The organism is Desulforhopalus singaporensis (genome assembly GCF_900104445.1).
In the GTDB taxonomy this organism is placed as follows: domain Bacteria; phylum Desulfobacterota; class Desulfobulbia; order Desulfobulbales; family Desulfocapsaceae; genus Desulforhopalus_A; species Desulforhopalus_A singaporensis.
Genome location: NZ_FNJI01000032.1, coordinates 1 through 52,331, shown reverse-complemented (window position 1 = coordinate 52,331; position 52,331 = coordinate 1). Strand labels below are relative to the sequence as shown.

The following is a 52,331-nucleotide window of genomic DNA, read 5'->3' as shown; positions in this document are numbered from 1 at the left end:
CGGGGTAAGGACCAGGAGCAGAACCGGGTACCCGTCATAGCTGAAGCCGGTTTCCCCCATAAAAGCCACAGTACTGAGAAAACTTGCCACCAGGGTGCCGACTATCATCACCGTCGGCGCGTTGCGGCCGACCACATAGTAATCTTCCATCCCTTTTACTTTTTTACCGGCATAGTTTCCCACGATCACATAAACAATAAAGGTTGCAAAAACACCTATGGCATAGATACTCATATGTTTTGCTCCTTATCCGTTTGGGTGGTCCCCGGTTGTTCCGCAAAATCCCTGCGCAACTGCCAGATCGCAATAAGTCCTATAAAAACAAGCACTCCGCCATAGTAAATCGAAAAAAGGTTAACGGCCAAAACATACCTCCTGTTGGGAATAGGTTTATGGTTTACAGCTTTCAAACGTTTTTTTTTACCTCTTGGCCAGCTTTGTCCTCTAGAGTCACCGATCAGCCTTCAGGAAAACCGTTTCCCGGCAGGGTGGACGGTGTTCCGGGAGTGGTGTCGGTAAGGGCGCAAACATGGTTATATGAGTTTTTCTCCCTCCTTGTTTGAGATTGTCAAATTTGTCCGCTAATAATTCCAGCCACGGCCTGCTTCACTCCCTCACCGGAAACAAGATATATGCCAACCTCAGGGGTTTTATTGAAGCCGGTTTGATAGTTGTTGGTTATTGAGCTGTAATCACATGAGAAAAATCCGGTTTGTTCGGCAAGAAAAAGGTTGTGAATGTATATGTAGTGGAAGTCCGGGGGCTGAGGATGAATCACAACTGCCTTGCAGAGATATCTGTTGACCCGGTTGAGTCTGGGCAGACTCAACCGGGTCGGTCGGTTTGTGAAAATGAAAAAAAATGAAGATTCGACGGGTTAATCGACAATCGGTACGCAGGGCTGAGAAAAAGGTGGTTGATCGGATTCAGTCTTGACTCATATCCCTGTTTTTCTCTTTTCCAGGTATCCGGCAAGCTTCTTATGGTAGCCAAAATTTTTTTCGAATATAATGGCCCACCCTTCGCGTCAGGTCAAATTATCCTGTTCATATATGGTTCATAGGTAAACCCTGTGATAAAAATGGGGATATTTGATGGCGGTCGGGGCAATTGTGAATTGGTCACCTTGCAATTGAACTACACGGATTTTTCGTTTCAAATGGTACTGTCTGCTTTTTCCGGACCGACAATCGGCCGTAACGCAGCATGATGGAAAAGTTATCGAGGCAAAAAAATATGAGTGGGAACAACGTATACCAGGAATTAAAAAAACAGATCATTCTTCTTGATTACAAGCCCGGAGAGGTAATCCGTGAAAAAGAAGTGATGGCAAAATTCGACGTCAGCCGTACCCCGGTCAGGGAAGCGTTGATGCGGTTGGAGATGGACGGGCTGGTTCGAATTATTCCAAATGTCGGAAGTTTTGCAGAGGATGTCAGTTTTCAACAACTCAAGGATGTGCTCGAAACTTATGCCTATCTCGTTAAGCTGTCGGGAATTCTTGCCGCTGAACGAATCAGCAAAGAGGATATTGCAAAGATCCGCGAGCGTGTAAACGGCATGAAACAGACCAAGGAGACAAAAGTATTGATGGGCCTCGATGGAGAAATCCACCAGATAATAAATGATGCGACCAAAAACAAGGTGCTCATAAAAATTTTGAGCGGACTCTATGACCAGTCCATGCGAATCTGGGTATTTGCCGGGGCAGGGGGGAATTACTGGAGAGATCTTGAGAACCAGTTTGAAAATATCGCCAATGCGCTGGAGCGGCGCGACGGGGAGATGACCGCCCGGCTTCTTGAGGAGCACACCAACGGGTTCGTGGAGCATATAAGAAGCCAGCTTGCATTTTAAAATCTGCAGTCATAAGAAATCCTTGTGAAAAAGTTGCCATCTCCGGCAGGAGAGCCCAACGACAATGAAAACAAACTCCACAGGTTGTAAGGCGGGTAACTTGCTGGTAGATTGTTTTGCTATCACGATTGTCCATAACTTCTTTCAAAGGGTTGGTCCATGAGCAAAATGAAATGCCCCAAATGCGGTCATCAACAGGAAAGCAGCGGTAGCGAATGCGAAGCGTGCGGCATTATCTTCGAAAAATATTACAACTACCACAAGAAGCTTTCCCGGCGCAAAAAAGAGAGTGTGGAGAAAACCGGAAGTGGGTTGCCAAAGAAACTTCTGCAGTTTTTACTCGTTGCGGTGATCGTTTCGATATCCGTGTACTACTTTAATGACCATCTGCAGGAGGACCTCATCAAAGGGGTTTCTGTGGAGGGGAAAAGCGTTGATGAGCAGACGGTCGCAGGTTCCTCCGCTGATACCCAATTGAAAACAGCAGGCGATGAGTCGGACGCTCAGGTACACAGGCAACAAAACCCAACTCAGCCCAATGATGCAGCCGATGATCGAAGCGGGCTTGCAAGAGCCCGCAACGCCACCGTGACAATCGAAACTCCATGGGGAACCGGGTCGGGATTTTTCCTCAATGAAAACTACATCGTGACTAACCGTCACGTAGTAGAGTTCAGCCGAGAACGGTTGGAAGAGTTTCGCCATGAGGTTGAAACCGCCGGACGGATGATCGAACTTGAACGTCAAAGAATTGAGGAGCTGCGGCAGCAGCTGGAAGAACTGCCCGACGGTCCGGGACGGGAACAGCTGAAAATTTTCATCGCCGAGCGGGAAAGACAGCTCCAAAGCGTACTGCCGAGGCAGCAGGAGGCCCAGCAGAGACTGGAGATACTTGAACAGGGTTCGGAGCCTTCCGATATCAAGATCATTCTGGCCGACGGCAGTGAACATTACGCCAGTTATCTGCTGGTAAGCGACAATTATGACCTGGCCCTGATGTCGATGTTTTCCGGCCAGCCGGAGCCGATCAAGGTCCCGGTTGCCGGACTGAAAATGCAGCAGGGCGACCGGGTATTCACCATAGGGAGCCCGGTGGGGCTCAGGCAGACGGTCACCTCCGGTATTTTTTCCGGTTATCGCCTGTATGAGCCGGAACAGCAAGTATATCTCCAGACCGATGCCGCGATAAATCCAGGCAACAGCGGAGGACCGCTTGTGGATGAACGAGGCTATGTACGCGGTGTCAACACCATGATTTTAAAGGATACCGAGGGGATCGGGTTTGCAATCCCCATAGATGTGGTATTTGAAGAGTTCGGCGCCACTTTGTTTTAAATGAATCCCTGATAGTTTGACACCGTCGCTTAAGTGTACTATTGTCCGTGGAACTTGCAGGGGTGGCCTCTGGCCTGAGATGATACCCATTGAACCTGAACTGGTTAATACCAGCGGAGGGAGTTGCAGGAAAACAGCAGATCCGTTTCTCGTCTTTTTCCCGATAACAGCTCCACCATCTCAACTGTCGTCCGCCCTTTTGCCACCCAACAAAAAGTGATTGGAGGATAACAGTGGATAATCTTGCCCGGGAAGCTGCCCACAGCCTTACGCTACTGAAAAACAGGGGGCCTCTCATTCATAATATAACCAATTTCGTGGTGATGAATTTCACCGCAAACGTCCTTCTGGCAGCGGGAGCGTCACCGGTGATGGCACACGCTGAAGATGAAGTGGAAGAAATGGTCTCACTTGCGTCCGCGCTGGTGTTGAACCTCGGTACCTTGAGCAGCAGTTGGGTCCGGGCCATGGTGAAAGCGGCAGAGAAGGCCCGCTTCCTTGGGATTCCAATTGTGCTTGATCCGGTTGGTGCCGGAGCAACCAGGCTGCGAACGGATTCCGCGAAAATAATCGCCGAAAAGATAGGGGTGAGCGTCATCAGAGGGAACAGCAGTGAGATTCTCTCCCTGGCCACCGGCGGCTATTCTACCAAAGGGGTCGACGCGCTGCACGATGTTGACGAGGCCGGAGAGGTGGCCAGGAAGTTGGCCGAAGATCTCGGCACCACGATCGCCATAACCGGAGAGGTCGACCTGGTAACCGACGGCAAAAGAGTTGTAAGAGTTGCAAACGGCCACCCGATGATGCCTGTGGTGACAGGTACCGGCTGTGCGGCGACGGCTGTTATAGGTGCCTTTGCAGCCGTGGGCGACGATCCCCTGGCGGCAGCGGCAGGGGGGCTTGCCTGTTTTGGCCTTGCAGGTGAAAAAGCAGCAGCGGTGGCTAAAGGACCGGCAAGTTTTGCGGTTGCACTGATCGATTCGCTCTTTGGGCTCACGGAAGACGAGCTTTTGCAGGGAGCGAGAATTGTTGAAGGGTAAAGTGGTGATGGAATCATGAACGAAAAAAGAAAAATGCGACATTATACCAGGGTAGTGACGATTGCCGGATCAGACAGCGGAGGAGGAGCCGGAGTCCAGGCGGATCTTAAAACAATCTCGGCTTGCGGATGTTACGCCATGTCGGTCATCACCGCCCTGACAGCACAGAACACCGTGGGGGTGTCGGCAATTCACCCGGTGCCTGTCGACTTTGTCCGGCAGCAGATTGGTGCCGTGATGGACGATATCGGGACCGACGCGGTGAAGCTCGGGATGTTGTACTCATCTGAGTTGATCGAGGCGGTATCGGGACAATTGAGCGAATATCGGATGAAAAATATTGTCCTTGACCCGGTGATGGTCGCGACCAGCGGTGAAAAACTGGTCAGGAGCGAGGCGGTCGAGGCGCTCAAGAGATTTCTTATCCCCAAGGCCGATCTCATAACACCCAACGTCCCTGAAGCGGAAGTGCTGCTGGAGCGAAAAATTTCGACCAGAGATGATCTCGAACATGCGGCGGAACAGCTCAGCGAACTCGGGTGCGACAACGTCCTCATCAAAGGAGGGCACCTTGCGGACGGCAGCTGCAGTGATCTACTCTATCTGGGGCGGGAGAAAAAGAGTCTGTGGTTTGACGCCGACAGGATTGCGACCAACAACAGCCATGGTACCGGGTGTACCCTCTCTTCGGCAATTGCCTGCGGCCTCGCCAAGGGGGAAACCCTGGCGGAAGCGGTGCGGCTGGGGAAGGAATATGTGACCGGGGCAATTGCGGCGGGAGCGGATTACCAGATCGGCAGCGGCCATGGGCCGGTGAATCATTTTTATCGATTTTTCAACAGCTGATCATCCCACTGACATTCCGGCAAGCCAGCCGGTGGAAAAAGCGGCTTGGAGGTTGTATCCGCCGGTGTCCGCCTGGAGATCGAGCAGTTCGCCGACAACATGGAGTCCCTGTACCAGTTTCGATTCCATGGTTCTCGGGTCTATCTCTTTTAAGCTGATGCCGCCTGAGGTGACGATCGCTTCATCCCATGACCGAAACCCGGTCACGGGCAGGCGAAAATTTTTTAACCAGTGGACCAGGTTGTTTCTTGCTTTTGCCGGAAAAGATGTGGTGTCGATCTCTTGTGCAATATTGCAATCGGCAAGACAGATATCGACGAGTTGCTGTGGCAGTAGTCCGCGCAGAATTGAAGAGACAGGTTCTCCCCTGCGGGCTTTCAGGTCGCGCATCAGCCGGGCGGTCAGTTTTTTCTCGTCAAGGGCAGGCTTGAGGTCAACACAAAGAGTTACCTCGTGATTGCGATTGAGCGCTTCCACCGCTATACTGCTCAGGGTCAGGGCGGTGGGGCCCGAAATAATGTGTCCTGTGATGTAGAGTTCGCCAAATTCCTGGGTTTTCTTTTTCCTGTCAATAAAAAGGCGCAGTAAAATGTTTCTGAGTTCGACCTCGGGGACCAACTCCAGGGCAGGATGGCTTGACACCAGCGGGACCAGGGCCGGCTGGAGTGGCGTCACCTTATGGCCGATCTCTGCAAGCAAGCCATATCCGTCGCCGGCGGACCCTGTGCGTGGATACGACATGCCCCCGGTTGCGACCACTACGCTGTCGCAGGGGTATGTTGCGCCGCTGCATTCAACCCCGGTGACCCTGTTATTTTCCGTGATGATCCTGGTAACCCGGCGTTGATGGTGCACGGTTACACCAAGAGCTTTCAACCAGTTGTTGAGTACCCGTACAACATCAAGGGCGCGGCCGCTTGCGGGGAAATAGCGCCCTCCGCGCTCAAGTGTTACCGCAAGACCCTTGTCAGCGAAAAAATCGATAAGTTCCTTACTGAAAAAACGGTCAAAGCACTGCCTGAGAAAACGGCCGTTTTTGCCGAAATGGGTCAGAAAATCGGTCAATTCGGTACTGTTGGTGAGATTGCACCTTCCTTTCCCGCTGATCCCGATTTTCCGCCCGGTCTGTTTCATCTTTTCAAACAGGTGCACCTCCATGCCCCGTTCGGCGGCGATACCGGCGGCCATAAGCCCAGCAGCGCCTCCACCTATGACTATTGCGCGTTTTTTTTTCATGGATTGATACCGGCTCCGTAGGAAATCCGGCCGGAGTTGCCGTCGATGGTTACCGTCTGGCCGTTTGCCAGAAGAGTTCTTGCATCACGGACGTTGCAGATCACCGGGATGTTATGTTCCCGGCCGATGATGGCCGCATGGGTGGTGAGCCCGGGGGTTTCGGCGATAATTCCCCTGATTTTCCGGATATGGTCGAGGATGTCGTCGTCGGTGCCCGAAACTACGGCAATGGCGCCTTCAGGAATAGTCTTGAGATCCATATGGCTGCTGATGATATGAATTCTCCCTTCTGCCACTCCGCCGCCGCATCCCTGGCCGGTAAAACAGATATCGGCCATCTGCCGAACCTTGAGCATATTGGTTGTCCCGGTGGTGCCGATCGGCATGCCGGCGGAGATGACCACCAGGTCCTTATGGTGAATAAATCCCTTTTCCCGTGCTATATTGCAGGCCAGGTCAAGCTGCTGGTCCATGGTCGAAGCGGCTGCGCCATGAAGGGTTATCACTCCCCGGACCACCTGCAGCTGGCGGAGGTTTTCCATGTTCGGGCTCACGGCGATGATCGGTGCCTCCGGACGATGCCTTGCCACCATGCGGGCAGTGGAACCTGATGTGGTACAGGTTATTATCGCCCTGGCACCAAGGTCAGCTGCGGTTCTGCAGCAGGCGTAGGAAATGGCGTCGGTTATGGTTTTTCGCCTGTTTTTCAGTCCGGTGGCAAGAATTGTCTCATAATCAAGCGACGCCTCGCTTATGTTCGCGCAGCGTGCGAGAAATTCTATCGCCTGAACCGGATATTTTCCCACCGCGGTTTCAGCTGACAGCATCACCGCATCTGTGCCGTCGAAAATGGCATTGGTGACGTCACTTGCTTCCGCCCTGGTTGGCGAGGGACTGGTAACCATAGATTCGAGCATCTGGGTCGCGGTAATCACCGGTTTTCCGGAGCGGTTGCATGCTTGTATGATCTTTTTCTGCAATACCGGAACCTCTTCGGCGGGAAGCTCGACGCCAAGATCTCCTCTGGCGACCATGAGCCCTTCCGCCGCCTCAAGGATCTCGTCAAGATTGTCTACCCCCTGGCGGTTCTCTATTTTTGCTATAATCGCCTGATTGCCGCCGTTATCCTCAATAATTTCCCGAACGGCCCAGATGTCGTCGGCCTTTCTTACGAAAGAGGCGGCGATAAAGTCGACACCCTGGACCACGCCGAAAGCTATATCGCTTTTATCTTTATCGGACAGGGAAGGCAACTTGACAATGGTGTCGGGGATACTGACCCTTTTTCTTCTGGTGAGAACGCCGCCTACCATAACCCGGGAAATTACATCGTCGTCTCTAATATCGACCACTTGCAACCGGAGCTTACCGTCGTCGAGCAGGATTGTGGTGCCGACCGCAACATCGGAGGCCAGACCCGGATAGTTAACGCCTATCCGGTCTGCTCCGCAGCTGTCCTGGTCTGTAGTTATGACCAGGGTCTGCCCGGCACTGATTTCAAGCGGTTGCGCCAGGTCACCCACGCGTATTTCAGGGCCCCTGGTGTCGAGGAGAATTGCGGTATGACTGCCGGCGGCCTTGCGCGCCTGCTTGACCTGGTCGATGGCGTTCCGGTGACTTTGCCGGTCGCCGTGGGAGAGGTTTATCCTCGCAACATTCATTCCCGCTTCGATCAATGCGACAAGGCTGTCAACGGACCCTGTGCTTGGCCCGAGGGTGGCAATAATTTTTGTCTTTGTCATGTCAGGTTCGGCAATGTGGTGGTTGAAAGGGTGTTGTTGGTTGCGAAAATTCAGCAGTCGAGTCAGCTTACTAAAGAATAGCAAAAAGGAAAAGGATCACGTGCGATTTGGCAACAGGAAGAAATGATGCTGGAAATAGACGTCGATAATGGCGCACTTCTACGGCCCAACCGGTTTTTTTAGAAGATTGGCGAAAGAGTGTGGTTGTATAATGGTATAAGATGGTTACTAGTAGTAGCCCTAAGCGATAGGAATTCTCAGAGGTTTTGAAAATTTCGTAGTGAGCTGCTGGTGTCGTTAGGGGCCTGATGGTCTGTCGCCGGTGTAAGTTCTAACATCTTAATAGAGGTAAAAACATTAAAAGTCGGTAGAGGCTTGAGGGAGAAAAATGACTGAAGCAAGAAAAGGCGATAACGTAAAAGTTCACTACACCGGTAGTCTTGACGACGGTACTGTTTTCGACAGTTCCACAGGCAAGGAACCGCTCTGTTTTGCCTTAGGTACCGGGCAGGTCATCGAAGGGTTCGAGCAGGCCGTGGAGGGGATGAGCGTGGGTGAAGAGAAGACTGTCCTTATTCCGGCGGACAAAGCCTATGGGCAACGTAACGATCAGCTGGTTTTCCAGGCGCCGCTCGAACAGGTTCCTCCCGACCTCAAGCCAGAGGTGGGAATGCCTCTGGAGATGGGCGGTGCCAACGGTGAAATTCTGCGGGTCGTTGTGGCGGAACTGACCGATACCCATATCACCCTGGATGCAAATCCGCCTCTTGCGGGCCAGGATCTGACCTTTAAGATTGAACTCGTGGAGTGCACCACACCGTAACTTCTTACAATATAAAGTATAAATTAATATTTTTTGTCAGCTTGTGGCCGAAAGGGATGGGATCTCTTTCGGCCTATCCGGCTTGTGACAGGATTTTCCGGTAGTACGATTCGTATTCTGTTACCACCCCGCCAAGTAAAAACCTCTGGCGGTGTTTCTTTTTTATTTCATCAAAACGGTGTTCAAAAAGAGGGTAGTTGCGGTAAATTTCAGTAATTTTTGCAGCAAGAGCGTCATGACTGGTCACCATCTCACCCGGCAGGATTTCTGGGATGAGGCCAACCGGGGTTGAGAGCAGGCAGTTGCCGTAAAATAAACACTCGATCGCGGTCTTGGGACCGCCTTCCTTATGCGAGGCTATGACGACCAGGTGCGCCGCGGCCATCTGCCTGTCGATATCTTCCCGGTGACCGAGGAATTCAACTTTCGATTCCAGACGGAGCGATTTGACAAGGGTTTTGAGTTTGTCGTGTTCCCCCCCTGTTCCTGCTATCTTGAGGGAAAAGTCAAAATTGAGCAGACCCGCCTGGGTTATGAGTTCAGCAAAACCCTTGATCCTGTCGAGTCGGCCGACGGAGAGGATGGTGAACGTATCAGGTCTGGGGGCAGGTGCCAGCGGAAGCGGTTCAATGCCGTTGGTGATCACCTCGACCAGGCCGCAACTGTTGGTGATTGAAGCCTTCACCTTGGCAGATACCGCGCTCACCCATTGCAGTCTGTTAAAAATTTTTCCTTTGCGGTCATTATGTTTGGTACCGAGGTGAGGAATTTTGCAAAACCGGTTGATTCTTGAAATCAGAATGGAACCCTTGACTGCGTGAGTGTGAACCAGATCCGGACCGATGTCTTTTACGATGCGGTAAATTTCATAGTGGAGCAGCGGGTTGTTGATGGTAGGGTGTGAGGTGAGAGGCACGATGGTGACCTTCTCGTCGAATTTGTCCCTGTATACGCTGTCGGCAAGTATAATGGCGAACACATCATGGCGGGCGGACAGCTTGTTGGCGAGCTCCACCATCACCATCTCCGCGCCGCCGTATCCTGAGGAAGCCATGAATTGAATGATTTTCATCGGATAAAAAAGCTGGGGTTCATTATCGGGTGCTTGGTCATACCACAGCGAATATACGCCAATGTCTTTTGGCTTTTTGTAACCCGCTGTTCTTTAAAAAATAGAGACTTTGTTTTTTATGCGCTGGGGCGGTCTTCTGGAAAAAAGGAAATTTTCAGTTGCGCCGCGATGCTAAAGGGGCCGTATAACTTTTTGTTGCCGCTGCCGGGCTGGGATGTTAAAAAAGCGGCGGCAGGGTCTGAAAACGACAAAGCCCTCAACCGAAAGGTGAGGGCTTTGTCGTCTGTTATCAGTCGTCGGTTATATCTGGACGACGTTTGCAGCAGCAGGACCCTTGGGGCCGTCTACCACTTCAAAAGTTACCCGTGCACCTTCGTCAAGTGATCTAAAACCTTCGGACTTAATCGCCGTGTGATGAACAAAAACGTCGTTGCCGCCGTCCTGCTCGATAAAACCAAAACCTTTTGCGTTATTAAACCACTTTACAGTTCCTTCAGCCATCTTGTACTACTCCTTTGTGCTCGGCTTCTTCGAAGCCAGTTTGGTAAATGCCGAAACAATAACTCATCGTTCGACGGGGTATCTGAGGGTGCTCAGATGAACTCAGCAGCCGCCAGGAAAGGCCGGACCTGTCCCGGAGCCGCTTGATGTTATATCTATTGTAACTTTTAATCGTGCCTCTTGGTAGGATCTGCCGTCACGTTCTGAAATCAGTGTTGACATCTCTTCATGGCGGCGTCGGAGTACCCGACTCCCCCATTGACAGGGAAAACACCAGGGAATTGAATATTTTTCACTGTTCGACACAATAACCAAATGTGCAGAATTAGCAATAAAAGAATTGGCACCTTTTAAAAAAAAATCCTTGGAAAAGCAATCTTTCAGGAGATTTGTTGTTAATTCGCATAGTTGTGCCAGTAGCTTTTTTTGAACTTGAATTTACCTGTGGAAACAAGTTGGTGGCACACATCAACTACCTTGGCATCATAGAGCTGGCCCCTGCCGTTTGATATCTCTGCAAGAGCGTTTTCAAGACCCATCGACGGACGGTAAGGCCGGTGAGAACTCAGCGCTTCCACCACGTCAGCTACGGCGATGATCTTGGATTCGAGGAGGATCTCCCTGTCCTTCAGACCGCGGGGGTAACCCGAACCGTCAAGCCGTTCATGGTGCTGGAGGATTGTTTCGGCAATAGGCCAGGGAAACTGGATATCCTTGAGAATCTCGTGACCGATCTCCGGATGGGTTTTAATGATGCCGAACTCGTGTTCCGTCAGTCGTCCGGGTTTGCTTAAAATATCGGTCGGAACACTGGTTTTGCCAAGATCATGGATGGACCCGGCGAGCCTGATGCCGTTGATGGTATCTTTGGGCAGTCCCATGGCGGTGGCAATCGCCCGCGACAGATCGGCAACCCGACGCTGGTGCCCGGCGGTATAGGGGTCCCTTTTTTCCACCGTCATGGCCACCGCCTGGATAGTACCGCCGAGGGCTTTGCGCAAGGTCTCCAGAGTTTGTCGCAACCGGCTTTCCGACCGTACGAAATCGGTGATATCCCGAAAACTCCAGACCCGACCGACAGTTTTTCCTTCAAGGATCTGCGGCAGGGAGACGCGTTCGAAAATCCTGCCATCTTTAAACTCAACGATGTCATGATTTTCCACTTCGGGATGGGCGTAGATCTGTCCAGTTTTTTCAAGAAAGATTTCCGGGTCCCTGACCAGCTTCAGGATATGGGCCAGCACCTGGTTGTCGTCCTGGGAGGTCATCAGCTTCTGCGGAATATCGCACAGTTTCAGGAATCTGCGGTTGAAGTTGACGATCCTTCCAGCTCGGTTGACTACCACGATGCCGTCTGCGGTGGATTCAAGGGTGGCCTTGAGCACGGAAGTTGTCTCAGCGCTTTGATCTTTTATGATTTTATGCTGAATAGCTTCTCGCTCCAGGTACTTTATCCGGGCGACAAGTTCATCGTAGGTTGGTTTTTCGGTCATGACACCTGAAAGATAGAAGGTAGCGCAACAGGGACTGTAGGCAATGGGGGGTGGTGTCTGGCGAACGCTTTTGCCGGTCACCGTTACCAGGGCCTATGCCGCTCTCATCATTTAATGCTATAACATAACGACAAAAAATAATCGTTCATAGTACCACAATCTGATCGGAAGCCAAAGCGTAACATTTACTTGCTCCTCACTTTTCAGGCTCTTGGTCCGAGCGGCTGGCGGCGAGGGCGACGATGTCTTTTTCAGGTCCGACCTGATCCAGCTGTATTACAGGGCAATCCGGTGCCGACAGCATAATTCTTCATAAGAAAAATGGGGCATGATTGGAGCCAAAAGAAGGCGGGTCCCGTAGCAGGATAGCGGCTATCTGCTCGTTACGCTTGAAATCTTTTTCCAGGAACCTGCGGATATCGCCGCGGTTCCATCCCTTGGGGTGGACAAACTGTCGGTAGATCGAAAGGTCGCCATCGTAAAATTTTGAAACCTCAAGGTCCGAGGCTTCCCGGGCACACAGCGGGAGATTGAAGATAGAAAGATTGAGAAAACTTATTTCCAGGTGGTGGTCAAGTACGAAATCCATGGTCCTGAAGGCCGCCTCCCGGTCTTCCTCCGGAGTTCCGAAAAGCAGGTAGATGTAGGTTCCGATTCCGGCTTCACGCAAATTTTTCAGAGCTGTTGACGCAAGCTGCAGATCTATACCTTTGTTCATCGCTTCAAGCACCCGGCTGTCACCCGACTCGAGACCGATTTTAAGCATGGCGCAGCCGGATTTTTTCAGCTGGAAACAAAAGTTTTTGTCCGCGAGCAGGTGGTTGAATCGGACAAACCCGTACCAGGGCGTAACCCGCTGTTGCCGAGTTGCAAGCATCTGCAGGGTCGTGGGGCTGATGGCATTATCGAGAAAATGGATCAGCATCGGGCGATTATGTCGGCTGAGGATATCGAGCTCGGTGGCGGTCTGGTCCGGATGGTTGTGCATATAAGGGTTCGCCTCACTTTTTTCAGGACAGAAATTGCACTTTCTCCAGTAGCAGCCGTAGGAACTGGCAACCGGGAGGGTAACCCTCGGGGAAAGGTAGGACTGTTTGTTGAACTGTGTGAAATCCGGACCGGAGCTGCCAACGTGAGAAGTACGCCCTGTGAGCAACCGGACAAGAGGTTCTTCGCCTTTTCCGGCAATGAAATGATCGACGATTGCGTGAAACGGTTCGTCGTAGCGGGGGTGACTGAGCCAGGTGGTCGCGAGTCCGCCGCCGATCACGATCCGAATTTTGGGATGGTGTCTCTTGAGGTAGCCGATCATGGCAAATGTGGTCAGCGCCTGGCTGAGATAATTGAGGGAAAAGCCGGCGAAAGTGGAATCGGACCGAAAAAGCAGTGTTTCAAACCTGTCGCTGAAATAGGGATAGAAAAGATTTGACTCAAAGTTGGCCGCAGCCTCCAGCAGATCGCGGCTGTTCAGCGGAGAGAGGGTGTTGTCCTGGTAATTGGCTAAAGAGAGCTGGACGTCGCATCTTCTCCCGGATATTTCGAGAACCCTGTTTATATCCGAGACGGCACGCCGGTATTTGTCCCTGTTGCCATAGGTCTTCTCCCACCGCAGTGCATGAAGATTTTTATCTATATTGTTAAAAGCCCTTTTCGACCATGTGTCATTTGCCACAGTAGTCTTGTGAAGAAGGAACTCAAGAGCTTCGATATTCATATCGCAAAGTGTACACGGCAGGTTATTCACCTTGAGTGCTGCGGCAAGGTATGCAAGTGAGGCCGGAGGTTCGGACGGTATGGTTAGGGGTGGATTGATTATTAGCATAGAATAGTTGGAAAAAATTAAGGCAAATTTGACGACTTGTTATGGCATCTCGTAAAAGAGGTACTATAATGTAGCGCGGGTTTGATTATGATCAACGAAAAACGAAACGCAGTAGTCTGTCCGGCTGCTCTCCTTTATGTAAAAGGTCAGTCTGTCGGCGAAACAAAAGGATTATCGATGAAAACATTTTGCAGAACTTTGGCACCTGTCCTTCTGGTGTTGCTTGCATTCAGCCTGATTGAAGCAGGAATCACTGCCCAATACGCTGATGCCCGCTCAAAACTGGGAGGACGCACGTTTAAAACAACTAAAACGTATAAAAGCAGCCCGTCTGTATCACCACAGCCTTCCGGGGTGAAACAGAAGAGCGGCTTCGGCAGCGGCCTGATGGGAGGGTTGCTGGGTGGAGCCCTTGGCGGCATGCTCTTTGGCTCGATGTTCGGAATGGGTGGGAGCGGTATGGGGATTCTCCCCCTGCTGCTGCTTGGCGGAATAGCCTATTTTCTGTTCAGGAGGTTTTCTTCTGTTACCAGGGGGCGCCCGGGTCCGGGTTCATACCCGGGCTACGGCAACCAGGCAAAGCAGCAACCCTTCGGCTCGTTCGATTCACCTGAAGGCGGCGGTAATCAGGGTGCGTCGTTTACTCCAGACATCGGGACCAGCCTGCTGGAGGAAGGTCTTGCCCAGATACAGCGAACCGACAAAAAGTTTGATCCGAACTATTTCAAGGAAGTGGCATCGGATGTCTTTTTTCAGGTTCAGGCGGGGTGGATGAGAAGGGATGTCGATTCCTATCGGCACCTGCTGGGGGAGCAGCTGGCAAAAGAGTACGAAGACCATTTTGCCGGGATGCGTGCGAAGGGTGTGATAAACAAGCTGGAATCGATTGCCATCAGGAGCGTGGAGGTGGTTGAGGCGGGCAGCGACGGCCGTGAAGATTTCGTGACCGTACGTTTTACCGCCAACCTGCTTGACTATTACGTTGACGATAAAACCGGAGAGTTGGTTGAAGGCAGTATGACAGATCCGGTGAAGTTTGAGGAAGACTGGACCTGGGCAAGGCCTGTCTCCACCCAGGACTGGAAGCTTGAAGGGATCAAGTAGCATTGTCGGGAGTGTGCGGTGGTGACCGCACAGGTATGAATCCGTGATGCATCGACAATAAAAAATGGTGTGCCGGTAGCCCCCATATTTGACAAGACAGGGGGGACCGGCACCGTTTATTTGAAGGGAGAAAAAGGTGGATTTAAGTCAGTTTCGTCGCGAATATCTCAAGGGCGGATTGTCCCGTTCTGATCTGAAGGATGATCCGGTAGTGCAGTTCAGCGACTGGTTCAGCCAGGCGAGAGAAACGGATATCGCCGACCCCACCGCCATGATTCTGGCAACGGTCTCCAGGAACGGGATGCCAAGCCAGAGAACGGTGCTGCTGAAATACTTCGATGAAAGCGGATTTGTCTTCTTTACCAATTTCGGGAGCAGGAAGGCCCTGGAGATTAAGGAAAACCAGAAAGTGAGCCTGCTCTTTCCGTGGCTAGACCTGGAACGGCAGGTAATGGTCAACGGTATCGCGTCAAAAATATCAACTGCGGAATCTGCCAAATATTTTATGAGCCGGCCCAGGGAAAGCCAGATGGCGGCCTGGGTTTCAAGCCAAAGCAATACCCTCTCCTCAAGAGCGATGCTGCTCCAGAAGTTTAATGAGATGAAACGGAAAATCGGTGAAAAAAAAGTCCCGCTGCCTACATTCTGGGGGGGATTCCGGGTGAAACCGCTGCAGATTGAATTCTGGCAGGGGCGTAAAAGCAGGCTCCACGACCGGTTCCTCTACAGTCTTGACGAAACCGGGAAGTGGTCGGTGGCCCGTCTCGCCCCGTGAACAGGGCATTATCACCCATGAAACCAGTTACCCTTTAACCACTGCCAGGGGGCTCAGGGTAACTGTTTTTTCAACCAGATCCTGCTGATTTTCAAGTACCTCGTGGACGTCCTTGTAGGCGCCGGCCGCTTCATCCAGGTCCTTTTTATGGCGAATGGCGTGGATAACGCCTCTTTTTTTCAAAAATTCGATCTCCCTGGCTAGATTCAGCTGGCGCCGCGCCTGTTTCCTACCCAGTTTTCGGCCGGCTCCGTGGGAACAGGACATAAAGCTTTCTGGCGCGCCGAGTCCTTTGACTATGAAACTGTTGCTTCCCTGTGAACCGGGAATTATGCCGATACCGTCCTTTACGGCTTTGGTAGCACCTTTGCGGTGAACGATTACATCTTCGCCGAAGTGGTGTTCCTTTGACGCGTAATTGTGGGCTATGTCGACGGCAGGCGCAAAGGTTGCGGTCGGGTCGGTGTCGGCAATGATAGCGCAGACTCGAGACATCATCTCTTTACGGTTGGCGGCTGCGAACCGGACGCAGTACTCCATCTCCGTGAAATAGTTGCTGCCGTTTGTGGAACAAATCGGCAGGTAATCGAGCTGCCACTTGGGGTCTATTTTCAGTCCGCCGCTTTTGTGGAAATCCTTTGCCAGCTGGTTGTAGTAGCCGGCAATCCTGTAGCCGATGTTTCTGGAGCCGGAATGGATCATCAGCCAGATGTGGCCGTCGTTGCCCATCTGGATCTCTATGAAATGGTTTCCTCCACCAAGGGTTCCGAGCTGGTACCTCCCCTTTTCAAACTCCCTGGCGATCACCGGGAGGCTGCTTTCGGAGATGGCCGTCGATAGGTCCGGCATCAGCTTCGCAGGCCGCGGTTTTTTGTGATGGTTGAAGCCTAACGGGATTGTCTCGCGGATGCGGGCGACGATTTTTTTCAGCTCGCTCGGTTCGATGCTTGTAAGAGAGGTTCGTACGGCACGCACTCCGCACCCTATGTCGACTCCGACGGCGTTGGGAATTACCACGCCTATGGTGGCGGCTACCCCGCCAATGGGCATGCCGTAGCCGACATGTGCATCGGGCATGAGCGCTATGTGGTGGTGGGTAAAAGGAAAATTCGCCAGGTTTTTCACCTGTTGGAGCGTCTCCCTGTCGATATTGTCCAGCCAGAGCTTGATAGGAATTCTTTCGGTGGTTATTATTCTCATGACTTTGTCGTAAATATTTACTTTTTATTTACCTTTTAACCGGCGTTAAAAATTTATAATGCCAGAAGACTGACTCTTGCAGCTGTTTTGTCCAACAGCACTGGAGGTTGCTGCCGGCAAGAAGGTCTGCCGGCATATTCCGCCTTTGCCACCGTTAAACTTCTACCTGTATAGATAGTATGATATTTCCGTTTCAAATGACAGGCAACCCGTTCTTCAGGAAAAAATGGGTACACATAGGTGCCGGGTGTATAGTGATATGTCTTCTGCTGGCTGTTCTGGTACCTGTTGCGGCGAAAATATATCTGGCCGACTGGCTTGAAAAAAATGGCGCCGACAACGCAACGGTTGAAAGTCTGTGGTTCAATCCATTTACGGGGCGACTCACGGTTGGCGCGGTTGTCTCGCAGAGCCACGGCCGCTCTCTTTTACAACAAAACGAGCTGATGCTGGATCTGAGTCTGGTTGATCTTTTTCACCGGAATATCAGGCTGGAAAGCGGGAGTTACAGCGGACTGGTGCTCGATGTGGAGCAGTACCGCGACGGCGCATGGCGGTTTGGCACCTATACCGTTGGCGGCAGGGATAAAGGCGACCGCGGCGATGAAGGCGGAAAAACCGGGCAGGTGGCGCAAACGCCGGGGGAGCCGTGGGGATTTCTTGCCGATAACGTGGTCTTGACCGACTGCAGGCTGCACCTGAAAAGTGACCAACTCGATTTTGAGCTTATCATTGACGAAGCAAGAATACGTGGTATTTCCACAAGAGAGGGGGCTTTGCCCGGAAGTTTTTTTCTTCGCGGTACCCTTGATGGCGAGCCGCTTGAGTTTGATCTTGACGTGGTGACGATCGCGCCCTACCTGGATATTGGCGGAAAGGTCGCCATAAAACGATTCAAGCTCGCCGAGATTGCTGCATTCTTGGAAGAGAGTCTCCCGGTGTTTGATGGTGACGTCAGTGTAATTGGCAAAGCTGAAGTAACAATGAAAGAATCTGGGCTGGTTGCTCATTACGACGGAGCCATAGATCTGCAATCGGCCCGGATCGGCTCTGATGATTTTGTGACCGGTGCAACCTCGATGGGCTGGCAGGGCCAGGTAAATTTTGACGACAGCTCTACGTCCGGCATGACAATAGTAACCGACGGTACGTTGAAGACCGGGGACTACATGTTCTCCATGCCCGGCGGGCAGTTGAAGATCGAAGAAGAGCTGATTGAGCTTGGCGGAAAAACCCGGGTTGTTCTAAGAGACGGTGTCACGGTGACAAATGACGGCAGCCTGGTTATAGCAAACGGATCTTTTGCGTCGCCAGGCCTCGCGGTAACACAGGAAAATTTCCAGTGGCAGGGCAAGCTCTCATACGCTTTGTCAGATCAGAAAGAAGGCCATGACATTAAGGGCGAAGGGCGGCTCCTGATTGATGATCTCTCCCTGCACCAGAATCAGCAGACGCCACTGCTGGCAATCTCCAAAGTTGAGATAGACGGTTTGCAGGGAACAGGAGAGAACAACGTCGCAGCAAAATCGTTTGTGGCCGAAAGAATTCAGCTCACTGTCCAGGGGGATATGCCTCTTGATGTGTCCGTTCCGGTCCTTGAGCTGTCGCAGGTTTTTGCCGGCGAGTTCGGCCGTAGTGCGCATGCAGACAGTCTGCAGGTGCAGAATCCCCGCATTGTCTCTCGTCAAAATGGTGAAGAACTTGTCAACGTCGGGGGAATTTCGGTGCAATCCGTCGCCCTTGAAAACGGTACGAACGTCAGCGTGAAAGAGGCGGATTTTGTGGATCTGGCTTTTCTTGGTGGAGGGCACAATGGCGAGGAGCAACCGGGGCTCAGCTTTACTCTGGCCACGCTGGCAGGTATCGACTGGTCTGTTGCAGGTGGGTTTGGTTGTTCAAAACTTTTAGTAAATGATCTGGTCGCCAGCGTGATAAAAAGCAGTGATGGAACACTGGAGATCAACCGGCGGCTTGAAGCCATGAAGAAGACCGCGCCCGCTGCCGCGGATGAACAAGAAGAAGGTGAGGGTGAGAGAAGCGCTGCTCCGCCTTTTGTCCTAGGGGAGGTTGTTGTTGGCGGCACCAGCGTGTTGTATTTTGAGGACAAAACCCTGGCTGTACCTTTTAAAACCGATCTCGCCCTGAAAGAGTTCACGGTCACCGGAATCGATTCAGCAAGTCCTGATGAAAAAACGAAATTTTCTGTCAAAGCTCTCCTGGAGAATAGAGCCCCTGTCGACCTTACGGGTGAGCTTCAGCCGTTTACGGCTCCGCTGGCGCTGAGCTTATCGCTTGGACTTAAAAATTATCCCCTGGAAAGTATTTCACCCTATACCGTACAGTCGGTGGGAACCGCCCTTGCATCTGGACAGCTGCAGCTAGATACCAACGTTCATCTTGAGGATGGCTATCTCAAGATGAAGAACAAGGTTACTCTTAAGAAACTGGAAACCAAAAGAATTTCCGAGAAACAGGCGCAGGAGCTGGACAATCAGCTGCCAATCCCCCTGGATGCAGCGCTTTCAGTATTGCGGGACAAGGATCGGAATATTGAGCTTAACATCCCCCTGAATGGGCCGGTCAGTGATCTCAGTGTCGGGGTCGCAGATGTCGTAATCACCGCACTTGGCAAAGCCATAGTGCCGGCTGCATCCGGATATCTTATGTATGCCCTGGGGCCATACGGCGCTCTGGCATATGTAGGGATGAAGGTGGGTGAGAATGTGCTCAAGGTTGACTTTCCGCCGGTACAGTTTGATCCCGGGGCGGTTTCGATTACCGGCCAGCATGAAGACTATCTTAAAAGGATTGCAACGATTTTGCAGAATCGTCCCGAGACGGACCTGCAGCTCTGTCCTCAGGTCGCCTCCTGGGAATTTATGGATACTGACGAGGTTGCAAACGCAGAAACAGAGGAGATTGAACCGCCAGAAGAACAGCTGGAACAATTAATCGGGCTCGGCCAGCAGCGCGGTGAGGCGGTGCAGCGCCATTTCGTCGAGGACTACGGCATTGCCGCCGATCGATTGCTCATCTGCACCACTCAGGTGAATAAGAAGAAAAAGGCGGTGCCCGCCGTTCTGCTTCAACTTTAATATCTTCGGTTATCCGCCAATTTTCCCGGAAATATGCGGATAACCGATTCACAGTTTCCTGATCAGCTTGCCGACCGCCTCAAGGTTAAATGATGCGGGATCAAAATCGGGGCGTCCGCTGAGTTCCAACAGGGTCATGTGGTCTTTGGACTGCGGATCGGTAAATGCGCTTACCAGCTGGTTATATTGGTGCACATCGCCAACCTCTTCGGGGGGACAGCTGTTTTCTCCGGCCAGCAGGACCGGATGGTTCAGTTCTTTGCCTGGGGGCACCACTTCTTCGAGCGTGATCTCATGTTCCCACCCTTCTCCTGCATCGTAAAGATAGGAAAACATGAACTGCATTCCTTCCTCAAGGGTATGCAGTTTGTACTTATGTTCGTCAAACCTCTTTGATTCCCTGGGGATGGAGGATTTTATGGTAGGCTCGTAGCTTATCTTGCCCACCATGAACTGGTGTACGAATGAGTCGCTCCAGCCCATTGCGGTCTGAATTATTTCGTGGAGCCGGGCCAGGGAATAGTCTCCTGGAACCTGGACTTTTCTCCAGATAAGAGGGTCGGAAAACATCAGTGATATGTGCAGGATATAGCTTGGAACCGGCTCTTTGGGGGGCGCGGGTTTGTCTTTGGCTGTTTCCGGGAAGACACCTTTTATCACTTTTGCCATATTCTCTCCTTTGGTTAAAAAGGGTAGGTAAGCGGATTCCTGCCGTTTGTGGTCATGAAATCGTAACCAGAATACTTCTTAAATAACCAGACAAACCTCATGAAAACAACATTATTTCAAAGAATTATTATTGTCTGCAAAAAAAAATGACGTGGTATCCGCGCACTGGTGGCACACAGGTTGGAAATGAACAGCACCGGGTTGTGGGCGGTTAAATCCGCACCGTTTCGCCTTGTTTTCATGACATTATGTTCTGTGATACTGCGATTTCATCGAGGTTTTGCTCAGGTTGCGAGCAATTCGGCGGTAAACATGGAGCTGTTTAGTATGCTGGGGTTCGGGAAAGGCGAAGGATTTGCAGATATCGGAGGGGGAAGAAGATAAGACTGGTTTGTTTTTTTTCGCAGGTTGGCGGGCTGCAATACGTGAGAGGTAATGGAGCACTGAGATGATTCCGGGCTATTTTCACCCGGTCGGATCGCACTGGTTTGCCGTCAAAGTCGTGGTTTTGGCAATAAAGCTGAATGGGCAGTTTCAGCCCTATTGCCAAGGTGACTTTAGTCCGCTCAATCATTCTGGCGCATCCTGGCCCTTCGGTCGCCATTAATAATCGTCGAATAACTCCTCGCCGAAAAAATCATCACCGCCATAGCTGTCTTCAACAAGCTGGAGCTTGACTGGGAACGTACTTGAGATGGTGTATTCGGTCCCGCATTCGTAGCAGATGATTTCGTCCCCTATATCGAAATAATACTCGACAGGAATGTTGCACAGGCAAATTTGACATTTGCCGAATCTCTCTCTTTCATCACGTTGTTTTTTGGTAGTTGCCATCTTACCCTCCTTGGTGCTGTTGATGCTTGTCCGCACAATTGCCGTAAACACTGGTGCTTCTGTTGTACAGGCGAACCAGGCAGCTGATTCTGCCAATCGCGTAACAAAGAACGTGCCAGAAAAATGGTGTTGTGTAACGTGCTGAAAGTACGAGAGAAAACGATAAAAGAAGAGGTGGCAGGTGTGCAGGCTGCCGGAAATTGTTGTTCCGATTACCTATCGACTGCCGAGGATCTATGAAGCTATATTATTGGTATTGTGACATGTTTTGAAGAAATTCTGATTTACCTGAAATCTTCCGATTTTTTAAAATCCTCTTTTTTCAAGCCGTGAATTTTCATTTTATTATAGAGGGCTCTCGGGGTCAGTCCGGCGAGTTGCGCGGCTTCGCCGATCCGCCCGCAGGTATAGTCGAGCAGCTCGACCAGGTATTTTCTTTCCGCGGATTGGGAGAGAAGATTTTTGTATGATTTCAACGTAATGCCCGGCCTGAAAGCGTTGTCGGGAAGGCCGGCTACAGCAAGCGATGAGTCGGCTGCGGAAATTCCCTGGGTCTGAATGAGATCTGCGGTTATGGTACTGCTCGAGGCGAGCATCACCGCACGTTCGATAACATTCTGCAGTTCCCGGACGTTTCCGAACCAGGGCGCGGAAAGAAGTATGTTCATCGCCTGGTTGTCCAGCCCCCTGACATATTCCCGGCCGTTTCTCTTTTTCTTGTTTACAAAATGCTGGACAAGTATGGGGATATCCTCTGTTCGGTCCCGTAAAGGCGGAATCTTGACCTGAAATACCGAAAGACGATAGTAGAGATCGGAACGGAGAATGCCCGACCCCACAAGTTCCACCGGATCGGTGTTGGTGGCTGCAATCACCCTGAAATCGGTGTTGATATCTGTGTTGCTGCCAAGACGCTGCAGCGTTCTTTCCTGAAGCACTCGCAGCAGACGGTTCTGCATTGCGGCGGACATCGCCTCGACTTCATCGAGAAACAACGTCCCCCCCGTTGCGTGTTCGATTTTACCGATGCGTCGTCCGGACGCACCGGTAAAGGCGCCTTTTTCGTAGCCGAACAATTCCGATTCCAGCAGGGTGTCGGGAAGCGCGCCGCAGTTGACGGCCATGAAGGGGCCGGACCTTCGCCGCGACTCGTTGTGAAATACATTGGCCAGCAGCTCTTTTCCCGTTCCGGTTTCCCCGACCAGAAGTATGGGAGATTCGGTGGGGGCGACATCTTTTACCAGGTCGATCAATTGTTCCATCAGGGGGCTTTTGGTAACAATGGTGTCGAGGTCAGGATGTTTCTGGACAAAACCTGCAAGGTATTTTTCCCGGTTCTGTTCCTTCTTGTTGTGCATCAGCTGCATGAACAGCGGAACGGATTGGCTGTACTCGTTTTTCTTGAAAAAGGCAGCCTTGTCCGACCAGTTGACGGATTGGTTGCCGCTGCCGCCGAGCACGATTATGTGCGGAACGGCACGGGGCGCTATCAACTCCTCTACCACGAGTTCCTGGAAATCTTTATGGGAACCGTCAAGTATCCACAGGTCAAACACCCGGGAAAAGGCAATGGAATAAAAGTCGATGCCGCTGTTGATATGGAGGAATTTGCAGGAGAGCGACTTGAATTCCTGCTTCATGTCTGCAAATAGATCGGTGAGACCGAAAACAAGAATATTATACATGACAAATTTTCCGGTATGAAGTTGGTCGACAGCGTCTGGTTACCAGGGAGTTCATGACCTTTACAGCAAAGAACATGTCCGGTACCTCGGTCAATACCATTTTTTAATTTTCAGGTAACCGACCATGGCGACAACGAGCACGGCGATACCGAGGCAGATCGTGAGAAAACCGTAAGGACTCTCGGCGCCCGGGATGCCGCCGACATTGATGCCGAGCAGGCCGGTCAGAAATCCGAGCGGCAGAAACAGAGTCGCCACAAGCGACAGGGTGTACATCCGCTGGTTCAGTATCTCCGACATGGTTCTGAGAAATTCTTCATGAAGAACAATGGCCCGATCCCTGGTTGAATCGAGTGTTTCCAGGTAACGGTTGAGTTTGTTGACGCTTTCCCGGACAGGTCTCTTGTCTTCCTTTGTTATCCAGGGAGGGGCGTCGGCCAAAAGCTGAATGAGCGCTTCTTTTTGCGGGGAAAAATACCGCTTGAGCCTGATCGCATCGCGCCGCAGGTCCGAGAGCAGGTTGCGCTGCCGCAAATTGTTGGTGTCGATCGTTTCCTCCAGGTCCTCGATGTTGTCTTCAAGCTCTTCCACCACCTTGCCCGCACGCAGGGTCACCCGCTGAATCAGGGTGGTGATAAAGGCTGCAGCTGAACACGGCCCCTGGCCGCTCAGCAGGGCTGTGCTGATATCCTCAAGAGAGAGCAGTTTTCTCCTGTTGGACGTGATGATATAGTTCTCCGTCGCCCAGAGACGGACAGCGATCATGTCTTCAGGGTCCGATCCGGGGTTGAGGTTGACGCCGCGAAGAGACAGAAAAAGATTGTCATGGACATGCATGCTGCGTGGCCTGGTGTCATCGTCAAGCAGGTTCTCCTTTATGATCGGGTCAAGATGGGCGATGTCGTGCAGCCATTTTCTCGCCTCGGCGGCACTGTAATGTAAATGGATCCAGAACAGGTCGTTTTGCTGGGAAGTGATCTTTGTTAGTTCGGCGATATCTGTATAATTCCCCGACCCCTTTTTGTTGAGAATCATTATCTGTACAGGAGAATTTTGGTTTTCCATGATGTTTTTTTTGATCCACCCGGGTTGCGGTTATTTAAGATGTACGTCCATCTGGGGAAACGGAATCTCTATGCCATGGTGGCGAAACGCCTTGTCTATGGCCATGTTCAGTTCGCTTCTCACCTTGAGTTTCTGGTCGATGTCCTTGAGGTGGCACAGCAGGTCAAAGTTGAGCGAGCTGTCTCCGAACCCCTGAAACCAGGCTCTGGGGACCGGAGTCGAGCCGTCGGTGATGACCTGGGGATGGTTGTCGCCGGCTTCGAGCAGAAGTTTCTGCACGAGCTCGGTATCGCTGCCGTATGCTACCCCAACGGATATCCTCAGCCTGCCGCGCTGGTCCTCAAACATCATGTTGGTGACCTGGTTGGCGATCAGTTCCGAGTTTGGGACAATTACGTCTGAACGATCAAAGGTCTGGACGATCGTTGACCGGATGCTGATCTTTTTCACATAGCCCTCGGTAGATCCGACAACTATCCAGTCGCCCTTTTTTATCGGTCTTTCAAACATCAGTATCAGTCCGGAAATAAAATTGTTTACAATGTTCTGCAGACCGAAACCGATCCCCACCGAGAGGGCGCCGATAATGACCGTAAGGCCTGTCAGTTTAACCCCGCCCACCCCAAGCATGATTAAAAGTATCGCTGCGTAGCCGATATAGCCGAACACGGTGAGGATGGTATCGCGGGAGCTTGAGGAAAACCCTTCTTTTGTAAGCCACCTGGTGTCAAGTATCTGTTTGATATATGCTATCGACGGCCAGCAGATGATGAAGACAAGCAGTGCAAGGGTAACCCGTGCCGGAGATATCGGAAATCCGTTGAGCTCGGATCCGTGCAGGAAAAAGTCGATAAGCTGTTCGTTGTCGACATTGGTGATACCCCACTGGTGGAGTATTAAAACGGTGGATGCTGTCACGGCGTAGGCCTTGAGACCGAAACTTAAAATCTTGTGGGTTCGCATCCTTGTGCTTTTGGCTATCCTGGTAACACCAATCCCTGATGCAAGTTTTTCCATGTATTTCCGTAAAAACGCAACGACAGGGTCGACGGAGTCGTAACAGATCAGGCCGACCATGGCCAGAAAGCAGGAACAGCCGAAAGCGCCGGCGATATGGCCGACCAGGTTGGCATACCCCGCAAGTTTCAGGCAGCTGAGGATTATAAGGATTATCAGCAGCGGTAATCTCATCATCTGCCATCCTCTCATGGTCGCAGCGCGGGTGACATGGCGTACAGCCAGGTAAAGGGCGCCGAACCAGAGCAGTAGTAACCCGGAACCGAGCAGCGGATCTCTGCCGAAGACCAGATGGAAATACCCGTACTGCCGGGCGGTGGTGATGACCATAACGGTGAAAAAGGAAAAAAGATAAAAACCGATGCAGTCGATCTTCATTTCCGGACAGCCAGAATCGTTCTGCTCTACCCGGTGAAAACGAATTGTGGTAATCCGGATAAAGAACAGGATGACAACGTAGTTGAACAGCAGCAGGACCGGTTCAGCCAGGTATGGATAATCTGAAAAGACGGGAGGCAGCAGGTTTATTAAAACGGTCAGTATGCAGATGGTTCCCAGGAAAAACCTTTTCGCCAGCGATTGCCGGAAAACGGTGAGGATAAGGTTCCGGACGGTGTTGTTTGCAGGACAGTTGTCTGTTATGAAGTTGCGGATTCTGGCGGAAAAGTTGGCAAACCAGAGAAGGGCTGCGACCAGCGCGACCAGCAGTTGCCTGCCGTCTTGTTCAAGAACCAGGTTGAGGGGTGGTTTTGGCAGGGAAAATTGGTAGCTTTCACTGGTCACGATTCGCCACAACGGCTCATCTTTGAAAAACAGACTGCGGGCCTGCCTGATATAAATGTAATTATCAAGTTTTTTTAAAATTTCCTGTGCTGAAAGGATCAGCAGCCTGGTCTCGGCGAGCTCGAACTCCTTTTGCTGCTTGAGTTCTACAAGGCTTGACAGGGCGCCGTGGATTACCGGCGAACCGTCACCGTTTTTTTCCCCCAGCCCGTCCAGGACAATACGCAACCGTTCTATCTCCTTGAGCACGCCTTCCTGCTGATCCTTGTAGCGGACAAGGGAAGCTTTCAACTTTTGCCTGGTCTCGTCCGCCCAGGCCACTGAAGGATCGGTACTGAGGGTTTTGAGGATCTCGTTGAGTTGTCGTCCTCCGGCGGATTTATTGAGATCAATGCCAACCGTTGCGTCGGCGATCTCGTCCTTTGACTGTGAAGCCGAAATGGCAACGGCCGACAGGACCACCTGGAGCAGGGTCGCCACAATGAGAATCGTTTTAATGGTAACAGTAAAATAAGGTTTCATCGACAAGGGTCCGTACTGTGTGATAAAGGTGCCGGGCTTGGTTTGTAAATGCCGACTATCGCTTAAAAGACAGTTTTTTTACACCCGTTTTTCATCCTGGTCCCGTCCACTTTACCATGGGAGACCTGCGCCGGCCTGGTGAGAATTTCGGCCTGTCCATGCTGTTGCATTATATCCGGTAACAGCCGCGCTTCACAGGGAAATCCGTAGCAGGGGGGCCTGATGGAAACAAGTGCGGATTGTAACGGCACCTTTTATCCGGCGTATTCCGATATCTCTTCAAGACACTGGAGGATGAGTGTTCTGAAGTTTTCGTTTTCTGCGGCAGAAGCGGTGATCCTCGATTTTTGGAGGACCTTGAAGAAATCGTGGCAGATTTTTATCTTTGCCGTTGACCAGTTGCTGGTAAACCCCAGGTGTTCGCCACCGGACGGGGCAACCTCGTTATTTGCCGGGTAATCCCTGCGTCCGTGAGCCCAGTTGATGGTGTGGCGGTAATAGAGCAGGGCACGGTTGAGCAGTACGAAAAGCAATTCGATGGATTTGGCCGGGCCTATCTGGAGCTGCTCTCCTCCGAGAGAGACTCCGGGAAGGTTTATCCGGCTCGTCAGTTTCTCTCCGCCGATAAGGGCTCCAAGTGCTCCGGCAACTCCGCCCATGGCGGTAAAGAGACCGAGGGCATGGCCGAGTGTTGCAACCTCCAGGCCTGCTCCAAGCGCGGCTCCCCCGAGCCCGCCTGCCAGTATCAGCTGTTTTCTGGTCAATCCCATCAGCTGCCACGTCTGCTGGCTGAACAGATCGGCGTGTACTATCGAGTGGGGAGGAAGATCGTAGTTGAAGATATTGTGCTTAAAAAGGCTCCTGATCTTCTGGTGGCAATGATGCTCTTTTTCGGCAAGCTGCTTTTTGTACGCTGCAAACAGCTTTTGCTGGATCGCTTCGCCCCCTTGTCTCGTATCCGTCGACTGGCGAACCGTCAGGGTGAGAGCTTCACTGATTAATTGGTAAATTGCATCGGAACTGGTTGCGTTTCGTTCTTTCCAGTCCTTTTTAAATGCATCGACAACCCTGGACAACACCGGCTGCCAGTCCTGATCAATGGCCTTGAGTGCTTCAAGGAGCAGGATACGTTCGGCGTAGGTTGCCCGGTGGGCATTAAAGACACGGTTGGCGTTGAAGTTTTTACGGAATTCGACTTTCCAGTCATCAAGATAGGTGTTGTCATCCTCCTTGCAGTTGATAACGGCCATTCTCGGCTTTCCGGTAAGGCGAAGGATCTCCATTTCGGCGCGGTCAACATTGCGTACGGGCCGCGAACCGTCGACCACATAGATTATTCCCGCACCTCTTTCCACCGGAGAGAGGAGCTCGCAGTCATCATGGAGTTCGGGGACCGTTGCAGCGAACTGGCGGAACGACTGCAGGGGATCGCTGTTTTGTTCACCCCGTTTTCGCAGCTCCGAGAGCACCCTGGCTGGGTTCTGAAACCCGGGGGTGTCGGTGAACCTTACCACCTCCCGTCCGTCGATAACCACCGGAAAGGTCCGGCATTCAGTAGTCTCTCCCGGAGTTGGGCTGACCCGTACCGAATCGTCTTCGGCAAGGGTTGAAAGGACGGAAGACTTGCCCTCGTTGGGGTGGCCAAGTATTGCAAATTCTGGTGTCATGTCGGTTCGTTATCGTGTGAGAGCAAAGATATCTGTGTACGGGTCGCCCAGGGCTTCGACCTTCTGTTTCCACATCAGCAGATCCTGTTCTGAGACAGGGGGGAAAATCGTCTCTGCTGGTCGTCCGACCAACCCGATGCTGATAATGGTGGTGGCTGGCAGGACGTTTCGCAACTGTTGCAAATAGGATAAAAAATCTACCAGCGGCACCATCCATCCTTCCATGATCAGCAGGAGCCCTTCTCTTTTCTGCCAGGTTCTTGCTGAAATTTCCCCGATGAGGCGCTGGTCGTCTTCATAGCCGGTCTGGAAACGGTGGCAGGATAGACCGATAAAGCTATGTTGGGCGAGGGTTGCGGTGAGTTCTTCCTGGGTGAATGATCCGAAGATATCGTCCGCTACCAGGATGATCTGTGGTACCACCATGTTGTCTGCACAGGGGGTTGTCGTCCTGTTTTTCCCGGTTTCCGGAGATGCGGGGGCGACTGGTTCCTGAATGGTCTCAGGGGTCGCCTGGGTGGAGACCACAGGGGTCTTCATACGGCGCAAAAGGGCCCTGCACTGTGGTGTGTCAAACGGGAAGGTCTTTAGTCTGCGGTTTGCGATAGCGAGTCCGAAAAAAAGAAACACCAGGCGAAGCACTATGCCGTAGCAGACAATGGAGAGTATGAGAAAGGGCCACCAGGCCACCAGATCGCCGGTTGAGAGGTGGTAGATGCCTTCTTTGAGTATTATCCGGCTGCCTTCGATTTCGGCCAGACCGGGATACCCTCCCCCGGTGATAAACCATGACCAGGGAAGGGCCAGCAGCTGGACCAGTTGCAGGACAGCTTCACCGCTCAACTGAATGGTCGACTGCCATCCGAATGCGAGATCGCTGGAAACGACTTTTATAAAGGTAACCCCCAGCAACCCGACATTGAACGATAATCCCAGTAGCTGGGCCAGGGTGAAAACAGGCCAGTAGAAGATGGACCCGTATACCCGCTTACGACCCGTCAGGATGCCAAGGGCGTGTTCTGCGCTTGCCCGCCGCTCCCCACTCAGGTGGCGAAACCAGTGTTTGCGGAAAAAGGCCACGATGGTGTTGAGTATCGTATGGAAATAAAAGGAGTTCAGCGGGATAACGGTTAGACCCGGAACCACTCTTCTGACAATCAGCAACAACAGTAGAATCAAGCCCAAAGCGAGTTGCGGGGCGATAAATAAAACCATGAACAGGAACACGTTGACAGGCATCGTCCCTTTGTAGGTGAAAAATACCAGTCCGGCGACAGTGCCCGCGAGAAAACCCTTGAGACAACTTGCAATGCGTGCAATGCGCAACAGGTCGCAGAAAAGATCGCCGGGACTCTTCCTGTCCGGTCCGGTAAATTCGGTCCCGGCTCTGGCCCTGATCCAGCCTGTTATGCGTTCTGGCGAAGACAGGACGGGGTGGCCGCCATCCTGTTCCAGCGCCATGGATATGGCCCGGTCGCGCCGGCGAAGGGTGTCGATGTCGGTTGCGCTATCCTGGTGAAAAAAGTATTCCAGGTTTATAAGGTCCTTATATTGCGGTGATGATTTCATGGCGGCCATTATACCAGATATGTGAAATCAGCGAACTATCCAAGGACAATGCACGCAGTTTTTTCCGGTCGGAGCGGTTCTGTAATCGGTCCGGTCACGGTAAATGCAGAATAGTTACTGCAAAATTTTTTTTTACTGGCTATCCTTGGGCGTAAATGAAAAACAGAGCAGCCTTTCTGGTCGCAGCGTCCGGCCGCCATAGCGCTGAAAACCCTACGGCGGTTGTGTGGTGCCCGGATCGGCTGCATGGATGTATGGCATTGAACAGCAGCAAACGGAACAGCGAGAATATATGCAAAAGAATGTTTTCAGGGTCCATTTCACATGGAAAGAGAAGGAGTATGTTTTAAAAGCCCACGACCTTGACATGACCCACCCCTATTTTGTGGCGATCAAGGCTTTGGTGCTGCCGGAAGAAAGCAGTGTCCTGATCAATCCAGCAGATGATGAAATCAGGAAAAAATTTGGCAGAGTGAGGCAGCTGATGCTGCCTTTTCAGTCGGTATCTCTTATCGAGGAGTACAGGGAAGATCCCGATCTGAAAAAAAATGAGAACGACGTCGGGAAAAAATCGACCAAGGGTGAAGTTCTGACCCCGGAAAAGTTCATCCGCAAATAAGAAAGAACGGGGCCGACAGAAATAAGCTTCCTGCGGCCCCTGTCTTTTGCCTCCCTGTTTTATCCGCACTATCCATTGCTGCTCCTGAAAAAAAAATTACCCCGCTGTGCTGCAGTTGCCTGCTGTTTTCCGCTGCAGCGGGTAAAACCAGAAGAGTAAAAATCTACTGTCATGGAATCACGCAACCTGCCTTCAACAGACGAACTCAACGAAATTTTTGGCGCCGCCTGTGCCAGCCAGCAGCAAGGAGCCCTGACCTCGGCCCAAGCCGGCTTTCGCAAACTACTGAGCTGGTTTCCCGAAGCTCCTGTGCTGCACTATAACCTGGGGTTGGTCTATTACGAATCCGGTGATTTTGAAAAAAGTTCGGAATGTTTTGCAAAGGGGGCAAGTCTTGCCCCAGACGATACCGATATTATATTTAATCTTGCCTTGTGCCGCAAACAATGCGGCGATATGCAGGGGGCGATCGAAGGTTACCGGCGACTCCTGCAGCTGACGCCGGACTCTGTTGACGCGCTCTACAATCTGGGGGGATGTTATAAAGATCAAAAGGAATATGCCAAGGCGATAGGAGTTTACCTAAGGGTACTTGAGCTTGCGGCCGAACACCTCGGGGCGACGAAAAATCTTGCCTATGTCTATCATCTCACAGGTGATGGCGCCAATGCTGTGGCACATTACCAAAAAGCGCTGCAGCTTGCCCCGGGAGATACATCCATTACCCATATGCTGGCAGCCTTGACCGGACAGACTCCGGAGTCCACTCCCCATTCTTATATCGCCGAAATGTTCGATGAGTACTCCTGCTCTTTTGACCGGAGCCTGGTCGATGAACTGGAGTATCTGGTGCCGGCAAAAATCCGTGCGGTGATCGACAGGGAAAAGCTGTGGCAACAACATTTCCGTGCGGGACTGGATCTGGGCTGCGGCACCGGCCTGAGCGGCGAATCGATCAAAGATCTGCTGGAAATCCTTGACGGGGTGGATCTGTCGCCGAAAATGCTTGAGATTGCAAATGAAAAAAACATCTACACCAATCTTTATCCAGGTGCCATAGACGACTTCATGAACAATCGGGACAACCGCTACGATTTTATCCAGGCGGCCGACGTTTTTGCTTATCTGGGAGAACTTGAAGGGATTCTTCGCCTGGCAAGGTCATGCGTTGCTGACGGAGGACTATTCTGTTTTTCCACCGAGCGGTGTCAACAATCCGGCTATATTCTCGGCAGCACCGGCCGTTTTGCCCATGGTGAAAAATATGTTGAACAGGCCGCACGAAAAGCCGGATGGCGGTTGCTGGTAAAGGAGTGTATTTCGCTCAGAAAAGAAAAAGACGAGTGGGTTGAGGGGCAAATCTGGTTCTGGCAGCCGCTCATTTAAAATGGCGGAGTGGAACGATAGGTCAGCGTCTTGCCGGTGACAGGGTGGGTGAAACAGAGTGAGGTGGCGTGCAGCAGCATGCGGTCGCCTTCGCATCCCCGGCCATACAGGCTGTCTCCAACGATGGGCGCGGCCAGTCCCAACGGATGTGCCGAATGAACCCGTAACTGGTGGGTGCGGCCGGTAACGGGAAAGAACCGGACGCGGGTGGTTCGGTGGTTGGCCGCTATCTTTTGCCACACCGTTATCGCCGATTTTCCGTTGACCGGGTCGTAGATCTGCAGCGGCCTGTTCTGCGGATTGAGGCGAAAAGAGAGGCGTATCTCACCGCCTGGGTCACTGAGGACTCCTTCAACTACGGCCTCGTATATTTTTTTTACTTCCCGTCTGGCAAACTGGTTCGAAAGATTTCGGTGGGATTGTCCGGTCTTGGCATATACCATGACGCCGGAGGTGAACATGTCGAGCCTGTGGACCGCGGGCTGTTCTATCATCTGTCGAAACATTTTTTTCAGTCGCGTGGAAACACTATCTATTTTTTCGGGTCCGCGGCCGGGAACCGCCAGCAGCCCCCCCGGCTTGTCAACCACGACGATGGCGTCGTCAACGTAGAGCACGTTAAGTTTTGCTGGGATCTTTATCATATTCTTGTTTGCCGGGACGCAGGCTTCGGTCAGTTGTCTGCAAGACCACAGAGGAGAAAACCGAGGATCGGGGAGCATCTCTTCGCGCACGGGGCGGAAAAATCACCATGGCGGTAGCTTCCCGACTTGGTTGCTCTGCCGATGTAAAACTCCGCCATTCCCAGTGGCTGCAGGTTGTTTCTCGCCGCGTAATCAAGTAGTTTTGGCGCGCAGCAGTCTCCGGTACCGGTAGGAATCCCTCCGCTGCCGGTAAAAGCCTCGGGCAGGGATGCGCTCTGGCCGTTGAAATTGTGCAGCCGGTAGAGGTTGTGGATTTTAGCCGTCAGTTCTTTTGATAATAACCGTCTTCTCTGTCGCAGGATTGTTTTTTCCGGGTGTCCTTTACCATAGGCGGCGAGCTCTTCTGTGAGTCGTTTTATCTCCTTTTCTGTATCGCCGGTTACGGTTATAAACTCGTCGACATCAAAAAGCGGAGGCACCCAGCCGTCAACCAGCCACCTGCCGTTGTACTGTCCGGAAAAGGCGTAAAGCGTAAGGACCGATCCGTCAGGCCGCAGACATTCCATCACGCCGAACATTTTTCCCCTGGCCGCACCCCACAGGTAGTCTGTTGCCAGGGTGGGATCTTCTGGTGTTGTCTGCCCCCGATCGTTTCGAGCGTAGAGTGCAATAGTCCTGCTGCCGGTAAGCCATTGTATAAGCCGACGGGCGATTTCATACCCGCGTCCGCTTCCGAGACGGTGGGTTTTGTTGCAGTGTGGGCAGTAGCCGCTTGTCTCCGGCAGGGGGGCAAGGGCAGGGGCGAGAATAGTTTTCACCGGTTGTTGTAATTGTCTTCTGCAAATGTTTGTAACGTGCTACTATCGACACGACAAAATAGCCGAATCCGGACAAAAAAAACAACCTCTTTGTGCGGTTGGATAGTTGGCCGGCTCCATGGTGGATAAACATTATATTTATATAACTTCCAGGGATAATGATGGATATCAGCAGTAAAACCGGGCAGGGCGATTTCCTGCCGCTTGGACCTGACACGGTGCTCAACCTTGTCGAAAAGGCAACAGGGACACGCTACACGAATCTTTTTCGCCCCATGAACAGTTACATAAACAGGGTCTTCGAACTTGAGAACGAAGCGGGCGAAAAAATTATCGCCAAGTTTTATCGTCCCGGTCGCTGGTCCGAGCAGGCCATACTCGATGAACATCGGTTCCTGGTGCAGCTGGCAGAGAGGGAACTGCCGGTCATTGCTCCCCTGGCGCTGAAAAACGGTAGGACTCTTGGTGTTGACGGTCGTTTTTGTTTTTGTATTTTTCCGAAGTGCGGCGGACGCAGCGTCGATGAGTTCACCGATGAACAGTGGCTCGAACTTGGCCGGCTGATCGGCCGCATGCACTGTGTGGGGGAAATCGATTTCGCGCACCATAGACCGGTGATGAGTCCTGATCAGATCACCTCGCAGCAGCTTGAATTTCTCATGAAAACCAGATGCGTGCCGAAAGATTTGAAACCGGTGCTGGAGCGGGCGATACGGGCTATCATCGGTGATATAAAAGATCTTTTTAAAAACGAGAAGCTTATCCGGATCCACGGCGATTGCCATTTTGCAAACCTCATACAGCGGCCGGGGGAGTCCCTTGTTGTCATAGACTTCGATGACATGGCTGTGGGGCCCCCGGTACAGGATGTCTGGATGCTGCTCCCGGGCGGGCTTGAAGATGCTTTTGTTGAACTCGATCTTTTCTTGGAAGGATACGAAACCTTTCGGGGTTTTGACCGGAAAAGTCTCAGGTTGGTAGAACCCCTCAGGGCAATGCGTTTTATCCATTATATGGCATGGTGCGCCTATCAAGTTGAAGAAGACGGGCTGACCAGGGCCATTGATGGATTCGGTTCCCATGCGTACTGGCAAAAGGAGATAGAAGATCTTTTTGATCAGAGAGAGAGGATAGCATCCGGTACCTTTAGCGGGGGCAACATTCTCTGATACTTGACTGTTTGTACAAGGTGTAGCATACTGTTGTGGATTTTCACCAAAAACAGGAGACACCACTGCAGCGTCGTGCAGTGCGTGGGGCAGAGGAGAGAGTTCGTGGAACAGCAAAAACCAAAGATCCTTATCATGGATGATGAGGAGATGGTCGGCGAGATTACGTGCCAGATGCTTGGCTTTCTCGGTTTCGAGGGGGTGCATGTCTACGATGGCCTGGAGGCGATACGGGAGTATGCGCTGCACAGAGAACGCGGCACTCCTTTTGCCGCGGTTATCATGGATCTTTCGGTGCCTTGCGGGATGGGTGGCCGGGAAGCCGTCGGTAAAATTATTGCCATGGATGACAGCGCCCTGGTGTTTGTCTCCAGCGGGTATTCCAATGATCCCGCCATGGTGAATTATCGTGAATACGGTTTCTCCGGGGTGATCGGCAAACCGTTTAACCTTGAAACACTTAAAGATCTGCTCCAGGTCTGTGCATAAAAACGATGAATCCGGGAACAGCGATTCCGTCTATCTGGTGAGCGCCGGGTGAAATCCATCTATTTTGCCACTGTAGTAACATTTTGTTCACTCTATGCGGCGCAGCCGATTCAGCCACTGTTCCAGGAACAGTTCCAGCTCAGCAGCCTTCAGGCTCTTCTCTTCACCACATTGATGATGGCTCCGCTCAGTGTCGCCCCGCTGCTGTACGGCTTTATTCTCGAAGCGGCTTCGGCAAGGGCTATGGTCAGGTGGGCTCTTGGCCTGCTTGGTGTCCTTGAGCTGATCTTTTCCCTGGTGAATAATTATCTCGCCCTGCTCACCATCCGCGGCGCACAGGGACTTATCATCCCGGCCATTCTGACCTCGATAGTCAGTTACATCAGCTACACCAGCGAAAAAGAACAGGTGCAGCAGAATGTCGCCTACTATATAGGCGCTACCATCCTTGGGGGATTTCTCGGACGTTTCCTGAGCGGGATTTTCACAGACCTGTTTGGCTGGCGTTTCTTTTTCTTTGTGCTCGGTCTGCTGCTGCTGTGCAACAGTTACCTGCTGAAGTCGATGGTGCACGACGCCAAGATGAATTACGCTAGGCCAAAGCTGCGCGAGATTGCCCTTATCCTCAGGAAAAGATCGTTCTTTTTCCTTTATGGATGCATCTTCTGCCTGTTCTTCGTTTTTGCGGCGATGATGAATTTTCTGCCCTTCGAGTTGAAAAAACTCGTTCCTGGAGCCGGGCAGTCCGGTGTGGGATTTCTGTACATCGGGTACAGTATGGGGTTATTGGTCTCGATAAATGCCAAGCGCATCGTGTCGCGTCTTGGCAACGTTGTGAACGCGGTTACCACCGGGATTGTTATTTTCGGTACCGGCTGTCTGTTCTTTCTGGTGGAAAACTATCTGGTGATGTTTGGTTCAATGTTTGTCTTCTGTGTGGGGCTGTTCATCGCCCATTCGCTGCTTTCTGGGCTCCTCAACAGGATGGCGACGGAAAACAAGGCAATCGCGAACGGACTCTATATTTCGTTCTACTATACCGGCGGCACCCTCGGATCAATTCTGCCCGGATTACTCTTTGCGGAGTATGGATGGCGGGGGTTTGTCATGTTCTTGTTCTGCATGATTGCAGTCGCCATGCTCCTCCTGCGTCTGATGGCGGGTGAAGCCGTAAAATCCGGTTCACGTCTATTTTGAGTGATCGATGACGAGCATTTTTTTCCACCGGCCCGATTGGTATCTGAGAGCGGACGCAGTGAAAAGCGATGCTACAAAGACCAGTACCCAGCACCAGGCGGCGGTGATGGAAATGTGGTAAAACTCCACTCCTAAGTACACCGGTAGAATGAGCAGCAGGGGAGATAGGCAGCAACCGGCAATCATCATGAACCTGGTGTCGCCGGCCCCGCGGAGCGCGCCGCTGAAAATCATGTAGAGGGCGTCGAAGAAAAGGTAAGCGGCGACAATTTTCAATAACACCCTGGCATGATAGAGGACTTCACCTTCCGCTCCGGTCCCGTGGTAATTTTGCAGGAAAGGCGCGAGGATGAGATCGGGTGTGAAAAGAAAGAACAGATCGACCAGGAGAATATAAAAAAGCAGCAGTTGGGAGCTTCCCCTTACGCAGGCTGAGGCCTGGGCCGGTGAATTACTGCCGAGCGCCTGTCCAACCAGAACGCTGACTCCCTGGGATGCCCCCATCGAAGGCATGAACGCCAGTGAATTGATCGACAGTACGATATTGGTCGCTGCAAGCTCGGCTTTGCCTATTCTGCCGACAAGAAGTATAAAAAAGGTGAACGCGAGGATATCCATGGTGAACTGCACCGAGCCCGGAACGCCGAACCTCAGGAGCCTTGCGGTAAGTTTCGGCCTGAAATAAAAATTACTCAATACTCCGAACTGCTGATTGTTCTTGCGGGTAAAGAGCAGGAGCAAAAGCAGTATCACGTTTACCGCCCAGGCACCAACCGTGGCAAGCGCGGCTCCCTTGATGCCCATTTCGGCCATTCCCCACTTACCGAAGATCAACGCGTAATCCAGTGGGATGTTTATAATCACCCCGATAAAGGTGATGATCATAACCGGCCTGGTGATTCCCCTGCCGGAAAAAAAGGTCGCCAGGGTAACCATTGAGAGATGGAGCACCGAGCCATAACTTAACACAGTGAAATAGATTTTTTCCAGTTCCTGCACTTCCGGGGGGTGCCCCGCGAGGGAAAAGATTTGATCGGTTGCCAGGAGCGCGACGAGCGCAATGAAAATTCCTGAAAAGATGGAAAAATAGATCCCCTGCCAAAGAATCGAACCGATCTTGCGATGTTCACCGCTGCCTGTATATTGAGCGATAAATACTCCTACATAACCGCCAATTCCGCCGAAAAAAGCAAGAAACAGGTAGGAGGTGATGCCGGCGGGCAGTGCCGCCGAAATTGCATCGATGGAATAATTTGCCAGAAAAATCCGGTCGGTGAACTCCATGATGGTGGTGGCGGACAGGCTCAGCACCAGAGGCAGACAAACCCGCAACACCTCACGGTAGCGGTTCTTTGTTATAAGTTTTTGCAGATAGAAGAGCATCTGGGTATATTCACTTCGGAAATAACGAGTCGCCCAACTCAGGATAAAAACTCTCTTACTACACCTTTTTGTCCGTAATGTGTAGTAAAAAAAATAGATTACGGTATCCGGGTGAAAAATAGAAATGACAATGACCAAGGAGCGGATAGTGGTAGACCAGAAGGCTTGCACCCGGTGCAGGGAGTGTATCCGGGTCTGCCCCCACAATTCGTTGAGCCTGGTGGAAAACAGGATATGTTTTGATGACAGTGCATGTTTTTCCTGCGGCCACTGTCGTGCGGTATGTCCGGCAGACGCAATCGGGATAGGGGCTGTTCCTGAAGCGTTAGAGCTTGTCAGTGTGGCGGATGCAGCGGGGAGCTGGTGGCAGGGGGAAATGGCGATCCAGGAGCTGGTCGCACTCATGCGAATGAGGCGATCCTGCAGGAATTACCTGGACCGGGATGTGCCGGATGCGGTATTGACAGACCTGGTGAAGATCGGTACCACTGCGCCTTCGGGTACCAACAGTCAGGGGTGGGGATTTATCATTACATCCGGTCGCAAGGAAGTTGAGTTTCTTGGTGCGCTGGTTGGTGAGTTTTACCGTCGACTCAACAAAAAAGCGAAAAATCCGCTACTGTATCTCGCGGCGAAGATTTTTGCCGGCGACGCCTTGGGACGATATCGGCGCAACTACTGTCAGCAGGTCAGCGAGGCGCTCACGGCCTGGGAGACTCACAGGGAGGACCGGCTTTTCCACGGCGCCCCAGCCGTTCTTCTGATAACAGGGAAAAACAGTGCAAGCTGCCCCGGCGAAGATGCGCTGCTGGCTACACAGAATATATTGCTCGCCGCGCATGGCATGGGGCTTGGCAGTTGTTTGATAGGGTTTGCCGTGGAGGCGATACGCAGGGATCGCGGATTACAAAGGGCGCTTGGTATGGTGGACGACGAAAAACTGTACGCTGCCATTGCCCTGGGGTATCCGGCGGTGAAGTTTCTGCGACCTGCAAACAGACGTCGTGTTTTACCACGAAGAACCAGATTCTTCAGGAAATAGTGCAATGAGTGAGGGAGTGCACCGCCAATAGCGTCGCTCCCATATCCGGTAAAATAACAGGAAGCGTATCATGACAAAAAAGCAGAGGCTGCGGGTTGTACTTTTTTCGTTTGGCTATAAATACGGTTCGCCGACCGGTCTGCAGCTGTTGCTGGACGTCCGGTTTCTGCCAAACCCCTACTGGGTAAAAGAATTACGTCCCGGAAGCGGTCTTGATCGGAATGTCGCGGATTATGTCCTTGAAAGTGAGGCCGGAAAAGAATTACAGGAGCAGCTCCGGTCCCTGGTGGAATTACTGGCCAGACAGAATATCGCCGCGCAGAAAAAAGTGATGCGTTTGGCGGTTGGCTGCACGGGCGGTCGGCATCGTTCGGTGGCGCTTACTGTCTGGCTGGCAGATGTGCTCAGACAGATGGATGTCGATCTCGAGGTATTTCACCGGGACATTGAAAAAGACAACGATCACTTGTAATCCACTTTTGAGCGTGGTCTTCTCCCAGACGCATTTCCCCCCTGATAGGCTGCTTCGGTCAAGGTGGGAAAATTCTTCCTGCTTGCATCCTGTGACTGGGTAAAATTTACCAAGTTGCACGCCTGAGATGTTTTTGAAAAAAAAAGGTAGACCTATAAAAGAACCTAAAAACAGCATCTTCAGTGTTTTTGTTTTGAGGTGGCACACCCCTTGCTTTGTCTAAGGTGAAAGGACAACGCTGTCACAGGGGGGCCGGGACGCCGGCAACCTTTAATGAACACGGATTGTTATCGAAAAACAAAAACAATGGAGATTGAATATGAAAAAGAAAATTGTAGCTCTAGCGATAGTCGGAACTCTTTCACTTGCAACGGTAGCCACCGCTAACTGGCAGGGAGCCGGATACGGCGGATATCCGAATTGTCCGCAGGCACAGGGGATGTATCAGCAGATGGATCCGGCGACAAGGGATAAGGTTGAAAAGTTTTTTGCCGACAACCAGGCATTGCATAAAGAGATGGTTATGAAGCGTGCGGAAAAAAGGTCGCTGATGAGGAGTGCCAATCCCGACCCCAAGGCGGTTGCCGCAATAACAGGAGCCATCTATGACCTGCATACCACCCTTTATGAGCGGGCAAAGGCCGCCGGCGTCGAGCAGTATATCGGCAGGGGAATGATGTCCATGGGACAAGGTCCTTGTGGAAAATGGGGTGGCCCAGGCCCCCATCACAAGGGACAGGGAATGCGCGGTATGGGTAATATGAACGGCGGCTGTTACAACTGGTAAACCAAAAGTTACTCCTCCCCCCGGCCCCGGCTGCGGATACTTTTTCATTGTATCGGTAAAAGTATGCGCTTCCGGGGTTTTTTTTATGGCTCAACTACTTGCTGTCCTCGGAAAAGAACTAATTTTATCGTGATATCAGGAGGCTGTCATTATACGGCTGCTTTGCGGCATGACACCATTTGACAAGAGCCGGAGAGCAGGGAAGTGTGCTGGCACCTGGGAACCTGTTGTCCAGGGTGCTGCATCGCTGCTGATATTGCACTTTGGGAAAATATTGCTTGTAAGAACTCCTCTCAGTTTCTACTGTTTCTGGTATAGTGTTGGGTTTTAAAAAAGATGAAACTACGGTTACAGAGGATATCCGCTCTTGAGCAAGGAGGCATGCCATGAAGGTAATACCGGTACCCTGTCATTTTGATAATTATGCCTATGTGCTGGTATGCGAACAGACCGGCGAGGCAGCAGTGATTGACCCTGCGGAGTACTATCCGGTTCGCAAGGTCCTTGAAAACCTTGAAGTGACCCCGACTGCTGTTTTTTGCACTCATCACCATGCCGATCATATAGGAGGTCTGGAAGAGTTCTGTGTTGAAAATCAAGCGATTAAGGTGTACGGGTATGGCGGGAGAGAACCGAGAATCAAGGAGGTGAACCATACTGTGGGTGATAACAACGAGGTTGTGGTGGGCAACTGCCGGGGCCGTGTGTTTTACACCCCGGGGCACACAAGTGATTCTGTCTGCCTGCATATCGGGAACACTCTTTTTACCGGAGATACTCTTTTCGGCGCCGGTTGCGGACGGTTGTTCGAAGGCAGTCCCTCCCAGATGTATAGTTCCCTTGTCCGGTTGACGGAGAATGTTCCGGCTGATACCGAAATTTATTTCGGACATGAATACACCCTGCAAAATCTCAGATTCGCTCAGTTCGTTGAACCGGAAAATGAGCAAGTAGCACGACGCGCTGAGTTGACTAGGGCAAGAAGGGATGACAATCAGCCGACGTGTCCGGCAACACTTGCGGTCGAATTTGCCACCAATCCGTTTCTCCGGTGCCGGCTTGTCGATGCGGTCGAACAGGTGGCGAAGAACCTTTTCCTCGAAAATCGTGATCCGGTTGCGGTTTTTACTGCACTGCGCAAACTCAAGGACAGCTTCTGAAGCTGGTGGCTGGCCGTTATTCCCGTGACCGGTCCTAAAAACCGTCGTTGACCTGAGAACGATAATCGGCTAGAAGTCGAGTGGGTTTATTTGTTCATGTGACGCGAGGACAGAAGAAAGACATACAGATCAAGGAGCTTTTGCATGAAAAAACTATCTTTGTCATTGGTGGCGGCCTTTTTTTTCCTGATGCAGGCCATTGCCGGTTATTCGGCGACCATATCGGTCAGTCAGTTTGTCGAACACCCGGCTCTTGACGCGGTGTTGAAAGGATTCCAGGATTACCTCAGGGACAAGGGAGTAGAGGTGACCTATAAAGTGCATAACGCCCAAGCCAATATGGGAACCGCGACGCAGATTGCCCAGCAGATGGTGGGCGAAAAAGCTGATATTATGATGGCGATTGCGACCCCATCAGCGCAGACCTGTGCCCAGGCACTGAGCAAAGCCCCAGAGGATCTGAAGCGTCCGCTTCTGTTTACTGCGGTAACCGACCCGGTTGCGGCAGGTTTAGTCAAGGATCTTAATAAGCCCGGTGGCGGTATCACCGGCGTCTCCGATCTGCTGCCGGTGGAGGAACATATCAAGATGGTGCTCTCATACAGTGACAGGATCAAGACGCTGGGGCTGCTTTACAACGCAGGGGAGGCAAACTCAAAAGCCATTATCGGTGAGATCAACCAACTGCGCGACAAACTCGGTTTCCAGACGGTGGAGGCCACCGCTGCCAAAACTGCGGATGTCTACCAGGCCGCAAAGAGCCTCGTCGGCCGGGCGGACGCGGTTTTCATTCCCACCGACAACACCATCATCTCCGCCCTGGAATCGGTGCTCAAGGTCGGCGTTCAGAATAAGCTGCCGATTTTCGCCGCAGATGTCGACTCGGTCAAGCGCGGAGCCGTTGCCGCAATGGGATTTGATTACTACAAACATGGCTACCAGACAGGTGCCGTGGCGGAGAAAATCTTAAACGGGACCAGGCCTGAGGATATTCCTGTTCAGTTTCAGGAAGAGTTGCAGCTGCATATAAACGTACCGTTTTCAAAACAGATGGGATTGACTCCGCCGCAGGCCCTGCTGAACAAGGCTACGAAGATCTACCAATAAAGGTGTCAGACGGATATGACTTTATATGCAGCGCTTGGCGCCGTAGAGCAGGGACTTGTCTACGGCATTATGGTTATTGGGGTGTACCTCACTTTTCGCATTCTCGATTTTCCGGATTTGACCGTCGACGGCAGCCTGCCGCTCGGCGCATCGATCTCGGCTGTTGCCATTACCAGCGGGGTAAACCCCTACCTGTCGCTGCTGCTTGCTTTGGCCGGCGGTTTTGTGGCGGGCATGGTGACGGCTTTGTTGAACACCAAGTTCAAAATTCTCCACCTGCTGGCCTCTATCCTGACCATGATCGCGCTCTATTCGATCAATATCCGAATCATGTCCGGACCCAATATTGCACTTTTGGGCGTCGATACTGTCTTTGATTCGGTTATCAGGCTGGGAGTTCCGAGCCATCTGGCCGGCCTCATAGTTTTTGGCCTGTTTGCTTTGCTGGTACTGCTCTGTACCATCTGGTTCCTGTCGACCGAAATCGGTCAGGCGATCCTTGCAACCGGTGATAATCCACAAATGATCCGTTCCCTTGGAGTGAACACCCACACCATCATCATCCTCGGTGTGGGGCTTTCCAACGGACTCGTGGCCCTGAGCGGCGCCCTGGTCGCACAGAACCAGGGTGCCGCCGATGTGGGCATGGGAATAGGCACAATTGTTGCCGGGCTGGCTTCGGTTATCATAGGTGAAACTGTTTTCGGCTGTACAACCATGGCCCGGGCGTTTATTGCGGCACTGCTTGGCTCCATCGTATATCGACTGGCAATAGCGTTGGCCCTTGGGCTGGAATTTGGCGATTTTCGATTTAATCCCAGCGACTTGAACCTGATAACGGCGATTCTGGTCATCGGGGCGCTCATTGCTCCAAACCTCAAAAAGAGGCTGATCCAACGGTGATAAGCTTAACGGATATAATAAAATATTTTCACAAGGGGAGTGTGAACGAGGTCTTCGCGCTGAACTCCATCAACCTGGAGATATCCGAAGGGGACTTCGTTTCGGTAATCGGCTCAAACGGTGCTGGAAAATCAACGCTTCTCAACTGTATCGCCGGTGTATTTTTCCCAGATTCGGGCTCAATACGCATAGGTGGTACCGATGTTACCGGCTGGCCCGAATATAAACGCGCACGTCTTATTTCCCGGGTCTTTCAGGACCCGCTCCTGGGTACCTGTCCCTCGGCGACCATTGAGCAGAATATGGCTCTTGCCCGTTTAAGAGGGAAAAAAAGAGGGTTAGGAAGGGGCGTGAAAAAAAGCGATCGAGATTATTTTAGGGAGCAGCTGCAAAAACTGGGGCTGGGACTTGAGGACCGGCTGCTCGACAAGGTCGGGTTGTTGTCCGGCGGCCAGCGCCAGGCACTCACCATGCTGATGGCGACGATGATCAGGCCGGAAGTGCTGCTTCTTGATGAACATATAGCGGCGCTTGATCCGAAAACCGCCAACCAGATACTCAACCTTACCCAGGAAATAGTTTCTTCCATCAAAGTGACCACCCTGATGATCACCCACAATATGAAGCATGCCATCAGTTTCGGTAACAGGCTGATTATGCTGCACCAGGGCAGGATACTCCTTGATCTGCGGGGAAAAGAGAAGGAAGGACTTACCGTCAAGGATCTGCTGACCCAGTTCTATCAGGCGCAGGGGGAGGAGCTGGCCATGGACTCGCTGCTGCTCAGCTGATATCGGAATCCACCCGGGTCAGGGGCAGCACCAGAGGGAGGTCTTTTCTATTCTTGCGACCAGCTTTGCGGTGGTTCCTCCCGAAAGATTATATTCTTTGAGTTTATTGCGCTCTATGCCGTGCTGGCCAACGGCAACAGCGGCATACTTCTCTTGTTCGGTCAGGGTCAGGATTGCGCCGGGAATCGAGATGCTCCAGTAGCTCCGATGGGATATGCGTTCATCGTTGATGCCGTGTTCGTGCAGGATCCTGTCGGCGCGCTGGAAAAGGGATCGGACGTCGCTGATCGCACTGTTCTCAAGATGCAAAAGGGTAATTCGGTGCTGTTTCTGATGCGACAACATGTAGCCGACATGGTCCACCGCCCGGAAACTGTGTTCGGACCCGTCAATTGCCACCAGGACGTCTCTTCGGTCCACGTCCGGTTCAGGACAGACCCAGAGCGGCGTGGTAAAGCAACTGTCTTTGATCATTGCATGGGGTGTTTCTTCCGCCGGACGTTCAAAAAGCCACTGCAAGGTGTATGACGCCCGCCTGCCAAGCACGATTGCGTCGTAGAGTCCCTTTGATCCTTCTGTGAGAATGTCTTTGACTTTACCGTATTTCTCCTTTACCGCCTTTGTCTTGAGCGATGCAATAGACATCTTTGACTGTCGGATAATCTTTCTTGCTCTGGTTATCGCCCGTTTCCCGCCAGGCGTCAGCGCATTTATGCCGTTACGGTCCGGATCCTGCCACATATCCAGAAGCTCTTTTTCCATTTCCGTGTTATCGATCCGACAGATATGCAGCAGAGTCAGCTGGTGTCGTGAGAGCTTGTCGAAGAAAGAGGAAAGAAACTTGACTCCCGAGAGGTTCTGGCAGTCGTCACTAATTGTAACCAGCAGATGTTTGTCCATAGCTTTATCAACATGACTAAAAGAGAATGTAACTTCCTGATCTGTGTATACTTTAATACAGCAGATTACCGATGACAATAGGATATCCGGTGCATCAGCTATCGGATAATAGGGGAAAAACACAAACTCAATAGTGCAAGGCGTACTGCTGGTGCAACTGTTTCCGGGGGCGTTGAGCCCAAGAGCCCCCGGCCTCAACGACGGGGCTTAGCCGCCTATGAGTTTATCCCAGGCAAGTTTTTCAAAGGTCTTGTGGAGCATGTGATCGTCGTTGACAATTTCTACCGTGAGGTCTGAAAAAGTAGCTTCAGCCAGTTGGATTACCGGATCAACGGGGGTGACGTTATCATTTTTTCCAATGACCACATACGTCGGCACCAGGATTTTCCGTGCGGGGGGAGTGAAGCCGCCAAAATTTAAGGCGGGGGCGAGCAGGATCAGTTTTTTAACCTTTTGCGGACAATTCAGGGCGAAGCACACGGCCATAAGGCCACCGAAGCTTGAGCCGACGAACTGAAGTTCGCGGTATCCTTTTGACATTGATTCAAGTTGCTGCAATCGGTTGTCAAGGTTGCCGGTGAAATCGGGGCACTTGATTTTGGGGTAATTGCTCGCGAAAAATTGTCCTTTGGTACCCTTACCCGACGATTCGAGGCCATGGAGAAAAAAGGTTTTTATCATTGTCGACTCCGGTTGGTTGATGATGCGGCTGGGTCAGGAAGAGGGAAGAAAAAAACTGGTCTTCAGTATTACCCAGGCAATCGGAAAACGGCGGGCACCAAAGGTGGGACCGACCAGCTCTTTTGAATAGGAGGTAAGACTCTGCTGAAGTGGTTCCAGCTTGACCGTGGGGTAGTGAGTACTGCCGGTAAATCCGGAAAGGCCGCAGACATGAGCTTTGCCGTCAATCTCAGTGGGAGTTCCGTAAGTCCGGCAATTTATAGGCCTGACCTCATGGGCGAGACAAAGATTGCTGTCGGAGAGCAGGGGGCATCTGACCCTGGCGGTTGATGGATCACTGTTCTCTGTCATCAATCGTTCGAACTGGCAGGCGGCCTCGTTCGCCCGCTGTCGCTGCTCTGTTATGATTTCTTTATGTTCGACAAGAAATGCGGCAAGGCGGGCGGCCTCGATGAACGATATGTCAAAAAGTGCGTGACAGCAGTCGGCACAGCCTGGCCGGCACTTCACCTCGGTGGGGTACCGGTCGTGTACAGTCTGGACGGTCTGGTCGACGAAGTCATAAAGAGCGGTGAGTTTTGCAAACATAATCGACAAAAGCAGTATATTCCCATTGTGTAAACATTAACAGACAAGCAGGTTACACCAATGAAAATGAGAAAGCCAGGCAAATTCTGTCTCTTGGTGGAGTTGGAAAGGTTGACTGGAACCTGGCTGTCGCAAAGAGGAACATCCCGATTGCCGGACAGGTGTCGGCAGGGAAAAGCAGGAGGTGGCAGTTTACTGCCACCTCCTGTGGTGCTGTGTAGAAAGGGCTCCTGTGGCTGATCTCTTAGTTTATCGCTATTTTTTTGGGGAGCTGTTTCTCCGGTCTGGTGATCGTCAGCCTGAGTATGCCGTTTTTGAAATTGGCTTCGACATTGTCGGTTTCTATCTCAAACGGCAGGTTGAAGCTCCTCTTGAATGTGCCGTAGCGAGTCTCTTTTCTGTAGTAGTTGTTGTCAGTCACCTCTTCATTGCTTTTTCTTTCGGCTGTAAGGGTGATGAGCTTGCTTTTTACATCGACGGAAATATCGTCTTTTTCCACCCCGGGAAGCTCGGCGTCAATGACGATGTGATTATCCTTTTCGTAGATATCCACCTTCAACTCCTTGGAGTTACGCAGAGTATTTTTGTTCTGTGTCCAGAAAGCCGGGGTAAGGAAATCATCGAAAAAATCATCAAAAAGAGTTGATCCGTTATTTAACGGGCTGGTTATCCTGCGGTTGGGGTTATAGCGTACGATGTTCATAACGTTCTCCTGTTACTGTTTGTGGTTTCTTCTGGTAATCTCCAGTTGCTGCTGAAAGTTCTTCGTTTACCTTTGTAGCGAAAATGGTAATAATAAAAATTAAGAAGTCAATATAGGAATATTACTTTTTGTGTGTTGTATGTATAGGTAATAGTGTCTTGGGGTAAGCAGGTCAAAGGAGGTGAAACATGGAGAGACGTAAGGGCTTTGTTCAACTGGAAATTACTGAAAAATCAACAGCCGATCTGCGCGGCAGGCAATCTGTGAGAACGACCTTCAAGCTGTCGGAACGGTCGATAAGTGCCTTGAGTGTGCTGGCAAGTCAGCTGGGCATAAAGCAGAAATCCCTGTTCGATCATCTGATAGAGGACACCCGGGCACTGGCGTTGATAGCAGAGGGGTTTGAGACGTTTGATGAACGGTCTCATCGTGTACCCAAGACCTTTGTCATATCGAGAAAAACCCTGGAAAACCTTGAAAACGTGTCTATGCAGTACGATACTCCAAGGGATGCTCTGGTGGAGTATTCCATTGAGCGGATTCTCCCGTTGATCGAGAAAGAGAAGAAAAAGCATGAAAAGAGAAAGATCCTGTACAAGGAACTGCGGGAATATCTGGACCACGGGCTTGCCATGCTCAACTGGTCCGAACAGGAACTGGGGGAGGAGGACCCGGCTTTCCATGATCTGCTGTCAATGATGAAAGGGGTGACGAACTGTGTTGAAAGAGTTGGCGAACATGTGCGCAAGGGGAGAAAAATAGAAGATTTTTGAATTGAATAGTATACTGATGATACGAACCACCGCTGAATCGACAATTCTGATCTTGACAACTTTTCTGGCAAGTCATTACAATCAGAGCATATAAAAATACTCGACAAAAAATATGGACGAAACGAAAAATAGCACTGACCACCAGTGGGTCTATCTTACCGGTAAAGAGATTTATAATTTTTTTAGCCGGGTAAAGGGGAAGTGGAAGGGGATCACCGTATATGCTCTGGTGGGCAAGAGCGGAACCGGGAAGAGTTTCAGGGCGAAACTGCTTGCGGAAAAACTCGATATTCCTCATATCATCGATGACGGACTGCTGATTCATGGTGACACCATCATTGCGGGGAGATCGGCAAAACAGGAGAAGCTGTATCTTAGCGCCATAAAAACAGCACTTTTCTCTGATCAGCATCATCAGGAGGGGATTGTCCAGGCCCTCAAGGAGCAAAAAGTTAAAAAGGTGCTGTTGCTCGGAACGTCGAGAAAGATGGTTGAGCGGGTCGCCGATCGGCTTGGACTTCCGCCGATAAGTCAGTATATCCGCATCGAAGAGATTGCAAGCAAGAAAGATATTGAGGATGCGATAAAATCCCGCTTTGAAGAGGGCAAGCACGTTATTCCCGTGCCGGCGATCGAAGTCAAGAGGGATTATGCCCAGATTCTCTCGGATTCAATCCGTATCTTCTTTAGTTGGGACAAGCGCAAGGAGGGAGAAAAAAAATCCCGCTTTTTTGAAAAATCCATCGTACAGCCTGATTTTCATGATGAGGGACGATCGGAAGGAAACGTTACCATAACGGAAGCCGCCCTCACCCAGATGATTTTTCACTGCATCGATGAGTATGACGATGAAATTCAGGTAAAAAAAGTGAAAATCAAGGTGCATCCATCGGGGTATTCAATTTCCCTTGATATTATAATCACCTATGGAAAAACATTCAACTCGATCCTGGAAGATCTGAGAAAGTACATCTGCGACACCATCCAAAGGTATACCGGAATTATTATCGAAAATCTGAACATTGCCGTTGATGAGGTTGTACCAAGGGATAAACTGCCGGAGAGAAGTGAAGTCCTGGACGGTAAAAAAGACGGGAAAATTCGATCAATTCCGCTAAAATCCAAATGAACCGACCCCATGCTTGTCGTCGGTAAGTTCTCCGGTGAGATCTTTCTTTTTCATTGTGGTTCCCCTGAAGTGACTCTTGTCAGGAAGTTGTTGCCGCCTGAACCCATATCTGCCTTTTCATGAAACACTGCAAAGGTGATTGTTCATGGTTGTCGGGCTCGCGCTTATGCTTTTCTGGTTGGTTTTTGTGGTGTAACTTTGCAATATTGCGGGGCTATCACCGGTGGTGTGCATGGCAACATACACTCTTTCCATAATTATAAATGGCAGCTTGGATGGCTTGTCGATTACAGGGAGGCGAACATTGAGCTGTCGTGGAATGTTGCCTGCAAACACCCTCTTCATTTTTTTCCGAGCTGCCGCAAAGCCTCTGCCCACCTGGAGTTTTCATTTCTTGACAACGATCGCCTCATTGCTGCTTCCCCTCCCTCGCAAAATCAATATCAATTTCAAGCCGATAAAGCATTACTGATTGAAATTTAAGCAATATTATTGCACGTAGTGGTAAGCGGAAAACATCCCCACGGCATGGTTGACATGGACAAGTAAATGTCGTGCGGAAGTCTTCTTCCACCGTAATTACCCCACGCGAAAGATACCTGGAAGTCCATTATTTGTCTCCTGGCAATATGCAAAAAAAATATTCTTTGTAATCAATATCTTATGTCATATGAAGAACGAAGATTCAAGGCTATAGTCAGATCATGGCTGGTTGTGATGCAGGTTGGCGAAACTGCACTTTGGTAATAGCTGACGATTGTTCATATCACTTATGCCTGACAAATATATATCGACGATTGTCTTTTTAAAAAATATTATATTAAATTTTTTGATTAAATGGATATAGTGTAACATGAAAATGATACGGCCTAACCGTATATTGATCCATGTAATTAGCAATAATATATTTCTTGTTGCTGCTGTATCAGGGTGCAGATTGTCAACCATTTCCATAGATTTGTCTGTCACGTATGTTATCTTTGTAATTTCCGCGCATGTGCGATGATGCCAATAAAAATGGAGTGGTATCAGTTCCTCTGACGGTTTTTGTGTTAGTTATATGCTGTGATTACAATGTGTAACGCAGCATGTGGCCTTGCCCTGTCTGTTGTTATATGTTTCCAATATTGCAACAATGTTGCTTCCTCTTCGGACAAAAGCTCTCATTGAGAGTTCTGTCGGCAGGCTTTTCGATATGTGTAAGCTTGCAAGAAAATTCCAGCTGGTATGATCCTTGAGTTAGCAGTCGAACGTAATTTTAAAAACTAATATAGCAACCTGGTTAATTTCATTTTCTAACAGAAGTAAACATTTGGTAAGGTTTTTGTTGATTGGTTGCCAAATGATCTCAAGAGTAATTATACTGGTTTCGGATTTGACCACACTCAAATAGGTGTCAAAGCAGTTGGTGTACTTTTTTATCGTAAAGAATTGATGTCGTTACGTGGTCAAATGGAGATTTGGCATCCAAACTCTGGAAATTTGCTTTGATGTTTGCTCGTTGATTATTTGGAGAACAAAATGGTTGAACAAAAAATGATTATTGTAACCGGAAAATTTTCGCATAGTAGTAATGAGATGGGCTTTTATAGCGGGAGCGAAAATGCAATTAAGCTGGATGGCGCTTCAGTTGTTCAGTTGCCTCTTAACCGTGAGGATATAAAAAGTGTATCCAGGGATGGTAATGATCTGACTATCGTTGCACAGGACGGTACGGTTTATATTTTACGAGATTTTTTCTTGGAACAGGACGGGGTGCGAAGTGACCTGGTGCTGCAGGATGATCAGGGTAGTTTGTGGTTTGTCGGTATCAATGAGCAGGGAAGCCTTCTGGAAGGATTTTATGAACTAGCCAGTGTAGAACCGTTGCTGGTGCAGGAGGGTGGTGGTGAGTATGCTGCATGGTTGCTGCCTCTACTGCTTTTCGGGGGTGCTGCCGGAGCCGGTTTTGGTGCCGGATATGCGGTTGGCGACGAGTCCACGCCGGAGCCTGAGGTCGTAACTGAGACGGTAACTGAAACCAATACCAATACTGAATATAAATATCTTACCAAGCCGGCGATAGGCGACGTGAGCGACAACGTCGGTCAACGTACTGGCACGATCAAGAACGGCGATACTACTGACGATAACACACCGACTCTTAACGGTAATGGCGAACCGGGATCTGTCGTCGCGATTTATGATAACGGCAAATTACTTGGTACGGCTAAGGTCGGAGACGATGGTACGTGGACTTTCACCCCCAAGGTTGAGCTTCCTGACGGAAACCACTCCCTTACTGTCAAGACGGTCGATCCGGAGGGTAATGTTGTCGACGGGGATTCTTCAATTTCGTTTGTGGTGGATACAAAGCCTGTTGAGCTCTCTGTAACAAAAGCGATTGATGATTTCGGTAAAGTCGTTGGCGATGTCTACAGTGGAAGCGTCACAGATGACAACGCCGTACAACTTGTCGGTAAGGGAACTCCAGGGTCCACCATCACGGTCACGGATGAAAATGGAGTGATTCAGGGAGAGGTAACTGTAGACAAGAATGGCAGCTGGATTCTGCAGTTGCCGGAGCAGGCTGATGGAGACCACACCTATACTGTAACAGCGACCAACCCCGCCGGAAACTCGGTGGATGAAACCTTTGAATTGACGGTTGACCAGACAGCTCCGCCGCCGGCTGAAATCGGCACGGCGATAGATGATGTCGGAGATACGGTAGGAAATGTGGAAAACAATGGTGTCACTGATGATACCAAACCTACGATCAGCGGTGAAGGAGCGGAGCCCGGCTCAACTATCAATGTGTATGATGGAGACGAGCTTATTGCCGAAGGTGTTGTCGTAAATCCGGACGGCAGCTGGAGTTTCACCCCGGACGAAGATCTATCGGAAGGAGATCATTCTTTTTCCACCACTGTCAAGGATGAGGCCGGAAACGAGAGTGACAAGTCTGGCGATTTTACCATTACAATCGATACAACACCCCCTGGTGCAACCACTGGCTGGGACCTGGTGGACAATGCCGGCGAGCAACAGGGAACGATCGAAAACGGTAGTGTAACTGATGATAGGACCCCTACCTATTCCGGGGTCGCAGACGCCGATACGGACAGAGTCGAGATCTGGGATGAGTATAACGGCGTTAAGACCCTGCTGGGTACCGCAAAGGTCGATGAGGACGGAAATTGGAGTTTTGAGCCTGACGCCGAACTCCGTGACGGGGATCATGTTTTTACAAATGTGCCTGTGGATAAGGCAGGAAACAAAGGGGAGGAAAGCGACGGTTGGCAGTTTACCGTAGAAATCGAGCCGATTGTCGTACCTTCCATCGAAACGGTTGCCGATGACTTTGTGCCCAATGTTGGTTACCTGGAAAAAAATGACGTCACCAACGATACCACACTGACTGTAGCAGGTAGGGGTGAGGCGGGTTCCACCATCTACCTGTACAGTAACGGTGAAGAGGTTGGACAGGCAGTTGTCGGCGATAATGGGCGATGGTCTATCACGACCTCCGATCTCGGCGAGGACGGCCTCAAGGACCTGACGGCAAAAGCTGTCAATACCGCGACCGGCCAGTCCAGCGACGAGACCGGCGCCTACCCGGTTTACCTTGACCGTAACGCCCCCGACGCACCGTCTGACGTGATCATAACCGACGATGTGGGTGACGAGAAAGGGCCCATCGACGAGATAAACAATATAACCGACGACGGCAAGCCGACCTTCGAAGGCACCGGAGAGCCCGGATCGACGATCGATGTGATCATCGACGGCGAGTCGGTCGGCACCGTGGTTGTTGGCCCTGAAGGTACATGGGAGCTGACGCCGGATGAAGCGCTCC

At 51.3% G+C, this 52,331-nt stretch carries 46 protein-coding genes, 1 pseudogene and 1 riboswitch; of the genes and pseudogenes, 24 read left to right on the top strand and 23 right to left on the bottom strand.

Annotated features, from left to right (window positions below; genetic code table 11):
* Nucleotides 1-234 (bottom strand): annotated as a pseudogene (locus BLQ17_RS17820) (sodium:solute symporter family protein); the annotation flags it as partial.
* A gap of 1,002 nt (nt 235-1,236) precedes the next feature.
* On the opposite strand from BLQ17_RS17820, the gene BLQ17_RS17810 reads away from it, so the two are divergent.
* The 4 genes from BLQ17_RS17810 (at nt 1,237) to thiD (ending at nt 5,078) form a co-directional block, all read left to right on the top strand.
* The gene (locus BLQ17_RS17810) at nt 1,237-1,857 is read left to right on the top strand and encodes a GntR family transcriptional regulator (RefSeq protein WP_176761298.1); all 621 of its coding nucleotides are present in this window, start codon (nt 1,237-1,239) and stop codon (nt 1,855-1,857) included.
* A gap of 159 nt (nt 1,858-2,016) precedes the next feature.
* A complete protein-coding gene (locus tag BLQ17_RS17805; protein ID WP_143005541.1) occupies nt 2,017-3,192 on the top strand; it encodes a S1C family serine protease in 1,176 nt (391 codons plus the stop codon).
* Between the two features lie 48 nt (nt 3,193-3,240).
* Nucleotides 3,241-3,331, top strand: a riboswitch (TPP riboswitch).
* A 94-nt stretch (nt 3,332-3,425) separates the two neighbouring features.
* On the top strand, nt 3,426-4,232 hold the full coding sequence (thiM, locus tag BLQ17_RS17800) for a hydroxyethylthiazole kinase (protein WP_092225320.1): 807 nt from the start codon (nt 3,426-3,428) through the stop codon (nt 4,230-4,232).
* Between the two features lie 15 nt (nt 4,233-4,247).
* Nucleotides 4,248-5,078 carry a bifunctional hydroxymethylpyrimidine kinase/phosphomethylpyrimidine kinase gene (gene thiD / locus BLQ17_RS17795; protein ID WP_281180557.1) on the top strand — a complete coding sequence of 277 codons (831 nt, stop codon included), beginning with the start codon at nt 4,248-4,250 and terminating at the stop codon, nt 5,076-5,078.
* Here thiD and BLQ17_RS17790 read toward each other — a convergent pair whose 3' ends face one another.
* Nucleotides 5,079-6,314: a BaiN/RdsA family NAD(P)/FAD-dependent oxidoreductase gene (locus BLQ17_RS17790; protein ID WP_092225318.1), complete on the bottom strand. Its 1,236-nt coding sequence runs from the start codon at nt 6,312-6,314 to the stop codon at nt 5,079-5,081. It lies immediately after the preceding gene.
* Nucleotides 6,311-8,056 carry a pyruvate kinase gene (gene pyk / locus BLQ17_RS17785; RefSeq protein WP_092225316.1) on the bottom strand — a complete coding sequence of 582 codons (1,746 nt, stop codon included), beginning with the start codon at nt 8,054-8,056 and terminating at the stop codon, nt 6,311-6,313. The genes BLQ17_RS17790 and pyk overlap by 4 nt, the downstream gene beginning before the upstream one ends.
* Nucleotides 8,057-8,444: 388 nt before the next feature.
* Here pyk and BLQ17_RS17780 point away from each other — a divergent pair, with 388 nt between their 5' ends.
* Entirely contained in the window at nt 8,445-8,879 is a 435-nt protein-coding gene (locus tag BLQ17_RS17780; protein WP_092225315.1) for an FKBP-type peptidyl-prolyl cis-trans isomerase, read from the top strand.
* A 73-nt stretch (nt 8,880-8,952) separates the two neighbouring features.
* Here the strand turns inward: BLQ17_RS17780 and BLQ17_RS17775 are convergent, their stop codons facing one another.
* From BLQ17_RS17775 to BLQ17_RS17760, 4 genes are all read right to left on the bottom strand, one after another.
* Nucleotides 8,953-9,951, bottom strand: coding sequence for a glycosyltransferase (locus BLQ17_RS17775; protein ID WP_092225314.1), 999 nt, complete (start codon nt 9,949-9,951; stop codon nt 8,953-8,955).
* A 300-nt stretch (nt 9,952-10,251) separates the two neighbouring features.
* Nucleotides 10,252-10,452: a cold-shock protein gene (locus tag BLQ17_RS17770; RefSeq protein ID WP_092225313.1), complete on the bottom strand. Its 201-nt coding sequence runs from the start codon at nt 10,450-10,452 to the stop codon at nt 10,252-10,254.
* Between the two features lie 395 nt (nt 10,453-10,847).
* Nucleotides 10,848-11,945 carry an HD-GYP domain-containing protein gene (locus BLQ17_RS17765; RefSeq protein WP_092225312.1) on the bottom strand — a complete coding sequence of 366 codons (1,098 nt, stop codon included), beginning with the start codon at nt 11,943-11,945 and terminating at the stop codon, nt 10,848-10,850.
* A gap of 310 nt (nt 11,946-12,255) precedes the next feature.
* Nucleotides 12,256-13,767: a B12-binding domain-containing radical SAM protein gene (locus BLQ17_RS17760; protein ID WP_092225310.1), complete on the bottom strand. Its 1,512-nt coding sequence runs from the start codon at nt 13,765-13,767 to the stop codon at nt 12,256-12,258.
* Between the two features lie 177 nt (nt 13,768-13,944).
* On the opposite strand from BLQ17_RS17760, the gene BLQ17_RS17755 reads away from it, so the two are divergent.
* Nucleotides 13,945-14,871 carry a Tim44 domain-containing protein gene (locus BLQ17_RS17755; RefSeq protein ID WP_092225325.1) on the top strand — a complete coding sequence of 309 codons (927 nt, stop codon included), beginning with the start codon at nt 13,945-13,947 and terminating at the stop codon, nt 14,869-14,871.
* Nucleotides 14,872-15,007: 136 nt separating this feature from the next.
* On the top strand, nt 15,008-15,646 hold the full coding sequence (pdxH, locus tag BLQ17_RS17750) for a pyridoxamine 5'-phosphate oxidase (RefSeq protein WP_092225308.1): 639 nt from the start codon (nt 15,008-15,010) through the stop codon (nt 15,644-15,646).
* A 27-nt stretch (nt 15,647-15,673) separates the two neighbouring features.
* On the opposite strand, the gene BLQ17_RS17745 is transcribed toward pdxH, so the two are convergent.
* Nucleotides 15,674-16,846 carry an RtcB family protein gene (locus tag BLQ17_RS17745; protein WP_092225306.1) on the bottom strand — a complete coding sequence of 391 codons (1,173 nt, stop codon included), beginning with the start codon at nt 16,844-16,846 and terminating at the stop codon, nt 15,674-15,676.
* 179 nt (nt 16,847-17,025) lie between these two features.
* Here BLQ17_RS17745 and BLQ17_RS17740 point away from each other — a divergent pair, with 179 nt between their 5' ends.
* Nucleotides 17,026-19,941 carry a DUF748 domain-containing protein gene (locus BLQ17_RS17740; RefSeq protein WP_092225304.1) on the top strand — a complete coding sequence of 972 codons (2,916 nt, stop codon included), beginning with the start codon at nt 17,026-17,028 and terminating at the stop codon, nt 19,939-19,941.
* A gap of 48 nt (nt 19,942-19,989) precedes the next feature.
* Here the strand turns inward: BLQ17_RS17740 and BLQ17_RS17735 are convergent, their stop codons facing one another.
* The 8 genes from BLQ17_RS17735 to BLQ17_RS17695 form a co-directional block, all read right to left on the bottom strand.
* Entirely contained in the window at nt 19,990-20,610 is a 621-nt protein-coding gene (locus tag BLQ17_RS17735; protein WP_092225302.1) for a plasmid pRiA4b ORF-3 family protein, read from the bottom strand.
* A 603-nt stretch (nt 20,611-21,213) separates the two neighbouring features.
* Nucleotides 21,214-21,444: a hypothetical protein gene (locus BLQ17_RS17725; RefSeq protein WP_092225298.1), complete on the bottom strand. Its 231-nt coding sequence runs from the start codon at nt 21,442-21,444 to the stop codon at nt 21,214-21,216.
* 284 nt (nt 21,445-21,728) lie between these two features.
* Nucleotides 21,729-23,129 (bottom strand): sigma-54 interaction domain-containing protein, encoded by a 1,401-nt coding sequence (locus tag BLQ17_RS17720; protein ID WP_092225296.1) that lies wholly within the window; start codon nt 23,127-23,129, stop codon nt 21,729-21,731.
* A 90-nt stretch (nt 23,130-23,219) separates the two neighbouring features.
* Nucleotides 23,220-24,194: a zinc transporter ZntB gene (locus BLQ17_RS17715; protein ID WP_092225294.1), complete on the bottom strand. Its 975-nt coding sequence runs from the start codon at nt 24,192-24,194 to the stop codon at nt 23,220-23,222.
* Between the two features lie 30 nt (nt 24,195-24,224).
* Entirely contained in the window at nt 24,225-26,516 is a 2,292-nt protein-coding gene (locus BLQ17_RS17710; protein ID WP_092225292.1) for a mechanosensitive ion channel domain-containing protein, read from the bottom strand.
* A gap of 62 nt (nt 26,517-26,578) precedes the next feature.
* A complete protein-coding gene (locus tag BLQ17_RS17705) occupies nt 26,579-26,767 on the bottom strand; it encodes a hypothetical protein (RefSeq protein ID WP_092225290.1) in 189 nt (62 codons plus the stop codon).
* A 3-nt stretch (nt 26,768-26,770) separates the two neighbouring features.
* Complete coding sequence (locus tag BLQ17_RS17700; RefSeq protein ID WP_092225285.1) at nt 26,771-28,183, bottom strand: GTPase/DUF3482 domain-containing protein; 1,413 nt, start codon at nt 28,181-28,183, stop codon at nt 26,771-26,773.
* A gap of 9 nt (nt 28,184-28,192) precedes the next feature.
* Nucleotides 28,193-29,761, bottom strand: coding sequence for a DUF2868 domain-containing protein (locus BLQ17_RS17695; protein WP_092225283.1), 1,569 nt, complete (start codon nt 29,759-29,761; stop codon nt 28,193-28,195).
* 283 nt (nt 29,762-30,044) lie between these two features.
* Between BLQ17_RS17695 and BLQ17_RS17690 the strand changes: the two genes are divergently transcribed.
* Complete coding sequence (locus BLQ17_RS17690) at nt 30,045-30,371, top strand: DUF1820 family protein (RefSeq protein ID WP_176761296.1); 327 nt, start codon at nt 30,045-30,047, stop codon at nt 30,369-30,371.
* A gap of 171 nt (nt 30,372-30,542) precedes the next feature.
* Nucleotides 30,543-31,757 carry a tetratricopeptide repeat protein gene (locus BLQ17_RS17685; protein WP_092225279.1) on the top strand — a complete coding sequence of 405 codons (1,215 nt, stop codon included), beginning with the start codon at nt 30,543-30,545 and terminating at the stop codon, nt 31,755-31,757.
* On the opposite strand, the gene BLQ17_RS17680 is transcribed toward BLQ17_RS17685, so the two are convergent.
* Both BLQ17_RS17680 and BLQ17_RS17675 read right to left on the bottom strand, forming a co-directional pair.
* Nucleotides 31,754-32,401: an RluA family pseudouridine synthase gene (locus BLQ17_RS17680; RefSeq protein WP_092225277.1), complete on the bottom strand. Its 648-nt coding sequence runs from the start codon at nt 32,399-32,401 to the stop codon at nt 31,754-31,756. The two genes, BLQ17_RS17685 and BLQ17_RS17680, sit on opposite strands and share 4 nt — an antisense overlap.
* 29 nt (nt 32,402-32,430) lie before the next feature.
* On the bottom strand, nt 32,431-33,219 hold the full coding sequence (locus tag BLQ17_RS17675; protein WP_092225275.1) for a hypothetical protein: 789 nt from the start codon (nt 33,217-33,219) through the stop codon (nt 32,431-32,433).
* Between the two features lie 158 nt (nt 33,220-33,377).
* On the opposite strand from BLQ17_RS17675, the gene BLQ17_RS17670 reads away from it, so the two are divergent.
* The 3 genes from BLQ17_RS17670 to BLQ17_RS17660 all read left to right on the top strand — a co-directional run bounded on the left by BLQ17_RS17670 (nt 33,378) and on the right by BLQ17_RS17660 (nt 36,074).
* A complete protein-coding gene (locus BLQ17_RS17670) occupies nt 33,378-34,388 on the top strand; it encodes a serine/threonine protein kinase (protein WP_092225273.1) in 1,011 nt (336 codons plus the stop codon).
* Nucleotides 34,389-34,493: 105 nt separating this feature from the next.
* Nucleotides 34,494-34,877 carry a response regulator gene (locus tag BLQ17_RS17665; RefSeq protein ID WP_092225271.1) on the top strand — a complete coding sequence of 128 codons (384 nt, stop codon included), beginning with the start codon at nt 34,494-34,496 and terminating at the stop codon, nt 34,875-34,877.
* 48 nt (nt 34,878-34,925) lie between these two features.
* Nucleotides 34,926-36,074, top strand: a complete 1,149-nt coding sequence (locus BLQ17_RS17660; RefSeq protein WP_176761295.1) for an MFS transporter — start codon at nt 34,926-34,928, stop codon at nt 36,072-36,074.
* On the opposite strand, the gene BLQ17_RS17655 is transcribed toward BLQ17_RS17660, so the two are convergent.
* Nucleotides 36,066-37,457, bottom strand: a complete 1,392-nt coding sequence (locus tag BLQ17_RS17655) for an MATE family efflux transporter (protein WP_092225268.1) — start codon at nt 37,455-37,457, stop codon at nt 36,066-36,068. The genes BLQ17_RS17660 and BLQ17_RS17655 overlap by 9 nt on opposite strands.
* 124 nt (nt 37,458-37,581) lie before the next feature.
* On the opposite strand from BLQ17_RS17655, the gene BLQ17_RS17650 reads away from it, so the two are divergent.
* From BLQ17_RS17650 to BLQ17_RS17620, 7 genes are all read left to right on the top strand, one after another.
* Nucleotides 37,582-38,499 (top strand): nitroreductase family protein, encoded by a 918-nt coding sequence (locus tag BLQ17_RS17650; protein WP_092225266.1) that lies wholly within the window; start codon nt 37,582-37,584, stop codon nt 38,497-38,499.
* Nucleotides 38,500-38,569: 70 nt separating this feature from the next.
* The gene (locus tag BLQ17_RS17645) at nt 38,570-38,971 is read left to right on the top strand and encodes a RapZ C-terminal domain-containing protein (RefSeq protein ID WP_092225264.1); all 402 of its coding nucleotides are present in this window, start codon (nt 38,570-38,572) and stop codon (nt 38,969-38,971) included.
* A gap of 319 nt (nt 38,972-39,290) precedes the next feature.
* Nucleotides 39,291-39,758: a periplasmic heavy metal sensor gene (locus BLQ17_RS17640; protein ID WP_092225262.1), complete on the top strand. Its 468-nt coding sequence runs from the start codon at nt 39,291-39,293 to the stop codon at nt 39,756-39,758.
* A gap of 386 nt (nt 39,759-40,144) precedes the next feature.
* A complete protein-coding gene (gene gloB / locus BLQ17_RS17635) occupies nt 40,145-40,918 on the top strand; it encodes a hydroxyacylglutathione hydrolase (protein ID WP_092225260.1) in 774 nt (257 codons plus the stop codon).
* A gap of 144 nt (nt 40,919-41,062) precedes the next feature.
* Nucleotides 41,063-42,025 (top strand): ABC transporter substrate-binding protein, encoded by a 963-nt coding sequence (locus BLQ17_RS17630; RefSeq protein ID WP_092225258.1) that lies wholly within the window; start codon nt 41,063-41,065, stop codon nt 42,023-42,025.
* Between the two features lie 15 nt (nt 42,026-42,040).
* Nucleotides 42,041-42,928: an ABC transporter permease gene (locus BLQ17_RS17625; RefSeq protein ID WP_092225256.1), complete on the top strand. Its 888-nt coding sequence runs from the start codon at nt 42,041-42,043 to the stop codon at nt 42,926-42,928.
* Nucleotides 42,925-43,719, top strand: coding sequence for an ABC transporter ATP-binding protein (locus BLQ17_RS17620; protein ID WP_092225254.1), 795 nt, complete (start codon nt 42,925-42,927; stop codon nt 43,717-43,719). The genes BLQ17_RS17625 and BLQ17_RS17620 overlap by 4 nt, the downstream gene beginning before the upstream one ends.
* 18 nt (nt 43,720-43,737) lie before the next feature.
* On the opposite strand, the gene BLQ17_RS17615 is transcribed toward BLQ17_RS17620, so the two are convergent.
* From BLQ17_RS17615 to BLQ17_RS17600, 4 genes are all read right to left on the bottom strand, one after another.
* Nucleotides 43,738-44,619, bottom strand: a complete 882-nt coding sequence (locus BLQ17_RS17615; protein WP_092225252.1) for a universal stress protein — start codon at nt 44,617-44,619, stop codon at nt 43,738-43,740.
* A gap of 207 nt (nt 44,620-44,826) precedes the next feature.
* Nucleotides 44,827-45,300, bottom strand: coding sequence for an alpha/beta hydrolase (locus tag BLQ17_RS17610; protein WP_092225250.1), 474 nt, complete (start codon nt 45,298-45,300; stop codon nt 44,827-44,829).
* Between the two features lie 33 nt (nt 45,301-45,333).
* Complete coding sequence (locus tag BLQ17_RS17605; protein ID WP_092225248.1) at nt 45,334-45,888, bottom strand: YkgJ family cysteine cluster protein; 555 nt, start codon at nt 45,886-45,888, stop codon at nt 45,334-45,336.
* Between the two features lie 244 nt (nt 45,889-46,132).
* A complete protein-coding gene (locus tag BLQ17_RS17600) occupies nt 46,133-46,591 on the bottom strand; it encodes an Hsp20/alpha crystallin family protein (protein ID WP_092225246.1) in 459 nt (152 codons plus the stop codon).
* Nucleotides 46,592-46,779: 188 nt separating this feature from the next.
* Between BLQ17_RS17600 and BLQ17_RS17595 the strand changes: the two genes are divergently transcribed.
* From BLQ17_RS17595 to BLQ17_RS17575, 4 genes are all read left to right on the top strand, one after another.
* Entirely contained in the window at nt 46,780-47,364 is a 585-nt protein-coding gene (locus BLQ17_RS17595) for a hypothetical protein (protein ID WP_092225244.1), read from the top strand.
* A gap of 112 nt (nt 47,365-47,476) precedes the next feature.
* Nucleotides 47,477-48,493 carry an Asp23/Gls24 family envelope stress response protein gene (locus tag BLQ17_RS17590; RefSeq protein ID WP_143005539.1) on the top strand — a complete coding sequence of 339 codons (1,017 nt, stop codon included), beginning with the start codon at nt 47,477-47,479 and terminating at the stop codon, nt 48,491-48,493.
* A 135-nt stretch (nt 48,494-48,628) separates the two neighbouring features.
* A complete protein-coding gene (locus BLQ17_RS22325; protein ID WP_143005538.1) occupies nt 48,629-48,976 on the top strand; it encodes a hypothetical protein in 348 nt (115 codons plus the stop codon).
* A gap of 1,038 nt (nt 48,977-50,014) precedes the next feature.
* A partial coding sequence (locus BLQ17_RS17575) for an Ig-like domain-containing protein (RefSeq protein WP_143005537.1) occupies nt 50,015-52,331 on the top strand: 2,317 nt, incomplete at its 3' end.

Bases quoted from the DNA above. Each gene is read 5' to 3' on its own strand.
- gloB (WP_092225260.1), top strand. From the start codon at position 40,145: ATGAAGGTAATACCGGTACCCTGTCATTTTGATAATTATGCCTATGTG.
- BLQ17_RS17640 (WP_092225262.1), top strand. From the start codon at position 39,291: ATGAAAAAGAAAATTGTAGCTCTAGCGATAGTCGGAACTCTTTCACTT.
- BLQ17_RS17690 (WP_176761296.1), top strand. From the start codon at position 30,045: ATGCAAAAGAATGTTTTCAGGGTCCATTTCACATGGAAAGAGAAGGAG.
- BLQ17_RS17625 (WP_092225256.1), top strand. From the start codon at position 42,041: ATGACTTTATATGCAGCGCTTGGCGCCGTAGAGCAGGGACTTGTCTAC.
- BLQ17_RS17695 (WP_092225283.1), bottom strand. From the start codon at position 29,761: ATGGCCGCCATGAAATCATCACCGCAATATAAGGACCTTATAAACCTG.
- BLQ17_RS17670 (WP_092225273.1), top strand. From the start codon at position 33,378: ATGATGGATATCAGCAGTAAAACCGGGCAGGGCGATTTCCTGCCGCTT.
- BLQ17_RS17720 (WP_092225296.1), bottom strand. From the start codon at position 23,129: ATGTATAATATTCTTGTTTTCGGTCTCACCGATCTATTTGCAGACATG.
- BLQ17_RS17780 (WP_092225315.1), top strand. From the start codon at position 8,445: ATGACTGAAGCAAGAAAAGGCGATAACGTAAAAGTTCACTACACCGGT.
- BLQ17_RS17710 (WP_092225292.1), bottom strand. From the start codon at position 26,516: ATGAAACCTTATTTTACTGTTACCATTAAAACGATTCTCATTGTGGCG.
- BLQ17_RS17805 (WP_143005541.1), top strand. From the start codon at position 2,017: ATGAGCAAAATGAAATGCCCCAAATGCGGTCATCAACAGGAAAGCAGC.
- thiD (WP_281180557.1), top strand. From the start codon at position 4,248: ATGAACGAAAAAAGAAAAATGCGACATTATACCAGGGTAGTGACGATT.
- BLQ17_RS17605 (WP_092225248.1), bottom strand. From the start codon at position 45,888: ATGTTTGCAAAACTCACCGCTCTTTATGACTTCGTCGACCAGACCGTC.
- BLQ17_RS17630 (WP_092225258.1), top strand. From the start codon at position 41,063: ATGAAAAAACTATCTTTGTCATTGGTGGCGGCCTTTTTTTTCCTGATG.
- pyk (WP_092225316.1), bottom strand. From the start codon at position 8,056: ATGACAAAGACAAAAATTATTGCCACCCTCGGGCCAAGCACAGGGTCC.
- BLQ17_RS17775 (WP_092225314.1), bottom strand. From the start codon at position 9,951: ATGAAAATCATTCAATTCATGGCTTCCTCAGGATACGGCGGCGCGGAG.
- BLQ17_RS17745 (WP_092225306.1), bottom strand. From the start codon at position 16,846: ATGAGAATAATAACCACCGAAAGAATTCCTATCAAGCTCTGGCTGGAC.
- BLQ17_RS17645 (WP_092225264.1), top strand. From the start codon at position 38,570: ATGACAAAAAAGCAGAGGCTGCGGGTTGTACTTTTTTCGTTTGGCTAT.
- BLQ17_RS17600 (WP_092225246.1), bottom strand. From the start codon at position 46,591: ATGAACATCGTACGCTATAACCCCAACCGCAGGATAACCAGCCCGTTA.
- BLQ17_RS17715 (WP_092225294.1), bottom strand. From the start codon at position 24,194: ATGGAAAACCAAAATTCTCCTGTACAGATAATGATTCTCAACAAAAAG.
- BLQ17_RS17655 (WP_092225268.1), bottom strand. From the start codon at position 37,457: ATGCTCTTCTATCTGCAAAAACTTATAACAAAGAACCGCTACCGTGAG.
- BLQ17_RS17700 (WP_092225285.1), bottom strand. From the start codon at position 28,183: ATGACACCAGAATTTGCAATACTTGGCCACCCCAACGAGGGCAAGTCT.
- BLQ17_RS17740 (WP_092225304.1), top strand. From the start codon at position 17,026: ATGATATTTCCGTTTCAAATGACAGGCAACCCGTTCTTCAGGAAAAAA.
- BLQ17_RS17810 (WP_176761298.1), top strand. From the start codon at position 1,237: ATGAGTGGGAACAACGTATACCAGGAATTAAAAAAACAGATCATTCTT.
- BLQ17_RS17735 (WP_092225302.1), bottom strand. From the start codon at position 20,610: ATGGCAAAAGTGATAAAAGGTGTCTTCCCGGAAACAGCCAAAGACAAA.
- BLQ17_RS17770 (WP_092225313.1), bottom strand. From the start codon at position 10,452: ATGGCTGAAGGAACTGTAAAGTGGTTTAATAACGCAAAAGGTTTTGGT.
- BLQ17_RS17790 (WP_092225318.1), bottom strand. From the start codon at position 6,314: ATGAAAAAAAAACGCGCAATAGTCATAGGTGGAGGCGCTGCTGGGCTT.
- BLQ17_RS17685 (WP_092225279.1), top strand. From the start codon at position 30,543: ATGGAATCACGCAACCTGCCTTCAACAGACGAACTCAACGAAATTTTT.
- BLQ17_RS17650 (WP_092225266.1), top strand. From the start codon at position 37,582: ATGACAATGACCAAGGAGCGGATAGTGGTAGACCAGAAGGCTTGCACC.
- BLQ17_RS17765 (WP_092225312.1), bottom strand. From the start codon at position 11,945: ATGACCGAAAAACCAACCTACGATGAACTTGTCGCCCGGATAAAGTAC.
- BLQ17_RS17725 (WP_092225298.1), bottom strand. From the start codon at position 21,444: ATGGCAACTACCAAAAAACAACGTGATGAAAGAGAGAGATTCGGCAAA.
- BLQ17_RS17755 (WP_092225325.1), top strand. From the start codon at position 13,945: ATGAAAACATTTTGCAGAACTTTGGCACCTGTCCTTCTGGTGTTGCTT.
- BLQ17_RS17680 (WP_092225277.1), bottom strand. From the start codon at position 32,401: ATGATAAAGATCCCAGCAAAACTTAACGTGCTCTACGTTGACGACGCC.
- BLQ17_RS17595 (WP_092225244.1), top strand. From the start codon at position 46,780: ATGGAGAGACGTAAGGGCTTTGTTCAACTGGAAATTACTGAAAAATCA.
- BLQ17_RS17760 (WP_092225310.1), bottom strand. From the start codon at position 13,767: ATGCTAATAATCAATCCACCCCTAACCATACCGTCCGAACCTCCGGCC.
- BLQ17_RS17590 (WP_143005539.1), top strand. From the start codon at position 47,477: ATGGACGAAACGAAAAATAGCACTGACCACCAGTGGGTCTATCTTACC.
- BLQ17_RS17610 (WP_092225250.1), bottom strand. From the start codon at position 45,300: ATGATAAAAACCTTTTTTCTCCATGGCCTCGAATCGTCGGGTAAGGGT.
- BLQ17_RS17615 (WP_092225252.1), bottom strand. From the start codon at position 44,619: ATGGACAAACATCTGCTGGTTACAATTAGTGACGACTGCCAGAACCTC.